This window comes from Achromobacter sp. UMC71 (genome assembly GCF_014170305.1).
GTDB lineage: Bacteria > Pseudomonadota > Gammaproteobacteria > Burkholderiales > Burkholderiaceae_B > Achromobacter.
The window spans coordinates 1-56,197 of record NZ_LZZT01000030.1; the positions used below are offsets into that span (position 1 = coordinate 1).

General features: G+C 68.1%; 51 protein-coding genes (1 of these 51 cut by a window edge). 21 read left to right on the forward strand and 30 right to left on the reverse strand.

The genetic code is table 11. The annotated features are described in order from the left end of the window. Positions 1–240: 240 nt before the first annotated feature. Positions 241–1,197: a GlxA family transcriptional regulator gene (locus A9974_RS13800; protein ID WP_183004743.1), complete on the forward strand. Its 957-nt coding sequence runs from the start codon at positions 241–243 to the stop codon at positions 1,195–1,197. A 38-nt stretch (positions 1,198–1,235) separates the two neighbouring features. Here the strand turns inward: A9974_RS13800 and cheD are convergent, their stop codons facing one another. From cheD to A9974_RS13815, 3 genes are all read right to left on the reverse strand, one after another. Then, the gene (gene cheD / locus A9974_RS13805) at positions 1,236–1,973 is read right to left on the reverse strand and encodes a chemoreceptor glutamine deamidase CheD (protein WP_183004744.1); all 738 of its coding nucleotides are present in this window, start codon (positions 1,971–1,973) and stop codon (positions 1,236–1,238) included. 363 nt (positions 1,974–2,336) lie between these two features. Beyond that, positions 2,337–3,245: an ABC transporter permease gene (locus A9974_RS13810; protein ID WP_183004745.1), complete on the reverse strand. Its 909-nt coding sequence runs from the start codon at positions 3,243–3,245 to the stop codon at positions 2,337–2,339. Then, the gene (locus A9974_RS13815) at positions 3,242–3,955 is read right to left on the reverse strand and encodes a cell division ATP-binding protein FtsE (RefSeq protein WP_183004746.1); all 714 of its coding nucleotides are present in this window, start codon (positions 3,953–3,955) and stop codon (positions 3,242–3,244) included. Before A9974_RS13815 ends, A9974_RS13810 begins: the two co-directional genes overlap by 4 nt. A 315-nt stretch (positions 3,956–4,270) precedes the next feature. On the opposite strand from A9974_RS13815, the gene A9974_RS13820 reads away from it, so the two are divergent. The 5 genes from A9974_RS13820 to A9974_RS13840 all read left to right on the forward strand — a co-directional run bounded on the left by A9974_RS13820 (position 4,271) and on the right by A9974_RS13840 (position 9,715). Next, positions 4,271–5,287 (forward strand): amino acid ABC transporter substrate-binding protein, encoded by a 1,017-nt coding sequence (locus tag A9974_RS13820; protein ID WP_183004747.1) that lies wholly within the window; start codon positions 4,271–4,273, stop codon positions 5,285–5,287. Positions 5,288–5,421: 134 nt separating this feature from the next. After that, the gene (locus A9974_RS13825) at positions 5,422–6,612 is read left to right on the forward strand and encodes an amino acid ABC transporter permease (RefSeq protein WP_183004748.1); all 1,191 of its coding nucleotides are present in this window, start codon (positions 5,422–5,424) and stop codon (positions 6,610–6,612) included. A 1-nt stretch (position 6,613) separates the two neighbouring features. Continuing rightward, on the forward strand, positions 6,614–7,717 hold the full coding sequence (locus tag A9974_RS13830; RefSeq protein ID WP_183004749.1) for an amino acid ABC transporter permease: 1,104 nt from the start codon (positions 6,614–6,616) through the stop codon (positions 7,715–7,717). A 74-nt stretch (positions 7,718–7,791) separates the two neighbouring features. Further along, complete coding sequence (locus tag A9974_RS13835) at positions 7,792–8,532, forward strand: amino acid ABC transporter ATP-binding protein (protein WP_006386910.1); 741 nt, start codon at positions 7,792–7,794, stop codon at positions 8,530–8,532. Positions 8,533–8,698: 166 nt separating this feature from the next. Next, positions 8,699–9,715 carry a tripartite tricarboxylate transporter substrate binding protein gene (locus A9974_RS13840; RefSeq protein ID WP_183004750.1) on the forward strand — a complete coding sequence of 339 codons (1,017 nt, stop codon included), beginning with the start codon at positions 8,699–8,701 and terminating at the stop codon, positions 9,713–9,715. Between the two features lie 112 nt (positions 9,716–9,827). On the opposite strand, the gene A9974_RS13845 is transcribed toward A9974_RS13840, so the two are convergent. Beyond that, positions 9,828–10,187, reverse strand: a complete 360-nt coding sequence (locus A9974_RS13845) for a hypothetical protein (RefSeq protein WP_183004751.1) — start codon at positions 10,185–10,187, stop codon at positions 9,828–9,830. Positions 10,188–10,283: 96 nt separating this feature from the next. Between A9974_RS13845 and A9974_RS13850 the strand changes: the two genes are divergently transcribed. Beyond that, positions 10,284–10,646, forward strand: coding sequence for a glyoxalase superfamily protein (locus tag A9974_RS13850; protein ID WP_183004752.1), 363 nt, complete (start codon positions 10,284–10,286; stop codon positions 10,644–10,646). 51 nt (positions 10,647–10,697) lie between these two features. On the opposite strand, the gene A9974_RS13855 is transcribed toward A9974_RS13850, so the two are convergent. From A9974_RS13855 to gtdA, 10 genes are all read right to left on the reverse strand, one after another. Then, positions 10,698–11,873 carry an ABC transporter substrate-binding protein gene (locus A9974_RS13855; RefSeq protein ID WP_183004753.1) on the reverse strand — a complete coding sequence of 392 codons (1,176 nt, stop codon included), beginning with the start codon at positions 11,871–11,873 and terminating at the stop codon, positions 10,698–10,700. 29 nt (positions 11,874–11,902) lie between these two features. Next, positions 11,903–13,114 (reverse strand): 3-hydroxybenzoate 6-monooxygenase, encoded by a 1,212-nt coding sequence (locus A9974_RS13860; protein ID WP_183004754.1) that lies wholly within the window; start codon positions 13,112–13,114, stop codon positions 11,903–11,905. Next, complete coding sequence (locus tag A9974_RS13865; protein ID WP_183004755.1) at positions 13,111–14,463, reverse strand: FAD-dependent oxidoreductase; 1,353 nt, start codon at positions 14,461–14,463, stop codon at positions 13,111–13,113. Before A9974_RS13865 ends, A9974_RS13860 begins: the two co-directional genes overlap by 4 nt. A gap of 29 nt (positions 14,464–14,492) precedes the next feature. After that, positions 14,493–15,497 (reverse strand): tripartite tricarboxylate transporter substrate binding protein, encoded by a 1,005-nt coding sequence (locus tag A9974_RS13870; protein WP_183004756.1) that lies wholly within the window; start codon positions 15,495–15,497, stop codon positions 14,493–14,495. Next, positions 15,490–15,888, reverse strand: coding sequence for a chorismate mutase (locus tag A9974_RS13875; protein ID WP_183004757.1), 399 nt, complete (start codon positions 15,886–15,888; stop codon positions 15,490–15,492). The genes A9974_RS13870 and A9974_RS13875 overlap by 8 nt, the downstream gene beginning before the upstream one ends. Next, positions 15,885–16,523: a maleylacetoacetate isomerase gene (gene maiA, locus A9974_RS13880; RefSeq protein WP_183004758.1), complete on the reverse strand. Its 639-nt coding sequence runs from the start codon at positions 16,521–16,523 to the stop codon at positions 15,885–15,887. The genes A9974_RS13875 and maiA overlap by 4 nt, the downstream gene beginning before the upstream one ends. Positions 16,524–16,573: 50 nt before the next feature. Continuing rightward, positions 16,574–17,539: a tripartite tricarboxylate transporter substrate binding protein gene (locus A9974_RS13885; RefSeq protein ID WP_183004759.1), complete on the reverse strand. Its 966-nt coding sequence runs from the start codon at positions 17,537–17,539 to the stop codon at positions 16,574–16,576. Positions 17,540–17,628: 89 nt separating this feature from the next. After that, entirely contained in the window at positions 17,629–18,888 is a 1,260-nt protein-coding gene (locus A9974_RS13890) for a flavin-dependent oxidoreductase (protein ID WP_183004760.1), read from the reverse strand. A 2-nt stretch (positions 18,889–18,890) separates the two neighbouring features. Then, positions 18,891–19,589: a fumarylacetoacetate hydrolase family protein gene (locus A9974_RS13895; protein ID WP_183004761.1), complete on the reverse strand. Its 699-nt coding sequence runs from the start codon at positions 19,587–19,589 to the stop codon at positions 18,891–18,893. Between the two features lie 76 nt (positions 19,590–19,665). Further along, complete coding sequence (gene gtdA, locus A9974_RS13900; RefSeq protein ID WP_183004762.1) at positions 19,666–20,718, reverse strand: gentisate 1,2-dioxygenase; 1,053 nt, start codon at positions 20,716–20,718, stop codon at positions 19,666–19,668. A 212-nt stretch (positions 20,719–20,930) separates the two neighbouring features. Here gtdA and A9974_RS13905 point away from each other — a divergent pair, with 212 nt between their 5' ends. Next, positions 20,931–21,866 (forward strand): LysR family transcriptional regulator, encoded by a 936-nt coding sequence (locus A9974_RS13905; protein WP_183004763.1) that lies wholly within the window; start codon positions 20,931–20,933, stop codon positions 21,864–21,866. Continuing rightward, positions 21,863–22,537, forward strand: coding sequence for a hypothetical protein (locus tag A9974_RS13910; protein ID WP_370539631.1), 675 nt, complete (start codon positions 21,863–21,865; stop codon positions 22,535–22,537). Before A9974_RS13905 ends, A9974_RS13910 begins: the two co-directional genes overlap by 4 nt. 85 nt (positions 22,538–22,622) lie before the next feature. Here the strand turns inward: A9974_RS13910 and glpK are convergent, their stop codons facing one another. Next, on the reverse strand, positions 22,623–24,146 hold the full coding sequence (glpK, locus tag A9974_RS13915; RefSeq protein WP_183004764.1) for a glycerol kinase GlpK: 1,524 nt from the start codon (positions 24,144–24,146) through the stop codon (positions 22,623–22,625). Continuing rightward, positions 24,133–25,587, reverse strand: coding sequence for a DHA2 family efflux MFS transporter permease subunit (locus tag A9974_RS13920; RefSeq protein ID WP_183004765.1), 1,455 nt, complete (start codon positions 25,585–25,587; stop codon positions 24,133–24,135). The genes glpK and A9974_RS13920 overlap by 14 nt, the downstream gene beginning before the upstream one ends. Positions 25,588–25,685: 98 nt before the next feature. On the opposite strand from A9974_RS13920, the gene A9974_RS13925 reads away from it, so the two are divergent. The 4 genes from A9974_RS13925 (at position 25,686) to A9974_RS29485 (ending at position 28,312) form a co-directional block, all read left to right on the forward strand. After that, positions 25,686–25,874, forward strand: a complete 189-nt coding sequence (locus A9974_RS13925) for a DUF3460 family protein (protein ID WP_183004766.1) — start codon at positions 25,686–25,688, stop codon at positions 25,872–25,874. Between the two features lie 17 nt (positions 25,875–25,891). Beyond that, positions 25,892–26,782: a ScpA family protein gene (locus tag A9974_RS13930; RefSeq protein WP_183004767.1), complete on the forward strand. Its 891-nt coding sequence runs from the start codon at positions 25,892–25,894 to the stop codon at positions 26,780–26,782. Between the two features lie 49 nt (positions 26,783–26,831). Further along, entirely contained in the window at positions 26,832–27,686 is an 855-nt protein-coding gene (panC, locus tag A9974_RS13935; RefSeq protein WP_183004768.1) for a pantoate--beta-alanine ligase, read from the forward strand. A 122-nt stretch (positions 27,687–27,808) separates the two neighbouring features. Then, entirely contained in the window at positions 27,809–28,312 is a 504-nt protein-coding gene (locus tag A9974_RS29485; RefSeq protein WP_304503316.1) for a response regulator transcription factor, read from the forward strand. 139 nt (positions 28,313–28,451) lie between these two features. On the opposite strand, the gene A9974_RS13945 is transcribed toward A9974_RS29485, so the two are convergent. Further along, positions 28,452–29,240 (reverse strand): copper resistance protein NlpE N-terminal domain-containing protein, encoded by a 789-nt coding sequence (locus A9974_RS13945; RefSeq protein ID WP_183004769.1) that lies wholly within the window; start codon positions 29,238–29,240, stop codon positions 28,452–28,454. Positions 29,241–29,433: 193 nt separating this feature from the next. Between A9974_RS13945 and A9974_RS13950 the strand changes: the two genes are divergently transcribed. The 8 genes from A9974_RS13950 (at position 29,434) to A9974_RS13985 (ending at position 42,235) form a co-directional block, all read left to right on the forward strand. After that, complete coding sequence (locus tag A9974_RS13950) at positions 29,434–30,291, forward strand: A24 family peptidase (RefSeq protein ID WP_183004770.1); 858 nt, start codon at positions 29,434–29,436, stop codon at positions 30,289–30,291. Between the two features lie 49 nt (positions 30,292–30,340). After that, on the forward strand, positions 30,341–30,988 hold the full coding sequence (coaE, locus tag A9974_RS13955; protein ID WP_183004771.1) for a dephospho-CoA kinase: 648 nt from the start codon (positions 30,341–30,343) through the stop codon (positions 30,986–30,988). Positions 30,989–31,030: 42 nt separating this feature from the next. Then, positions 31,031–31,783, forward strand: coding sequence for a cell division protein ZapD (gene zapD / locus A9974_RS13960; RefSeq protein WP_370539632.1), 753 nt, complete (start codon positions 31,031–31,033; stop codon positions 31,781–31,783). 170 nt (positions 31,784–31,953) lie between these two features. Continuing rightward, positions 31,954–33,225, forward strand: a complete 1,272-nt coding sequence (locus A9974_RS13965) for an MdtA/MuxA family multidrug efflux RND transporter periplasmic adaptor subunit (RefSeq protein ID WP_183004773.1) — start codon at positions 31,954–31,956, stop codon at positions 33,223–33,225. Positions 33,226–33,240: 15 nt separating this feature from the next. Continuing rightward, positions 33,241–36,339, forward strand: coding sequence for an MdtB/MuxB family multidrug efflux RND transporter permease subunit (locus A9974_RS13970; protein ID WP_183004774.1), 3,099 nt, complete (start codon positions 33,241–33,243; stop codon positions 36,337–36,339). Beyond that, the gene (locus tag A9974_RS13975) at positions 36,336–39,449 is read left to right on the forward strand and encodes a multidrug efflux RND transporter permease subunit (protein WP_183004775.1); all 3,114 of its coding nucleotides are present in this window, start codon (positions 36,336–36,338) and stop codon (positions 39,447–39,449) included. Before A9974_RS13970 ends, A9974_RS13975 begins: the two co-directional genes overlap by 4 nt. Then, positions 39,446–41,020, forward strand: a complete 1,575-nt coding sequence (locus A9974_RS13980) for an efflux transporter outer membrane subunit (protein ID WP_183004776.1) — start codon at positions 39,446–39,448, stop codon at positions 41,018–41,020. Before A9974_RS13975 ends, A9974_RS13980 begins: the two co-directional genes overlap by 4 nt. Before the next feature lie 204 nt (positions 41,021–41,224). Next, positions 41,225–42,235: a tripartite tricarboxylate transporter substrate binding protein gene (locus A9974_RS13985; protein ID WP_255468166.1), complete on the forward strand. Its 1,011-nt coding sequence runs from the start codon at positions 41,225–41,227 to the stop codon at positions 42,233–42,235. A 64-nt stretch (positions 42,236–42,299) separates the two neighbouring features. Here A9974_RS13985 and A9974_RS13990 read toward each other — a convergent pair whose 3' ends face one another. The 13 genes from A9974_RS13990 to A9974_RS14050 all read right to left on the reverse strand — a co-directional run. Then, positions 42,300–43,553 carry a D-amino acid dehydrogenase gene (locus A9974_RS13990; RefSeq protein ID WP_183004777.1) on the reverse strand — a complete coding sequence of 418 codons (1,254 nt, stop codon included), beginning with the start codon at positions 43,551–43,553 and terminating at the stop codon, positions 42,300–42,302. Between the two features lie 90 nt (positions 43,554–43,643). Next, positions 43,644–45,161: an amidohydrolase family protein gene (locus tag A9974_RS13995; protein WP_183004778.1), complete on the reverse strand. Its 1,518-nt coding sequence runs from the start codon at positions 45,159–45,161 to the stop codon at positions 43,644–43,646. Between the two features lie 7 nt (positions 45,162–45,168). Then, positions 45,169–45,834 (reverse strand): TetR/AcrR family transcriptional regulator, encoded by a 666-nt coding sequence (locus A9974_RS14000; protein WP_183004779.1) that lies wholly within the window; start codon positions 45,832–45,834, stop codon positions 45,169–45,171. Next, complete coding sequence (locus A9974_RS14005) at positions 45,821–46,750, reverse strand: hypothetical protein (RefSeq protein ID WP_183004780.1); 930 nt, start codon at positions 46,748–46,750, stop codon at positions 45,821–45,823. The genes A9974_RS14000 and A9974_RS14005 overlap by 14 nt, the downstream gene beginning before the upstream one ends. 27 nt (positions 46,751–46,777) lie before the next feature. Next, positions 46,778–47,677 (reverse strand): carbohydrate ABC transporter permease, encoded by a 900-nt coding sequence (locus A9974_RS14010; RefSeq protein WP_183004781.1) that lies wholly within the window; start codon positions 47,675–47,677, stop codon positions 46,778–46,780. Continuing rightward, a complete protein-coding gene (locus A9974_RS14015; RefSeq protein ID WP_255468167.1) occupies positions 47,670–48,611 on the reverse strand; it encodes a carbohydrate ABC transporter permease in 942 nt (313 codons plus the stop codon). The genes A9974_RS14010 and A9974_RS14015 overlap by 8 nt, the downstream gene beginning before the upstream one ends. Next, on the reverse strand, positions 48,608–49,729 hold the full coding sequence (locus A9974_RS14020; RefSeq protein ID WP_183004782.1) for an ABC transporter ATP-binding protein: 1,122 nt from the start codon (positions 49,727–49,729) through the stop codon (positions 48,608–48,610). Before A9974_RS14020 ends, A9974_RS14015 begins: the two co-directional genes overlap by 4 nt. Position 49,730: 1 nt before the next feature. Further along, complete coding sequence (locus A9974_RS14025) at positions 49,731–51,182, reverse strand: ABC transporter substrate-binding protein (protein ID WP_183004783.1); 1,452 nt, start codon at positions 51,180–51,182, stop codon at positions 49,731–49,733. Between the two features lie 259 nt (positions 51,183–51,441). After that, on the reverse strand, positions 51,442–52,404 hold the full coding sequence (locus A9974_RS14030) for a Nudix family hydrolase (RefSeq protein ID WP_183004784.1): 963 nt from the start codon (positions 52,402–52,404) through the stop codon (positions 51,442–51,444). Next, positions 52,397–53,263 (reverse strand): ATP-binding protein, encoded by an 867-nt coding sequence (locus A9974_RS14035; protein ID WP_183004785.1) that lies wholly within the window; start codon positions 53,261–53,263, stop codon positions 52,397–52,399. Before A9974_RS14035 ends, A9974_RS14030 begins: the two co-directional genes overlap by 8 nt. Before the next feature lie 261 nt (positions 53,264–53,524). Beyond that, complete coding sequence (gene argJ / locus A9974_RS14040) at positions 53,525–54,751, reverse strand: bifunctional glutamate N-acetyltransferase/amino-acid acetyltransferase ArgJ (RefSeq protein ID WP_183004786.1); 1,227 nt, start codon at positions 54,749–54,751, stop codon at positions 53,525–53,527. A gap of 121 nt (positions 54,752–54,872) precedes the next feature. Beyond that, on the reverse strand, positions 54,873–55,913 hold the full coding sequence (locus A9974_RS14045; protein ID WP_183004787.1) for a hypothetical protein: 1,041 nt from the start codon (positions 55,911–55,913) through the stop codon (positions 54,873–54,875). 113 nt (positions 55,914–56,026) lie between these two features. Further along, positions 56,027–56,197, reverse strand: the 3' end of a protein-coding gene (locus A9974_RS14050; protein ID WP_183004788.1) for a MarR family winged helix-turn-helix transcriptional regulator. 324 nt of this gene lie beyond the right edge of the window; the window shows 171 of its 495 coding nt (coding positions 325–495); its start codon lies beyond the right edge, outside the window — the gene reads right to left on this strand; the stop codon is at positions 56,027–56,029.

The window sequence follows — 56,197 nt, forward strand, 5'->3', positions numbered from 1 at the left end:
GCGCAGGGCCGATGAGGGATTCTGGGCGGCGGCGCCCGCGTGGGCGAGCGCCGCGCGGCACCGATTCGGGCCAGCTTGGCGCATCCTGCGGCCAAGGGCCTGCACGGCGGCGGATCAGGGCCGCCCTGGCACGGATTGCGGCCAGCATTGGCGCACCGGGTCGCGGTGCAATGCGCCCCTGGGCTAAGGTAGCGGCATGCCGCCCGCCGGCCTTCCCATCCGCCGTCTTTGCCCGCCGCCATGAAATCCGTCGCCATTGTCGTGTTCCCCGGGGTGCAGTCCCTGGACGTCAGCGGTCCGCTGGACGTGTTCGCCGAAGCCAACCGCTTCCTGCTGCCCGCCCAGCAGTACCGGCTCGAACTGATCGGCCTGACGCGCGGCGCTGTCTCCTGTTCCAACGGCATGCAGCTGGCGCCGCAGCGCCACTACACGCTGGTGGACGGCGTGCCGGACCTGCTCCTGGCCGCCGGCGGACCGGGCCTGCCGGATGCCCGCGAACCGGACGAGGCGCTGGCCTGGCTGCGCACGGCCTGCGCCCAGGCGCCGCGCTACGGCGCGATCTGCAATGGCGTGTTCCTGCTGGCTCGCGCGGGGCTGCCGCCAGGCGCCGTCGTCACGACCCACTGGAACGACGCGCAGGCGCTGGCGGTGCGCTATCCCGGGCTGCGTGTCGAGGTTGACCGCCTGTATGTGCAGGATGGCCGCTTGCACACCTCGGCCGGGGTCACCGCCGGCATCGACCTGGCCCTGCATCTGGTGGCTCAGGATCACGGCCCGGACGTGGCGTTGAACGTGGCCAAGCGGCTGGTGGTCTTCATGCAGCGCGCGGGCGGGCAATCGCAGTTCAGCCCGTTCCTGACGCCCTTCGTCGAGGAGACGTCCGCCGTCGCCCTGGTGCAGCAATACGTGTTGGGCCATCTGGCCGATGACCTGGGCCTGGACGCGCTGGCGGCGGTGGCCAATATGAGCCGCCGCAATTTCTCGCGCGTGTTCCTGCGGGACGCGGGCGTGACACCGGCCGATTTCGTCGAGAGCGCGCGGGTGGATGCGGCCCGCGCCCGGCTCGAGCGCGAGTCCGCGCCGCTCAAGACCGTGGCCTTTCACTGCGGCTTTCGCGATGCGCGGCATCTGCGCGAGGTATTCCAGCGGCGGCTGGGCGTGTCGCCCAGCCAGTACCGCGCCAGCTTCGGCCGCTGACGCGGCGGGCGCGCGGGCCCTTTACCGCGCCGCGCGCCTTAGCTGCCCGCGGTTTCGGGCTTGCGGCGGCGCAGGCCGGTATCGAAGCGCTCCACGCCCGGACGATCAAATCGTTCCACCCCCGCACGCGCGGCCGGCCGGTCGAAGCGTTCGACGCCGGGCGGCGTGAAGCGTTCGACCCGCGGCGGGCTCTGGGTCTTGGCCTGCACGCTCTGGGCGGCGGCCTGTTCGCGCTTGGCGATGATCTCTTCGGCGCGCTGATGATGCGGCGCCATCTTGCGGACCATCACCCGGCCGTCGCGCGGGAAATAGTTGATGCGGCGCGCATGCACGTCGCCCAGGTCCTGCGCCTTGACCGGAATGCCTTCCGTCTTCAGGTAGTTCAGCACGAACTGGCCATTGCGTTCGCCGATGTTCATCTGCTGCATCGCCGACAGCACCGCGCCGCCGCCGAACACTTTGGCTTCCAGGCGGTCGCGCACCGCGCCCGCCTTGAGCAGTTCGTTGATCAGCACTTCCATGGCGAACGCGCCGTAGCGCATGGTGGCCGACGCGGGCGACTGCATGTCGCCCTCGGGCAGCATGAAGTGGTTCATGCCGCCCACGCCGGTAACGGGGTCGTGGATACAGGCGGCCACGCACGACCCGAGCACGGTCGAGATCATCAGGTCTTCATCGGTGACGTAGTACTCGTTGGGAAGTACTTTCACCGCCGGAGACTGGAACGCGCTATCGAAGTAATGGCGCGTTGCACGGGCTTCAAGACGGGCGACCATGGAGCGGAATCAAGGGCAAGGACAGCGATTGGGACACGAAGGGCGATACTCGGTGGGACAATAAACGTTTCAAAATATGTATAAAAATGTCGCTTTATTCTTGCACATCTGGCCGACGATAGGGTGAAATCCTGTGTAACCGCAACTTTGTTATGTCCCTGATATATAAACATTTGTCAGTGCCCGGGCATTCTTGCCCATTTGCATGACACGCGGCGGCCCCGCCTGCCCCTGTAACAGCCTGGCAGCCCCCCGGCTCGCCGGGCCGCACGCGGCCGCTGCGAGGAGGGATGAACCATCCTACACAGGGCCGGGCGGGGTCTTTCCCCGGATCACGGGGACGAAGGGGGGCTATACGCCGCTTTAGAAGCGGGTGCTGCGGGTCACGGACCAGCGCGCCGACAGCGCGCCCAGGGCGGCCGAGGCAACGATGGCCACCAGCAGCACGGGAGCGCCGGGCAGGTGCAGCGCGAACTCGGCCCCGTAGCTGCGGGCCAGGCCGAGCAGGGCGTTGTTCAGGGGCGACAGCGCCGCCGCCGCTACGCCGATGGCGAGCAGCGAGGCCAGGGCGCCGGACAGCGCGCCCAGATACAGGAAGGGGCGGCGCACGAAGGATTCCGTGGCGCCCACCAGGCGCGCCACCGCGATTTCCTCGCGTTGCGACAGCGCCTGCATGCGCACGGTGTTGAACACCGTGGCCAGCACCACCACCGCCACGCAGGCCGCCAGGAAGGCCAGGCCGATGCGGGCAAAGCGCAAGATGGCTTCCAGGCGCTGGACCCAGGCGCTGTCCAGCTGCACCAGGTCCACCTGGTTCCATTGTTTCCAGTCTTGCGCCAGCTTGCCGGCGCGGCCGGCCAGGTCTTCGCCGTCGGCCAGCGTGACCACCACCGCGTCGGGCAGCGGGTTGCCCGGCAGCACGGCCAGCGCCTGTTGCCAGGCGGGGTTGGCGCGCAGGTCGGCCAGGGCGTCTTCGCGGCCCACCACGCGCACGGCGCGCACGTCGGCGGCGTAGTCGGCCTGGATGCGCTTGGCGATGTCCGCGGCGGCGCCGGCGGGCGCATCCACGCGCATGAAGACGGTGACTTCGGGGGTGACGGACATTTCGCGCGCCACCGGTTGCACCGACACCAGGATGGCGCTGCCCAGCAAGGGCAAGGCCAGGGCCAGGGCCATGACCAGCAGGTTGGCCAGCGACGAGAACGGTTGCTTCACCAACCGGCGCAACGTGACCATGAGCGCATAGCGGTGTTGCCGCAGCCAGGCGTTCATGCCGGTTCTCCTGCCGTGCCGCGGCCGGCCGCTGGGGCGGGTGCCGCGTCGCCTTGCGAGTCGGCGAACTTGCCTGGATCGATGCGCAGGGTGCGGGTGGCGTAGCGCGCCATGAGTTCCTGGTCGTGCGAGGCGATCAGCGTCGTGACGCCGACGCGGTTGAAGTCGCGGAACACGTTCATGATGCGCTGCGCGTTGTCGTGGTCGAGGTTGGCGGTGGGTTCGTCGGCGATCAGGATGGCGGGCCGGTTGACGATGGCGCGCGCGATCGCCAGGCGCTGCTGTTCGCCGCCCGACAGTTCGATGGGATTGAGGTCTTCCTTGCCCGACAGCCCCACCTTGTCCAGCGCGGCGCGCGCCCGGGCGGCGGCGCCATCCCAGGGATGGCCCGTGACCGCCAGCGGCAGCATCACGTTTTCAAAGGCGCTGCGGTCGAACAGCAGGTGGGTGTCTTGCAGGATCACGCCCACGGCGCGGCGCAGGTAGGGCCGGGCGCGGGCGGGCAGCTTGTCCAGCCGCTGCCCATTGACCTGGATCGAGCCGCGGCTGGCGGGCTCCAATCCTCCGATCAGTTTGAGCAGGGTGGACTTGCCGGCGCCGGACGGGCCCGACACGAAGACGAACTCTCCCGCGCTCACGCGGAAGTTGATGTCGGCCAGGATATTGCGGCCGCGACCATACGATTTGAATACGTGCTGGAATTCGATCATGGCGGCTGTCGGATGAAGCCGCAATAGTAACTCGGGGACAGTAAGCTGGCCTAAATCCGGCGGGGGCGATCGAGCGAAAGCGTGTCCCAATGTCACGGGACGGCGCCGGAGCATGTGACCGGTCGGACACGTTTTCGATGGCAAAACCATGTCCCCGTTTTTGCCGGCCAACTGCGTTTGATTTCATCCAGTGTCCCTATATTTCAAGGGAATTCCCGGATGCGGAGGCTGCTTTGCGGACGCTACCATCCGCCCCATGCGTAAAGCCCGACCCGGCCTTGCGTTCGGCTTCGCTACACCCCTACGGAGATCACGATGAAAGTACTGAAACTCGCTGCCATTGGCACCGCCCTGTTCGCTGCGTCCGCGGCTGCCAATGCAGGTGCGACCTTCGATAACGTCAAGAAAAAAGGGTTTGTCCAATGCGGCGTGTCTACGGGCATCCCGGGGTTCTCCATCGCCGACAGCAAGGGTGAATACAAGGGCCTGGACGTGGACCTGTGCCGCGCCGTCGCCGCCACCATGTTCGGCGATGCCACCAAGATCAAGGTCACCCCGCTGAACACCCAGCAACGCTTCACCGCGCTGCAATCGGGCGAAGTGGACGTGCTGACCCGCAACACCACCGTCACGCTGACCCGCGACACCACCCTGGGCCTGATCGGCGTGGGCGTGAACTACTACGACAGCCAAGGCGTCATGGTCTCCAAGGACCTGAACGTCAAGAGCGCCAAGGAACTGAACGGCGCCACCATCTGCGTGCAGCCCGGCACCACCACCGAGCTGAACCTGGCTGACTGGTTCCGTGGCCAGAAGATCGAATTCAAGCCCGTCGTGATCGACAAGTACGACGAAATCATCCGCGCCTTCTCGGCCGGCCGCTGCGATGCCTTCACGACCGACAAGTCGCAGCTGGCCTCGACCCGCACCACGCTCGAGAATCCGGACAAGTTCATCATCCTGCCGGAAGACTTCTCCAAGGAGCCGCTGGGCCCCATGGTCCGCCAGGGTGACGAGCAGTGGTTCAACATCGTCCGCTGGTCGCTGAACGCGATGCTGGAAGCCGAGGAATACGGCATTACCAAGGCCAACGTCGATGAAATGACCAAGAGCACCAACCCCAACATCCAGCGCATCCTGGGCGTGACCCCGGGCATGGGCAAGAACCTGGGCGTTGACGACAAGTGGGCCTACAACATCATCAAGCAGATCGGCAACTACGGCGAAAGCTTCGAAGCCACGCTCGGCAAGAGCAGCGCCATGAAGCTGGACCGCGGCTTGAATGCAAACTATAAGCAAGGTGGCTTGATGTACGGCTGGCCGGTGCGCTAACACACGGCTCTGCCCGGCATGGCGCAGCCCTCCTGCGCCATGCCTAGCCCGCCTCCGAGCGGGTGGCAGGAGTGGGCGGCGCGTGGCCCTTCGGGCCCCAGCCGCCCGGTGTCCGACTTCTGTAGATTCATTCGATGACAAACCCCAATAAAAACGCCCCGATTTCGGCACCCCCCCGGCGTCTGAACTGGAACGACCCTGGCGTGCGCGCCGTGGTCTATCAAGTGCTAGCACTGGCCGCCGTGGCTTTGGCGGTGTGGTTCCTGGTTTCAAACACGCTTCACAACCTGTCCGTGCGCAACATCGCCACGGGCTTCGGTTTCCTCAACCGCGAGGCCGGCTTCGCCATTGGCGAAACACCCGTTGCCTACACCCCTGCAGATACCTACGGCCGCGCCATCGTGGTGGGCCTGCTCAACACGCTGCGCGTCGCCGTGCTCGGCATCGTGCTGGCCACCATCCTGGGTACGCTGATCGGCATCGGCCGGCTGTCCAAGAACTGGCTGGTCGCCAAGATCACCTCGATCTACGTCGAAGTGATGCGCAACGTGCCGCTCTTGCTGCAACTGTTCTTCTGGTATGCGCTGATCACCGAGAACATGCCCGGCCCGCGCCAGGCGCACAATCCCTTGCCGGGCGTCTTCATCTCCAACCGCGGCCTGAAGGTGCCGGCGCTGGAAGGCCATTCGCTCGACTGGATGCTGGCCGGATTGGGATTGGCCATCGTCGCCATCCTGTTCCTGGGCCATTGGGGCAAGAAGCGCCAGGAAGCCACCGGTCATGTGTTTCCGCTGGGCCGCGCCGCCATCGGCCTGCTCATCGGCTTGCCGCTGGTGGGCTGGCTGGTCAGCGGCGCGTCGCTGACGCTGGACATGCCGGAGCTCAAGGGCTTTAACTTCTCGGGCGGCCTGACGCTGTCGCCGGAATTCGCCGCGCTGCTGGCCGGCCTGGTGATCTACACCTCGGCCTTCATTGCCGAAGTGGTGCGTTCGGGTATCCAGGCCGTCAACAAAGGCCAATGGGAAGCCGCCGAGGCCCTGGGCCTGCGCCGCAAGCAGATGCTGCGCCTGGTGGTGCTGCCGCAGGCGCTGCGCGTGATCATCCCGCCGATGACCAGCCAGTTCCTCAACCTCACCAAGAACAGCTCGCTGGCGGTGGCCATCGGCTATCCGGACATCGTGTCGGTGGTGAACACCACGCTGAACCAGACGGGCCAGGCCATCGAGGGCATCCTCATCATCATGGGCGCCTACCTGACGGTCAGCCTGTCGATCTCGATATTCATGAACTGGTACAACAAGCGCATCGCGCTGGTGGAGCGTTGATATGAGCAGCACTACGCATATCCCCACCGAAGGGCTGCCGCCGCCCAAGACCCACGTTGGCGCATGGGCCTGGCTGCGCGAGCGCCTGTTTTCTTCTCCGCTGAACATCCTGATCACGGTGCTGGTGGCCTGGTTCCTGTTGATGTCGGTGCCGGCGCTGGTGGAATGGGCTTTCATCAAGGCCAACTACACCGCCGCCAACGCCCAGGAATGCCGCGCGTCCGTCGGCGGCGCCTGCTGGGCCTTCATCATCGAGAAACATCGCCTGATCCTGTTCGGCACGTATCCGTACGACGAACAGTGGCGTCCGCTGATCGCCACCATCATCCTGATCGCGGTCATCGTCTGCAGCGGCATCCGCCGCTTCTGGAACGCCAAGCTTGCCCTCATCTGGATCGTCGGCCTGACCGCCGTGGCCCTGTTGATGTGGGGCGGCGTGTTCGGCCTGACCTACGTGGAAAACGCGCGCTGGGGCGGCCTGCCGCTCACGCTCATCCTGTCCACGTTCGGCATCGCCTTCGCCTTCCCGATCGGCGTGCTGCTGGCCCTGGGCCGGCGCTCGAAGATGCCGGCCATCAAGGCGTTGTGCGTCGTGTACATCGAGTTGATCCGCGGCGTGCCGCTGATCAGCCTGCTGTTCATGTCGTCGGTGATGCTGCCGCTGTTCCTGCCGGAAGGTTTTTCCATCGACAAGCTGCTGCGCGCGCAGATCGCGATCATCATGTTCGCGGCCGCGTACATCGCGGAAACGGTACGCGGCGGCCTGCAGGCGATTCCGAAGGGGCAGTACGAGGGCGCCGATTCGCTGGGCCTGAACTACTGGCAGCAGATGCGCAAGATCATCCTGCCGCAGGCCCTGAAGATCGTCATCCCGCCGCTGGTCAGCATCTTCATCGCGCTGTTCAAGGACACCTCGCTGGTGGTCATCATCGGCATCTTCGACCTGACGCTGGCGGCCAAGGCGGCATTGTCCGACGCGGCATGGCGTGGATTCGGCGTAGAGGCGTACCTGTTCATCTCGCTGATCTACTTCGTCTTCTGCTTCTCCATGTCCAAATACAGCCAGGCACTGGAAAAACGCCTGGCCACGGGTCACGAACGCTAGGGTCAACAGCCCCACACTTTTGCCGCGCGTCCGCCCAAAGCGGGCGCGCACCGCGATACTTAGGGAGTACAGGCATGTCTGATGCCATCATTCGACTGCAGGACGTGAACAAGTGGTACGGCCAGTTCCACGTGCTGCGCAATATCAACCTGGACGTGGCGCCGGGTGAGCGCATCGTGGTGTGCGGGCCGTCCGGCTCGGGCAAGTCCACCATGATCCGCTGCATCAACCGGCTCGAAGAGCACCAGAAAGGCCACATCATCGTGGACGGCACGGAGCTCACCAACGATCTGAAGCACATCGAGACCATCCGCAAGGACGTCGGCATGGTGTTCCAGCACTTCAACCTGTTCCCGCACCTGACGGTGCTGGAGAACCTGACGCTGGGCCCCATGTGGGTGCTGAAAAAGCCGCGCGCCGAGGCCGAAGCCACGGCCATGAAGTACCTGGAGCGCGTGCGCATCCCAGACCAGGCCAAGAAATTCCCCGGCCAGTTGTCCGGCGGCCAGCAGCAGCGCGTGGCGATTGCCCGTTCGCTGTGCATGAGCCCCAAGATCATGCTGTTCGATGAGCCCACCTCGGCCCTGGACCCGGAAATGGTCAAGGAAGTGCTGGACGTGATGGTCAACCTGGCCCAGGAAAGCGGCATGACGATGCTGTGCGTGACCCACGAAATGGGCTTTGCGCGCAAGGTCGCCAACCGCGTCATCTTCATGGACCGCGGCGAGATCATCGAGCAGAACAGCCCGGACGAGTTCTTCGACAACCCGCAGAACGAACGCACCAAGCTGTTCCTGAGCCAGATCTTGCATTGATATGAACCGCGGGCGGCGCTTGCCGCCCCGGGGACCGAAAACCGCCTTCCCGCGAAGGCGGTTTTTCTTTGGATGAGCGCTTTTCGGCGGTATCTCTTTGTTACGCCATTCTGCTCGCTGCGGTATGCTACCGACCGCCAATGATGCATCGAGAGGAGAACACGAGATGACACAACCCCCCCGTCGCGCTCTGCGCCGCGCCTTGCTGGGCGGCGCCGCGGCCCTGGCCGCCACGCTGGCCTTCGGCGCACCCGCGCTGGCCCAGGCTACCGATTTCCCCACCAAGCCGCTGCGCTTCGTGGTGCCTTACCCGCCCGGCGGCCCGCTGGACACCATGGCCCGCATGTTGGCGGAAAAGGTGCGCGGCTCGCTCGGCCAGCCCGTCATCGTCGAAAACCGTTCGGGCGCCGGCGGCAACATCGGCGCCGACCTGGTGGCCAAGGCCGCGCCTGACGGCTACACGCTGGTGATGGGCGCCGTGGCCACCCACGCCATCAACCCCTGGCTGTTCGCCAACCTGCCCTATGACCCGGTGAAGGACTTTGCGCCGATCACCATCGTGACGTCGGTGCCGAACGTGCTGGTCATGAACGTCGAGTTCGCTGCCAAGAACAAGATCGAGACGCTGGCCGACCTGATCGATTACGCCAAGAAGAACCCGGGCAAGCTGAACTACGGTTCGGGCGGCAACGGCAGCGCGGGCCACCTGTCGGGCGAACTGCTCAAGGCGCGCGCCGGCATCAATGTCGAGCACATCCCCTACCAGGGCGCGGCGCCGGCGCAGTTGGCGCTGCTGTCGGGCCAGTCGGACTTCATGTTCGACAACCTGGCGGCGTCCGCCCCGCTGATCAAGGACGGCAAGGTCAAGGCGCTGGCCGTGACCACGGCCAAGCGCTCGTCGCTGCTGGCCAATGTGCCCACGGTGGAAGAGTCCGGCATCAAGGGCTTTGACCTGGGCACCTGGTTTGGCGTGTTCGCCACGGGCGGCACGCCCGCCCCGGTGGTGGCCAAACTGCACAAGGCCTTCGCTGAAGCGATGGAACTGCCCGACGTGAAGCAACGCTCGCTGTTGATGGGTTCGGAAGTGGGACCGATGACGCCCGAAGCCTTCGCCGAGTTCGTGAAGAACGAAAAGGCCAAGTACCAGGAGATCGTGAAGATCTCCGGCGCCAGCCTGAACTAAGCGGTTGCGCGGGTCGGTCGCGTTACCGCTGGCGTCAAGCCGGCGGGCGCGACTGGCCCGTCAGGTCGATGCAACGCCGCACCCTTGGGTGCGGCGTTCTGCTTTGCGCGCCTTATTCCACCGGCGCGGCCAGCAGGCCGTCGATCAGCCGGAGCAGCAGCTTGCGATCGGTTTCCAGGTCGGTGCAGCCGTATTGGTCGGTCTCGCGGTTGACCCATGCGCCGCTGGCGCGCCATTGGCCGTCTTCCGGCCGCAAGGTCAGGGCGTAGATCCAGATACCGGTCCAGCTGCGGTGAAAGCGCAGCACGTCGCCTTCCAGGTAGATGAACCACTTGTCTTCCATTTCCTGCGGGATGCGGCCTTGCCGCAGGCGCGCATGCTGCTCGGCCGTGTAGACAGCGTCGAACGGCAGCGGGGCGCGCTTTTTGGGCGCGGGCAGGTGTTTCCAGGAAGCGGCTTGGGCGTCGGGCATGGGGATCGGTTTGCTTTATGCTTGAGCGGATGCGCGTGCTGTTTTCGCGGCGCACCGGTAGTCCTGTGCGCAACCCTCGCATACTAAGGCCAGACCATGCATTTGTCCCATGCCATCCCCATCCTGCGCATTTTTTCCGAGGAAAAGGCACGCGAGTTCTATCTGGATTTCCTGGGTTTTGAATGGGACTGGGAACACCGCTTTGAACCCGGCCTGCCGCTGTACGCGCAGGTGCACCGCGGCGACCTGGTGCTGCATCTGAGCGAACACTACGGCGACGCCACGCCGGGCTCGGCGATCTTTGTGCGCACGCAAGGCGTGGACGACTACCAGGCCGAGCTGATCGCCAGGCAATACGGCTATGCGCGCCCCGGGATCGAAGAGGCGCCCTGGGGCCGGCTGCTGCAGGTGACCGATCCGTTTGGCAACCGGCTGACGTTCTGCGAATCGCAGGATTAGGGGCCCGGCGCGCGGTTCCGGTGGCGATGAACCGGGCGCCGGCCCGCGGCGCTACATCTTGCAGTCGGCCGCGTGTACGTCGGTGTGGCCGCGCGCGATCACCTTGAGGTTCTTGTAGACCAGCTTGCCGTCCGGTCCCGCCTCGATGTGCAACAGGTACCAATCCTGCACGGGATGCTGGTTGGGGCCGAACTTGAATTTACCGCGCACGCTGGGGAAGTCGGCGCGGCGCAGGGCATCGCGGAACGCATCGGGCTTGCCGGCGATGTCGCCGTCCACGGCCTTCAGGCCGGTGCCGAGCAGGTTGGCCGTGTCATAGGCCTGCGCCGCATAGGCGGTGGGCGCGCGGTTATAGGCCTTGGTGAAGGCTTCCACGAAGTGCTTATTCTGCGCGTTGTCCAGATCAGCGCTCCACAGCGAACTCAAGTAAAAGCCCTTGCCTGCGTTGCCGGTGGCGGCCAGCATGCGCTCGTCCATCGAGTAGATGGGCGTGATCATCTTGATCTTGTCCGACAGGCCCGAATTGGCGAATTGCTTGGTCAGGTTGATGCCGGCGCCGCCGGGGTGGAATTGGAAGATGGCGTCCGGGTTGAGCGAGCGGATGCGCGCCAGCTCCACCGAGAAATCGGCCTGGTCCAGCTTGGTATAGATTTCTTCGGCGATCTCGCCCTTGTACGTGCGCTTGAAGCCGGCGACGGCATCGCGCCCGGCCTGGTAGTTGGGCGCCATGACGGCGACGCGCTTGGCGCCCAGCTCGTTGGCGGCGATGCCAGCCGTGTCGGCGTACGAATCGTTCTGGAACGACACCGAGAAGTAGTTGGGGTTGCAGGCCTTGCCTGCGTAGTTGGACGGCCCGGCGTTCAGGCTGACATAGAAGCCGCCGGCGTTGAGCACCGTCGGCGCCACCGCGGCCAGCACGTTCGAGAAGTTGACGCCCGTGAACAGGCGCACGCCGCCTTGCACCATCTTGTCGGCAATCTGCTTGGCATTGGCCGGCTTGAGCGCGTCGTCCTCGACCCGCACGTTCACCGGCACGCCGCCCAGCTTGCCGCCGCCTTCCTTGACGGCCAGCATGAAGGCGTCGCGCTCGTCCTCGCCGATGTAGCCGGCGGGCGTGGACAGCGTGCCGATGAAGCCGATGTCCACGGGTTTCTGCTGGGCATGGGCGGCCAAGGCGGCGAACGCCAGCAGCAGGGCGGCGCTGCCGCGGATGGGTGTCATTGTCATGGTTGTCTCCTCCTGTACTGGCCGTTTTGTTACGGCTCGATGGGTCCCGCGAGACAGTTCTCCACTTTCCAGCCATAGAGCCACTGCAGCGCGTCGTAGAACTGGGACTGGCTGCGGCCGGTCCACAGCATGTTGCGCACGGTGCGTTCGACGCCCCGCGCGTGATAGAGCCTGCCCATTTCGCGAGTGGACCAGACCACCCGGGCGCTGCGCGGGATGCGCACCGATTCGTACAGGCGGAAGGCCGCCTCAAGGTCGTGGCCGCAGCGCTTCACGGCTTGGCCCAGCGTCACCGCGTCTTCGAGCGCCATGCAGGCGCCCTGGGCCATGTATTGCGTCATGGGGTGGGCGGCGTCGCCCAGGATGGTGACGCGGCCCTGGCCCCAGTGCTCGACGGGCTCGCGGTCGGCGGTGGCCCAGCGCTTCCACGAGGTGGGGCGGTCCAGCATCTGGTGCGGGCGCGGATGGATGCCCTGGAAGTACGACAGCACTTCCTCCTTGCTGCCTTCGCGCACGCCCCATTGCTCCTGTTCGCGGCTGTGGAAGGTCACCACCAGGTTGTATTGCTGGCCGCCGCGCAAGGGGTAATGCACCAGGTGGCAGTGCGGGCCGGCCCACAGCACGGGCGCGTTGATGCGCAATTCCTCGGGCATGTTCTCGCGTTCCACCACGGCGCGGTAGACCACGTGGCCGGTGACGCGCGCCGGGTCGCCGATCAGGCGTTCGCGGATCACGGACTTGACGCCGTCGGCGCCCACCACGGCGTCGGCCTGGTAGCGGTTGCCCTCGGTGTCGACGACCTCGACCCGCCGGCCGTCCTGCGACACGCTGGCTATCTGGGTCGAGGTGCGAAAGCGGATCAGCGGATTCTGCTGCACGGCTTCCAGGATGGACAGATGGATGTCCGCGCGGTGTATCACGGCGTAGGGGCCGCCAAAGCGCTCGCGGAAGGCGGCGCCGGTGTCGATGCGCACGACTTCGCGGGCATCGACCGCGTCCATCATGATGATGTGGTCGGTAAAGACCGCGCGCTCGCGCGCCGTGACGCCCACGCCCAGCGCGTCCAGCGCGGCGAAGGCGTTGGGTCCCAGCTGGATGCCCGCGCCGATCTCGCCGATGTGCGCGGCCTGTTCCAGCAACTGCACGGCGATGCCCTGGCGCGTCAGCGCCAACGCGGCGGCCAGGCCGCCGATGCCGCCGCCCACGACGATCACGGATTGTCTGGAGGATGCCGTATTCATGCGTTGCCACCCAGGAAGACGCCTTGCCGCCGCAGCTGCGCCTGCAGCGCCGCCACCGGCACGGCGGCGGGCGCGCAGCCCGCGCGCAGCGCCATCGCCGACGCGGTGCCGGCGGCTTCGCCCATCACGAAGCAACTGCCGCTGACGCGTGCGGCGGATTGGCCTTCGTGCGTCATCGATGCGCAGCGCCCGGCCACCAGCACGTTGCCGGCCACGCCCGGCCCGCGGCGCGGGACCATCATGCGAAACGGCAGCTGGTTGTAGCCGCGCGATTCGGGAATGGGCGGCCACATCCATTGCACGTCGCCGGCCGTGTGCATTTCCAGCGGCCAGCCGTTCACGCCGATGCTGTCGTCGAAGTCGGCACAGCCGAGCACGTCTTCCTTGGTCAGCATGGCTTCGCCGATGATGCGGCGGGTTTCGCGGATGCCCAGCTGCGGCGCGATGTCCAGTACGTAGGCCTGTTCAAAACCCGGCACTTTGGCGCGCAGGAACGCCAGGTACTGCGTGATCTGGCGGCGGCCTTCCAGTTCGCCGGCCGAGAGCGAGGCGGCATCGGTGCCGTCGGCCGCGCTGCCGTCGGCGTTGGCCAGCTGCGTGACGTTGACGCGCCATTCATAGTCGTGCTTTTGCGGCCGCACGATGGCGCCGCGCCGCGGAAAGGTGAATTCACCGCTGGCGGCGGCTTGGTCCATCAGGACGGGGATGGTCTTCCAGGCTTCCTGAGCGCGCACGCCGTCGACATTGCCGACCTTGAACATCAGCGTGGGGTAGAGCATATGGCCCTGGGCGTCGCCTTTCTCGAACGGCAATCCGCCCCACTGGGCGATGTCGGCATCGCCCGAGCAGTCGATGAAGATCTTGCCGCGCACGGCGCAGCGGCCCGACTTGGTTTCCAGGAACAGGGCATCGACATTGCCGGCCGCGTCGCGCGTCAGGCCGCTGGCCAGCGCGTGGAACAGGATCTGCGCGCCGCTGTCCTGCACCAGGCCGTCGGCCGCGCACTTGAACGCCGAGATGTCGTAGGCCTGGGCATGGATCTTGCCCAGAATCAGGTGCGGGTCGTTCAGACCGTCCAGCGCGCGCATGCGGTCCAGCAGCTCGTCGGTGATGCCGTGCACGACCTGCTGGATATCGCCGTGGATGTTCGCATGCAGCCCGCAGAAGTTGGAGACGCCCGCCGCCGTGCCCATGCCGCCCAGGAAGCCGTAGCGCTCCACCAGCAGCACGCGGGCGCCGTTGCGGGCGGCGCTGGCGGCCGCCAGGATGCCGGCCGGGCCGCCGCCCAGCACGACGGCTTCATATTCGCCGTACAGCGGGATCTGGCGGGCGGGTTCGGTAATGGTCATGCTTGTCTCCTTGCGTATTGCGGATGGCGCTACTGGCCCTTGATGCCGAGCTTCTTGATCAGCGGTTCCCAGCGCTTGAGTTCGTCGTCCATGTAGGCGCGGAACTCGGCTGGGCTGCTGCCCACGGGGTCCATGAATTGCGCTTGCAGGCGCTTGATCACCTCAGGGTCGCGGATCGCCTGGATCAGCGCGTCGGACAGCTTTTTCTGAATATCGGCCGGCACCTTGGACGAAATCACGAAACCGATCCAGGCCGACCCCTCGATGCCCGGCACGCCGGCTTCGGCCAGCGTGGGGATCTCGGGCAGCAGCGTGGAGCGTTTGGACGACGTGACGGCCAGCGCCTTCAGGCGGCCGTCCTTCACCATGGACATGACCGCGATGGGCGGCAGCGCCGCGAACTGCGTGTCGCCCGACAGCAGCGAGGTCAGCGCGGCGGGCGACGACGGGTAGGGCACGTGCGTGGCGCGCGCGCCGATCTGCTGCAGCAGCAGTTCCACCGCCAGGTGCGACACGGTGCCGGCGCCGGGCGAGGGGAAGTTGTACTTGTCCGGATGCTTCTTCAGCGCTTCGAGCAGCTGGCCGACGTTATCGATGCCGGCGTTGGCGGGCACCACCAGCACGTTGGGCTGGTGCACGGCCAGGGTCAGCGGCGACAGGTCGGTGGCGGGCGCGTACGGCAGCTTGTCGAACAGCAGCGTGTTGTTCACCAGCGGGCCGGTGATGGACACGCCGAAGGTGTAGCCGTCGGGCTTGGCATTGGCGATGGCGAAGGTGCCGATATTGCCGCTGGCGCCGGGCTTGTTTTCCACCACCACGGTCTGGCCCAGGATGGCGCCGGCCTTTTCGCCGACGATGCGCGCCACCTGGTCGGGGCTGGAGCCCGGGCCGAACGGCACGATCGCCTTGAGCGGTTGCGCAGGCCACGCGTCGGCGGCCTGCGCGGCGCCGAGCGGCGCCAGTGCGATCAGCCCCAGGGCCAGCGTGCGCGCCGCGAATCCGCGCACGCGGGTCAGGGTCAAGGAATCAGCCATGCTTGTCTCCCGCGATCTTCATATTGTTGAAATAGGTCTGTTCATTGGCGATGAAGGCCGCGACCATCGCGCGATAGGCGGCGTCCACCACCTGGTCCAGGTTCTCGAAGCCCTGGTCGTGGCGCTCGGCCAGGCGCCGCACCTTGTCGAAGACCTCGGCCTGGCGGGCCGGGGCGCTGACCTGGAAGGCGTCGCGCTTGAAGCGCGCGGCGTCCTTCACGTACATGGCGCGCTCGGCGATCAGGCGCACGATGGCGTCGTCCAGGCGGTCGATGTTGGCCCGCACCTCGGACAGGGTGGCACACAGCGGCCGGTAGGCGGGGTCGGTGTATTCGCGCAGCGGCGCGCCCTGGGGGTCGGGCTCCTGGCCCGTAAGGGTGCCGCGGGTCATTTGACGTAGTCCGGCTGGTTGGCGGGCGCGGCCTGCTGGAACGCGGGCTGGGCGATGCAGTGCGCATGGACCTGCAACAGGCGCGGGTAGGCGGACAGGTCGCAGCCCATGCGCTGGGCGTTGGCGACCTGCGGCACCACGCAGCAGTCGGCCAGCGTCGGCGCATCGCCGAAGCAATACGCGCCATGGCCATGGCGTGCCAGCAGGGTCTCGACGGCGGTCAGTCCCTCGCGGATCCAGTGGTGATACCAGGCCGTCTTTTGCGCCTCGGTGGCGCCCAGTTCTTCCTGCAGATAGCGCAGGATGCGCATGTTGTTGACCGGGTGGATATCGCAGGCGATGGCGTCGGACAGCTCCAGCACGCGGGCGCGTTCGCGCGCCTCCTGAGGAATCAGGCGAGGCTCGGCATGGGTCGCGTCCAGGTAGTCGATGATGGCCAGCGACTGCGACAGCGAAAAGTCGCCATCGGTCAGCAGCGGCACGCCGGCCGACGGGTTGATGGCGACGTAGCCGGCGGCGCGCTGTTCCTGCTTGCGCAGGTTGATGGGCAGCACCTCGAACGCCACGCCTTTCAGGGCCAGCGCGATGCGCACGCGGTACGAGGTGGAGCTGTTGAAGAAGCTGTGCAGTTGCATAGGAAGTTGCGGTCGGGACCGGTTGCGTGGAACGGAGCGATCGGGCGGCGTCATTCGGCCGTGATGCCGGTGCGCGTGACGATGTCGTCCCAGCGCTTGGCATCCTTGGCGATCAACGCGCCGAATTCGGCGGGGGTGGAGGTGGCCGGCACCATGCCTTGCGCATCGAAGGCCGAGGCGGTGGCCGGCGTTTTCAGGATGGCGTTGATCTGCTGGTTCATGCGGTCGACGATGGCGGCCGGCGTGCCCTTGGGCGCCAGCACGCCGTACCACATGTCCACGTCCGCGCCTTGCAGTCCGGCCTCGGTCAGTGTGGGGGTGTCGGGCAGTTGCGGCAGGCGCTTGGGGCTGCCGGTGGCGATCACCTTCAGCTTGCCGGCCTTCACCTGCGGCAGCGCGACGTGCACGGGCAGGAACATATAGTCCAGGCGGCCGCCCAGCATGTCGGTGACGGCGCCGGAGGTGCCCTTGTACGGCACATGCAGCATGGACGTGCCGGTACGGTCCAGGAACAGGGCCATGGACAGGTGGTGCGGCGTGCCCACGCCCGGGGTGCCGTAGCTGAGTTTGCCGGGTGCGGCGCTGGCCGCGCGAACCACGTCCTGCACGCTGTTGGCGGGATTGGACGGATGCGTGACCAGGAGCAGCGAGCCCCAGGACGTCAGGCCGACCGGGGCGAAATCCTGTTGCGGGTCGAAGCGCAGCTTGCCCTTGTACAGACTGCTGTTCATGACGAAGGTGTTCACCGTCACCAGGAAGGTATAGCCGTCAGGCGCGGCGCGCGCGACCTTTTCGCTGCCGATATTGCCGCTGGCGCCTGCCAGGTTTTCGACGACCACGGGCTGGCCCAGCGTCTGCGGCAGCGAGGCCGCCAATTGCCGCGCGATCAGGTCGATGCCGGTGCCCGGCGTGAACGGCACCACCAGCGTGACGGGTCGATCCGGCCAGGCGGCGTGGCTGGCCGTGGCCGTGACCGCCAGGGCGCCCGCCGCCAGGAGGCGTAAGAACTTGAACATGGTTTGTCTCCAATCGGGTCGCCGGTCATGCGCCGGCTTGGTGGGAAGACGGCGCCGCCTTCAGGCCGCGTCCGTGCGCTGCTCTCGGTCTACACGAACGACGCCCGCTCCTTCAGCGCGGCCGGGTCGAAACCCGCCACCTGCTTGTAGCGCCGCGATATTCCTTCCAGCTCCTCGCGGCTGATCACGTCTTCGATGCGCGCAAACGGCTTGCCAGCCGAGCGTTCATGTACCTCGCGCAGGATGGCGTCGGGCGGGTTGCTGCGGTTGGTGAGCACCACGCGCGTCGTCGCTTCGACGCGGACGCGGTCGTACTGCTGCAGCGCCTCCGGAGTGAGCCCCAGGCGCTTGAGCTGGCCGGTCAGGTAGCGGGCGTCGATCACGGCCTGGCCCGCGCCGTTGGAGCCGCGCGGCACCATGGGGTGGGCGGCGTCGCCCAGGAGAGTCATGCGGCCCTGGGTCCACGTGGGCAAGGGGTCCTGGTCCACCATCGGATACTCCAGGATGGAATCCGCATCCTGGATCAGGCGAGCCACATCCAGCCAGTCGAAGTGCCAGTCTGCGAAGGCCGGAAAGAAATCCTCCAGCCGCCCGCTACGGTTCCAGTCGCGCACCGCGGGTTCGGCGGCGTCGATCTCGGCCACCCAGTTCACCAGCTGGTTGCCGTCGGCATCGATGCTGTCGCGGATGGGGTAGATGACCATCTTGCCGGTCGACAGCCAGCCGGCGCGCACCATGCTGGCCCCGGACAGAAACGGCTTGCAGCGGGTGGTGCCGCGCCACATGTTCACGCCCGAGTAGCGCGGCGCGCCTTCTTGGGGGTAGAGCTGCTTGCGTAGCGCGGAATGGATGCCGTCGCAGCCCACCGCAATGCGGCCGCGCACCGGCGCCAGCGCATGGCCGTCGCTGTCCTGGAAGTGGGCGGTGACGCTGCCGGCGTCCTGCGTCACGCCGGTGCAGCGGGCGTTGACCACCACGCTGTCATCGCCCAGGCGTTGCCGCACGGCCGCCAGCAGCGCCATCTGCAGGTCGCCCCGATGGATGGAGTATTGCGGCCAGTCGTAGCCGGCGTCGGTACCGGCCGGCTCGCCATAGATGAACTGGCCATGGCGCGTGTAGAACACCGATTCGCGGGTGCGCACGGCGATGGCGTCCAGCGCGGGCAGCAGTCCCAGTTCGTCGAGTTCGCGCGTGGCATGGGGCAGCAGGTTGATGCCCACGCCCAGCGGGCGGATCTCGCGCACGGCTTCGTAGACGCGGCAGGGTATCCCCGCCTGGTGCAGGCTCAGCGCCAGCACCAGGCCGCCCACGCCCGCGCCGATGATGATCACATCGGTGTCTTGGGCCATGGTCACACCATCCGCACGCTGAGCGTGCCCAATCCGTCCACGCCGCCGACCATCGTGTCGCCGCGCACCACCGGGCCCACGCCTTCGGGGGTGCCGGTATAGATCAGGTCGCCGGCTTCCAGGCGGAAGTACCTGGACAGGTAGGCGATGGTTTCAGCGACGGACCAAATCAGCTTGCCGATGTCGCTGCGTTGCTTGTCCTTGCCGTTGACCTGTAGCCAGATGGCTGCCTCGTGTATGCCGGCGACGTTGGCTGCGCGGTGCAGCGGACCGATCGGGGCGCTCAGGTCGAAGGCCTTGCCCAGTTCCCAGGGGCGACCGGCTTCGCGCATCTTCATCTGCAGGTCGCGCCGGGTCATGTCCAGGCCGACGGCATAGCCCCAGACGTGCTGCAGCGCCTCTTGGACGGCGATGTTCGCGCCGCCCTTGCCGATGGCCGCGACCAGCTCGATTTCATAGTGCAGGTTGGCGGTTTCAGGCGGGTAGGGCAGCGATATCGTGGTGTCCTGCGCGACCGGCACCACGGCGTCGGCCGGCTTGCAGAAGAAGAACGGCGGTTCGCGGTCGGGGTCGAAGCCCATCTCGCGCGCATGGGCGGCATAGTTGCGGCCCACGCAGTAGACGCGGCGCACGGGGAAGCTGTCGGCGCTGCCGGCGACGGGCACGGCAACGGGAGCGGCGGGGGCAAAGACAAAAGACATGGATCACCTTTTTTGGAATGCGGCGCCGGGGCCTGCACGGGTCCCGGCCGAAATGAAGGGCAAGCGCGCGCAGCGGTCAGGCGATGCGCTCTTCGCGCCACAGGCCCAGCGCGTCCTGCACCGGCCGGTCGGAATAGCTGAACAGCGTGGCGTCTTCCAGCGCCGCCAGTTGCATCGGCAGCCACGACGGCGCGACGAACACGTCGCGCGGGCCGAAGTGGAATTCGGCGTCGCCGATACGGGCCGTGCCGCGGCCTTCCACCACGCTGTAGACAGTGGAGTCGGTGCTGCGGAACGGCTTGCCCTGAAAGCCCGCGGGCAGCAGCTGCATGAAGGTGGCCATGGTGGGCATGGGATAGCCGCCCGTGGCCGGATTCAGGTAGCGCAGCTTCACGCCGTCCCAGGGATCGAGTTCGCCGTGGCGATAGAGCGCGTCCAGCGCCTCGCGGCTGCGCTCGTAGGGATAGTTGAAGATAGGCGAGGTGCCGCCGGCGGGGCGGTGCCGCACCGGCGCCATGTTGTGGCCAAAGCGCGCCATGCTGTCGCCTTCGGGCCGCGTGACGGGCTGGGTGGCCGACGGGTAGTTCTCGGCAAAGCCCGCGTCCAGGAAGCGCAGCAGGGGAATGTCCAGGCCGTCCAGCCAGACCACGGGCTCGCCGCCGTCCACGGTTTCCGCGTTGCCGTGGTCATGCCAGGTCCAGGACGGCGTGATGATGAAATCGCCCGGATGCATCGTGGTGCGCTCGCCGTTGACGGCGGTGTAGGCGCCGCGGCCTTCGACGATGAAGCGCAGCGCCGACTGGGTGTGGCGGTGGCTGGGCGCGATCTCGCCGGGCAGGATCAGCTGCAGGCCGGCGTACAGGCTTTGCGTGATGCTGGCCTGGCCGGGCAGGCCGGGATTTTCCAGGATCAGCACGCGGCGCACGGCCTCTTCGGCGGTGATGAGCGAGCCCGCGGCCATCACGTCGTCGCGCACGTCGTCGTATTTCCAGAGGGCGGGCACGCAGCGCGGCGCGGGCTGGCGCGGCACCAGGTTGTGCAGCGACTCCCACAAGGGCGCCATGTTCTTCTGGGCGATGCGCGCGTAATAGGCGGCGCGGTCCGCGCCGGTGGAATGGCTGTCGGGCATGCTTGTCTCCTGTGGAGCCGGCATCGGGGCCAACTCTCTTCTAGGCACGGCCCGCCGCTGCGAGAGGCGCGGCAGGTCCTGATGTGGAGACGATTATGCGGAACGAGCTATGTGTTTAATAATGAAATTATCTTATTATCCATATCAATAACCATATACGTACGGCGCCGCCCGGCCCACGTACGACACCTCATCAGAGACAAGAGGGCGCCATGGACTGGACCCACCGCCTGCGCCTGCGCAACCTGAAGATGTTGCTCAGCCTGGCCCAGACCCGCAACATCAGCCACTCGGCCGCCATGCTCAACACGACCCAGCCGGGCCTGTCGAAATGGCTGAAGGACCTGGAAGACGACATCGGCCTGCCGCTGTTCGAGCGCCATGCGCGCGGCCTGCGGCCCACGCCGCATGGCGACGTGCTGATCGCGCATGCGCAGCGGCTCGAGGCGCAGTTGGATCGCGCCAGCGCCGACATGACCGCGCTGCGCGAAGGCGGCGGCGGCCGCGTGGTGATCGGCGCCTCGGGCGCGTCGGCGTCCGACACCGTGCCGCTGGCGGTGATGAAGCTGCTGGAACGCATGCCACAGGCCCGCGTGAAGCTGGTGGAAGGCACTACCGACCGCCTGCTGGCGCAGCTGGCCCAGGGCGACCTGGACATTGTGGTGGGCCGTTCGGCGCCCGAGCACCACGACCCCGCCATCCGTTTCGAGGCGCTGTATCTCGAACCGATCCACCTGGTGGCACGGCCGCGGCACCCCCTGTTCGCGCTGGAACAACCGGGCTGGCCCGACCTGCTGTCGTACCGCTGGATACTCTGGCCCAAGGGCACGCCCATCCGTAACGCGGTCGACGCCGCGCTGGCCGCGGCCGGGCAGGCGCCGCCGGCCGACCACGTGGAATCGAATTCGGTCACCATCAACCTCACCCTGATCAACAACAGCGACATGATCGGCGTGGCCTCGCACCGCGCCGCGCTGCGCTTTGCCCAGATGAAGGCGATGCGCATCATTCCGGTGCGGCTGTCGGGTTTCGGTTCAGTGGCGATGTACTGGCGCGAGGACGCGTTCCGTCCGGCGGCGGTGCAGGAGGCCATGGCGGCCCTGCGCAAGACGGTGGCCGAACACGCGCCGGGCGTGACGAGGCTGTGATGGCATCCAGCCCGGGCCTGAACGCGCTGATCGCGCAGTGCCGCAAGCTGGAAGCGGCGCTGCGGGACGAGGCGGGGCGCCAGGCGGAGGCAGGGCACCGCCCGCATGAGGGTCCCGATGACGGCGTGAATGACGGCCCGCCCCACGGCCTGAATGACGGCCTCGACGACGGCTCGCATGACGGCCGGCATGAACCTGCGGCGACTTCCCGCGCGATGCACCGCTTCATCGCCGACATGGATGCGCGCCAGGCCCCGCCCGGCCTGTGGTCGCCGCTGGTGCTGGCGGTATTGACGATGGCGGGCGGCATCGGCGTGGGCATCGGCCTGCTGAGCCTGTTGCTGCGTCCCGCGGGGCCGGCGCTGGCGGCCTTCGCGCTGGTGCTGGCCTGTGCCGTCACCGCGCTGGCGCTGGCCATCGGCGTGGTGGCCTTCATGGGCGGCTATGCCTTCGGACTGGTGCTGCTCAAGCGCACCGCGCTGACGCTGGCCGCGGCAGGCGGCCTGGGGCTGATCGTCTGGTCGCAGGGAGATATGCGGGCCGTGGGCCCGGTGGTTGCCCTGCTCGGCGGCGCGGGCGCCTGGCTGCTGATGAACAGCAATGCGTTCTATGTATTCGCCGGCTACCAGATGGCGCGGCGCGTGATGCAGGCGCAGGCGCGGCGGCGCTGAGCCGCTGCCTGGCTGGATCTGTCCGGCGGCTCAGCGCCCGAATATGCAGTGGGGATACGGCAGCGGCGTTGCCCCGCTGTCGGCTCTAGTTGGCGCTGTTGGACCAGCCCTTGGATAGTTCCACCGCCTGGCGCCAGCGCTTCATGCGGGCGTCGCGCACCGATTGCGGCCAGGCCGGTTCGAAGGTGCGCTCGGCTTGCCACTTGGACGCGAATTCGTCCTGGCCCGCCCAGAAGCCGACCGCCAGCCCCGCCAGCCCGGCCGCGCCCAGCGCGGTGGATTCCGGTACCCGCGGACGCACCACCGGCACGCCCAGCAGGTCGGCCTGCATCTGCATCAGCAGGTCGTTGCGCGCGGCGCCGCCGTCCACCCGCAGCTCGGTCAGCGCGATGCCGCTGTCACCGTTCATGCAGGTGAGCAGTTCGGCGCTTTGCAGCGCGATGGATTCCAGCGTGGCGCGGGCGATGTGAGCGCGGGTGGTGCCGCGGGTCAGGCCCACCAGCGTGCCGCGGGCGTAAGGGTCCCAGTGCGGCGCGCCCAGGCCGGCAAAGGCCGGCACCATGAAGACGTCGTCGGTATCGGCCACGCTGGCGGCCAGGGATTCGATTTCCTCGGAGCGCTGGATGATGCCCAGGCCGTCGCGCAGCCATTGCACCGCGGCGCCGGCCACGAACACGCCGCCTTCCAGCATGTAGGCCGGCCGCCAGCCGGCTTGGCCCGGCACGGGCAGGCCCCAGCCGACCGTGGACAGCAGGTGGTTGCGGGACTGCACCGGCTGGTCGCCGACGTTCATCAGCATGAAGCAGCCGGTGCCATAGGTGTTCTTGGCCATGCCGGGTTTGAAGCAGGCCTGGCCGAAGGTGGCTGCCTGCTGGTCGCCCGCCACGCCGGCGATGGGGATGGAGCCGCCCAGCCATTCGGGCAGGGCCTCGCCGATCACCGCGCTGCTGGGCGCGATGGTTGGCAGCACGCTGCGCGGGATGTTCAAGAGCGCCAGGATCTCGTCGCTCCAGTCTTGCGTGTGCAGGTCGAACAGCATCGTGCGCGATGCGTTGCTGGGGTCGGTGCTGTGCACCGCGCCGCCGGTCAGCTGCCACACGAGCCATGTGTCCACCGTGCCGAAGGCCAGTTCGCCGCGTTCGGCCTTCTGGCGCGCGCCGGGCACGTGGTCCAGCAGCCAGGCGAGCTTGGTGCCCGAGAAATAGGCGTCCAGCACCAGCCCCGTGCGTGATTGCAGGAAGTCGGCATGGCCGTCCGCGCGCAGCTGGTCGCACATCGGGGCGGTGCGGCGGTCTTGCCAGACGATGGCGCGGGCCAGCGGGCGGCCGGTGGCGCGTTCCCAGATCAGGGTGGTTTCGCGCTGGTTGGTGATGCCGATGGCGGCCACGTCGGCGGCGCTGGCGGCGGCGTTGCGCAGGGCCTCGCGGGCCACGTCCAGCTGGCTGTGCCAGATTTCACCGGGATCGTGCTCGACCCACCCCGGCCGCGGGTAGTGCTGGCGGAATTCGCGTTGGCCGATGCCGCGCACCACGCCGTCGCGATCGAACACGATGGCGCGGGAGCTGGTGGTGCCCTGGTCCAGGGCTAGGACAAATTCATTCGTCGTCACTTTGTTTGGCGCCGTTCAGGTGTGCCCCGGCCAGCGGGTCGAGGCGTCTAAAGGAAAAGACCGAGGCCGCGCACAGCAGGCCGATGACGATGAAGCCGGCGATGACGTCGCGGACCGCCAGTGTTTCGGCGCCGCGCAGCGTCATGCTGATGTTCAGCGTGACGGCGGCCACACCCACGCCAAGGCTGATGCCCAGTTGCTGCGCCATGGCGGCGAAGCTGCTGGCGCGGCTCATCTTGGCGGGGGGGATATCGGCATAGGTTAGCGTATTTACCCCGGTGAACTGCAGCGACCGGAAGAAGCCGCCGATCAGCAGGATGGCGATCAGCAGCCACACCGGCGTGGCGGGCGTGAAGGTGGCGCAGACCATGATGAAGGCGCCGGTCAGCACCGCGTTCACGGTCAGCACGCGGCGAAAGCCGAAGTGCCGCACGATGGGTGTGGCCACGAACTTCATCAGCAGGGCGCCGGCTGCGCTGGCAAAGGTGATCAGGCCGGCCGAGAAGGGTGACAGGCCGAAACCTACCTGCAGCAGCATGGCCAGCAGGAAGGGCGTGGCGCCCACCGCGAAGCGGCACAGGTTGCCGCCCAGCGTCGAGATGGCGAAGGTGGGGATGCGCATCAGCGACAGGTCGATGATGGCGTAGTCGACGCGCCGCGCGTGCCAGCCATAGGCCAGGCCGCAGGCCGCGCCCAGCGCGATCAGGCCGAGCAGGGCGGGCAGCGGCATCACGTCGCGGCCGATGGCCTCGAAGCCGCTGACCAGCGCGGCCAGGCACACGGCGCTGAGCAGGAAGCCCAGCCAGTCCAGGCGCGGCGCGGTCTCTTCCTTGATCTCGGCCACGAAGCGCAGCACCAGGGCGATGCCCAGGATGCCGATGGGGATGTTGATCAGGAAGATCCAGTGCCACGACATGTAGGTGACCATGAAGCCGCCCAGCGGCGGCCCGATCACCGGCCCCAGCAGCGCCGGGATCGACAGGAACGACATGGCTTTGAGCAGATCCTGCTTGGGCACCGTGCGCAGCAGGATGATGCGCCCCACCGGCACCATCATGGCCCCGGCCATGCCCTGGATGACGCGGGCGATGACCAGCTGGGGCAGGTCCTGGGACAGGGCGCAGGCCACCGAACTGAGCGTGAACAGGCCGATGGCGGCCACGAATACCCGGCGCGCGCCGTAGCGGTCGGCCGCCCAGCCGCTGACCGGCACGAACACGGCCACCGACAGCAGGTAGGAGGTAATGGCGACGTTCAGCCGCACCGGGGTCGATCCCAGGGCCCGGGCCATGGCCGGCAAGGCGGTGGCCACCACCGTGGCGTCCAGCATCTGCATGAATAGCGCGCAGCCCACGATGAAGGGGATCATTCGCGCCGCGCGCACCGCGTCCGGGGTTGAGGGGGGAGCGGGATTGGCTGCGGCTGCGGATTCTGCGGACATGGCGGGAGGGGGCGTTGGGAGCCAAAAGATTGTAACGCCGGGGCCAGCCGCCGCGTGAAGTAAACTCCAGGGATCCGAAACCCATTGAAATTGGTGCCATGGCTGCCAACTACGAATCCGAGATCACCCTTTTCCTGAAAGACTTCAAGCAGTCGCACCCTGGCACCGAAGAGCGCCAGCGCGAAGGCCGCGCCCGTCTTTGGGACAAGCCGCAAGACGCGGAGCTGCTCGAAGGCTTCCGTGCGGCCCGCGTGCCGCAAAAGCCGTACGTGTATCAGGCCGACTGATACCCGTTGCGGCAGCCATGGCCCACACTCCCTCCGTCCCGGGCGATGCCCTGGCCGCGCTAGTGGAACCGCCCGTCGACAGCACCCCTGACACGATCGACAGCGTCGCGTTCGCGCGTCTGTACGGCGAGCCGCTGTTCCAGATGCCGACGGACCTGTACATTCCGCCGGACGCGCTGGAGATCTTCCTCGAGGCGTTCGAGGGGCCGCTGGACCTGCTGCTCTACCTGATCCGCAAACAGAACTTCAATGTGCTGGACATCCCCATGGCGGATGTCACGCGGCAGTATCTGTCCTACGTGGACCAGATCCGCATCCACAACCTTGAGCTGGCGGCGGAATACCTGCTCATGGCGGCGATGCTGATCGAGATCAAATCGCGCATGCTGCTGCCGGTCAAGAAGACCGACACCGGCGAAGAACCCGAAGACCCGCGTGCCGAACTGGTGCGCCGCCTGCTCGAATACGAGCAGATGAAACTGGCCGCCCAGAAGCTGGACGCCTTGCCCCAGCTGGGCCGCGACTTCGTCAGCAGCCATGCGGTGGCCGACCTGAGCGTCGAGCGCATGCTGCCCGAAGTCAGCGTGGACGACCTGCGCGAGGCCTGGGCTGACATCATGAAGCGGGCCAAGCTCAACCAGCACCACCACATCACGCGCGAGCAGTTGTCGGTGCGCGACCACATGACGCACATCCTGCGGCGCCTGAACGACGTGCGCTTCATGGAATTCGGCGACCTGTTCATGGAACGCGTGCGCGAAGGCGCGCCCGCCGCGGTCGTCGTGGTGCACTTCATCGCCATGCTGGAACTGGCCCGCGAATCCTTGCTGGAAATCACGCAGGCCGAACCCTATGCGCCCATCTACGTGCGCCTGGCCTACACCAGCGTCGCGGCGGTCGCGGCCTAGCAGGCCCTGAAACCTGGCCGGGCTGCCCCCACAACCCCGGAGAGTCTCCTTGAAAGTCGTACACACCATCCAGGAATTGCGCGATCACCTGCGCGGCCAGAACCGCGTGTCATTCGTGCCCACCATGGGCAACCTGCACGAAGGCCACCTGGCGCTGATGAAACTGGCGCGCCAGCACGGCGATCCCGTCGTGGCCAGTATCTTCGTGAACCGCCTGCAGTTCGGGCCGAACGAGGATTTTGACCAATACCCGCGCACCCTGGCCGCCGACATCGAAAAGCTGGAACGCGAGCGCGACGTCTACGTGCTGTTCGCCCCGAACGAGCGCGAGATGTACCCCGAACCGCAGAACTACCGCGTGCAGCCTCCGGACGACCTGGGCGACATCCTGGAAGGCGAGTTCCGCCCCGGCTTCTTCGCCGGCGTCAGCACCGTGGTGCTCAAGCTGTTCTCCTGCGTGCAGCCGCGTGTGGCCGTGTTCGGCAAGAAGGACTACCAGCAGCTGATGGTCGTGCGCAACATGTGCCGTCAGTTCCAGCTGCCCGTGGAAGTGCTGGCGCACGAGACCGTGCGGGCCGCCGATGGCCTGGCGCTGTCGTCGCGCAACCGCTACCTGAGCGACGCCGAGCGCGCCGAGGCCCCGGCCCTGTACGCGGAACTGCAACGTATCAATGCCCGCCTGGCGGCCGGCGAACGCGACGCGGCCGCGCTGGAGCGCGACGCCACCGAGACCCTGAATGGCCGCGGCTGGCGTGTGGACTACATCGCCCTGCGCCGCCAGCGCGATCTCAAGCGTCCGGAAGCCGCCGACCTCCAGGCCGGCGAGCCCGTGGTGGTGCTGGCCGCTGCCAAGCTGGGCGCGACGCGCCTGATCGACAATCTGGAACTGTCCTATACCGCATAGGGAGTAGGGCGTTGGGGGCGCCCTGCGGGCGTCCTCCAGCGGACCCCTGGCAGAATTGCCAGCTTACGCGCCCACAAGGGGCCGGGCAGACTCACTGCAATCCTTCATTGCAGAGCTGTCCCATGCAAACGCCTCGCCCTGATCTCAACGCCGTCCTGTCCGCCCTGACGCCGCGCGAGCGGCAGATCGTCGCCTATGTCGCGGCGGGCCGTCCCAACAAGGTCATCGCCATCGACCAGGGCATTTCGCTGCGTACCGTCGAAGCGCATCGCGCCCGCATCTTCGCCAAGCTGCGGGCGCGCAACGCCATGCAACTGGCCTGCCGGCTGTGCGCCCATGGCCGTTCGGGTGCTTCGCCGGTATCGGGCGTTACCCCGGACGATGCCGCGGGGCCGGCGCCGGCTTGGGCCCAGGGGCGGCCGGCGCAGCCGTCGCCTTGGCTGCACGAACCCCATGACGCTCGCGCCAGGTATTCGGCCAAGTCCGTTCCGCCGGACCCTAACGCATTGGATACGTCAGCCCCGGGACCCGCCCCCGACGATGAACGCGGTACGTCGCCCGCTGCCCAAAAAAAGGGGCATCAAGGCCAGGCCGGTCAGCCAAATGGCGCGGATGAGCCGGTATAGATTGCCAGCGATGGCGTAAGTGTGCACTTACATTGGCTTTTCCGATCGACCAAAACACAAGGCCTGTCGAACGCGAAGTCCGGCAGGCCTTGGGGGCGGGTATCGGGTCAGGCCGAGGGGGATACCCGGCCTGCCAGGCTCACGGGCACTGGGGCGCGGTGGCCTTGGCCAGCTCGTCGATCGGGTCCAGATCCGGCTGCCGGGTCAGGTTGTAGTTCAGGTTGGGCGTCTGGCCGGCGATGGAACGCACGCGCAGCACGTTGTTGGCGGCCACCAGGAATTCCACCCGCACATTGCCCTGGTTATCGAGCAGGATGACGCGCGGCGGGCGCTCGTCGGTGGCGTCCCAGCAGCCTTGCTCCACAACTGGGGCCGCCTTCTTGGCGGCGTCTTCCAGGTAGGCCGTGCGGCCACGCCAGCGGCCGTTGGGTGCCAGGGTCAGGGTCACGCGCTGCGCCGTGCATTGCATGGCGGGCGAGAAACACGGCAGGGTGCCCATATAGGTTTGCGGTTGCGGAACCAGGCTGTTGGCCGCAGCGCTTTGCGTGTTGCCGCCGGCGGGGGCCGCGACCGGTGCCGGGGCCGATCCGGCCGTGGCGCCCGAACCGCTTTCCGCGCCTTCGGGCACGGCCTGGCCGTCTTCGGTGATGGCTCCGCCCTGGGCGGCCTGGCCGGATTGGGCCTGGGTTTTCTTCTGGTCGGGCTTGAGCGCGATCTGCACTTGCGAGGGGGCCCGCAGCACGGTGCGGTAGCCGGCGCCCGAACCCTGGTACTGGGCGTCGGTGACGGTGCTTTCCGCCGGGGGATCGTAATAGCCTTCGGTGCGTTGCTGGGCGCAGCCCGCAGCGCCCAGTGCCGTGCCCGCTAGCAGCAGCCCCACGATGCTGAGTTTGCGGGGGCGGGTGAGGATTTCTACGCGCGCGGCCATGGCAGCTGATCCGTAAGTTGAGTCTGTCTCCGATTTTACGCACTTATGCGAAGATTCGATACGTTCCCCCATACCCTGAAAGACACTGTTCGCCTTTTATGCACAAATTACGACACGGTCCCAGGCAGCAAGCCTGCCGTTTTGCCGCAAATGCCGGATGTTCGGCAGGACGGGCCGTGTCGCGGGGGCTCGCATGACGACCCTGTGGCATGTCTTTCCGGTGCCCCTGGCGGTGTTCGTCGGCCTGGCCGCGGTGGCCGGGTTGTTCGTCGGCGGCTGGCTGACCCGGCTGACCTACCGCCTGCCGCGCATGATGGAACGCGAATGGCAGGCGCAATGCCTGGATTCGGTGGGCAAGGCGCGGCCGGCCTCCGACTACGGCTTGCTGGCGCCGCCCTCGCATTGCCCGCGTTGCGAGGCGCCGGTGGCCGGCTGGCGCCAGCTGCCCCTCGTGGGCTGGCTGGCGCTGCGGGGCCGTTGCGGGGTCTGCCACGGCGCGATCGGCTGGCGCTACCCCGCCATCGAACTCACCACCTGCGTCCTGTTCGCCGCCTGCGCCTGGCGTTTCGGCGCCACGCCCATCGCGTTGTGCGCCATGGGGCTGTCCGCCGCGCTGGTGGCGCTGGCCTGGATCGACCTGGAATCCACGCTGCTGCCCGACTCGATCACCCTGCCGCTGGCCTGGGCCGGCTTGCTGGTGAACCTGTTCGACGCCTTCACCACGTTGCCGCTGGCGGTGGTGGGCGCGGTGGCTGGCTATCTGTTCCTATGGGTTATCTTTCATGCATTCCGCCTGCTGACGGGCCGCGAGGGCATGGGTTTTGGCGACTTCAAGCTGCTGGCCGCGCTGGGCGCGTGGTTCGGCGTGGGAGCGCTGCCGATGCTGCTGTTGGGCGCCTCGGTGGTGGGCGTGGTGATCGGGGGCGCGCAGACGCTCAGCGGCCGCGCCCAGCGCGGCCAGGCGCTGCCGTTCGGGCCGTACCTGGCGCTGGCGGGCGTGGTGGTGCTGCTGTTGGGCGGCGAGCAGGGCCTGGGATGGCTGCTGCGCTGATGCCGGCCACCGAACCGGATCAAGACCTGAACCCATAGGAATGACGGACATGTTCAATATCGGCCTGACAGGCGGCATCGGTTCCGGCAAGTCGCGCGTGGCCGACATGCTGGGGCAGTGGGGCGCGTCGGTGGTGGACACCGACGAGATCGCGCGCACGCTGACCGCGGCTGGCGGCGCCGCCATGCCCGCGATCGAACGCGAGTTCGGGCCCGGCGCGCTGACGCCGGACGGCGCGCTCGACCGCGATTGGATGCGCGAGCGCGCCTTTGCCGATCCGCAGGTGCGCCTGCGCCTGGAGGCCTTGCTGCATCCCGCGATCGGCCAGGAAACCGAGCGCCAGGCCGCGGCCGCGCGCGGGCCGTATCTGGTGTTCGTGGTGCCCTTGCTGGTCGAGTCGATCACGCGTTGGCGCGACCGCGTCGACCGCATCTGCGTGGTCGATTGCGACCCGGAAACCCAAGTGGCGCGCGTGCGCTCGCGCAGCGGGCTGACGGACTCTGCCATCAGGCGTATCATGGCGGCACAGGCTGCGCGGGCAAGCCGGTTGGCAGTCGCCGACGACGTCATCAATAACGACGGCGCGACCTCGCCGGAACAATTGCGCGCGCAGGCGAAGACCCTGCATGATCGCTGGCTGGCGCTGGCGGCCACGACGGGCCGGCAAGCCCAGGGCTTGGCCGGCACCCCTGAATAATCTCGGCCGTCAGGCCGACCACTGATGGGCCTGTTTACAAGCGTGATTGTTTACGAATATCCCTTCAATGAGCGCATTCGCGCTTACCTGCGGCTCGAATACCTGTTCGACAGGTTGTTCTTCTTCGCCCGCGAGGGAGACTCACGCCAGCACCAGGTCGCCGTCACCTCGCTGTTCGACCTGCTCGATGCGTGCGAACGCACCGATGTGAAAGGCGCCGTCCTGCAAGACCTCGAACGCCAGCGCGTGGCCCTGATGGGCCTGCGCGACCACCCCGGTGTGGCGCAAGACGCGCTGGAAGGCATGCTGCGCGAGCTCGAAAAAGTGTCCACTGCCCTGGCCGCGCCCGGCAAGACGGGCCAATCGCTGCGCGAGAACGAATGGCTGACCAGCCTGCGGGGCCGCCTGTCGGTGCCCGGCAGCGCCACTCAGGTGGACATGCCCTCGTACTACGCCTGGCAGCACAAGTCCGAAGCCGCGCGCTGCGCCGACCTGCAAGGCTGGCTGGCGCCCTTCATCCCCCTGTACGAGGGCCTGACCCTGGCCCTGCGCTTGCTGCGCGAATCGGGGCGCAAGGCCGACATCGTGGCCGAGCAAGGCGCCTACCAGCAGATGCTGGCCGGCAAGCAGTTCCAGCTGCTGCGCGTGTGGGTGGATCCGGCCCAGGGGGCGTTTCCCGAGATCAGCGCGAACAAGTACATGATCTGGATCCGCTTTTCGACCCAGGACGGCGAATTCAAGCCGCAGCAGGTCGCCCGCGACATCCCTTTCCAGATCACGCTCTGCAATTCCTGATCTGGACGGGCGAAGGACCGCCGCGGCTCCCCGGCCCGGCGACCCTGGACTGGCGGCGCTCACTCCCCGATTCCTGTTGCGGCCTATTTCAGTCGTAACGGCCGACCGCTGAAATGGCGTTTGTCTAGTACACAATACGGCTTTCTCCGTCAGTGCCGGAACCGTTTCCCATGTCCGATAGCCGTCCCGTTTCTTCGCCTTCCCGCTGGACCCGCCGCAGAATCATCGGGTTAGCGGTGCTTTTGCTGGTCGTGGCCGGCATCGCCTGGTTGGCGCTGCGGCCGGCGGCCAAGCCGGGCGGCGCGGGCGGCGGGCGTCCCGGCGCCGGCGGGCGGCCCAACATGGCCGCGGCCATGGCCAACCTGGCCGTGCCGGTGCGGGTGGCCACCGCCGTGACGCAGGACATCGACATCTTCCTGAAGTCGCTGGGCACCGTCACCGCCTACAACACCGTGACCGTGCGCAGCCGCGTCAGCGGCGAGCTGGTGGATGTGCCGTTCCAGGAAGGCCAGATGGTCAAGGCCGGCGACCTGCTTGCCCAGGTAGACCCGCGCGCCTTCCAGGTGGCGCTGGACCAGGCCCGCGGCACCCAGATGCAGAACCAGGCGCTGCTTGAAAACGCGCGCCGCGACCTGCAACGCTACCAGGCCCTGTTCAAGCAGGACTCCATCGCCAAGCAGCAGGTCGACACCCAGGCCGCGCTGGTGCGCCAATACGAAGGCACCATCAAGAGCGATCAGGCCAATGTCGACAATGCCCGGCTGCAACTGGACTACGCCCGCATCACCGCGCCGATCAGTGGCCGGTTGGGCCTGCGCCAGGTCGACCGCGGCAACCTGGTGTCCAGCTCGGACACGAACGGCCTGGTCGTGATCACCCAGACCCAGCCGATCTCGGTGGTGTTCACGCTGCCCGAGACCCAGCTGCCCGAAGTGCGCGCCGAACTGGCCCAGGGCAAGACGCTGGCGGTCGATGCCTACGACCGCGCCGACACCCGGCGCATCGCGTCCGGCACGCTGGAAACGCTGGACAACCAGATCGACGTCACCACCGGCACACTCAAGCTCAAGGCCAAGTTCGACAACCAGGACGATGCGCTGTTTCCCAACCAGTTCGTCAACGTGCGCCTGCACGTGCTGACGCGCAAGGACGTGACCGCGATTCCGACGGCGGCGGTGCAGCAGGGTTCGGCCGGCGCCTTCGTGTTCCAGGTGCAGGCGGACAACACCGTGCAGGTCAAGCAGGTGAAGCTGGGCGCCATCAACAATGGCATGGTCGCTGTGAACGAAGGCCTGCAGCCGGGCGACCGCGTCGTGACCGAGGGCACCGACCGCCTGCGCGCCGGCGCCAAGGTCGAGGTCGTGGGCGGGGCAGAAGTGATCCCCAAGGATAAGTCGTTGGGCGGGGGCGCCCCGGCGGGCACCACGCCGGCGACCCGGTAAGCCAGGGATCCCGCCGTGAGCCCGTCGCGCCTGTTCATTCTGCGGCCCGTGGCCACCACGCTGTCGATGGTGGCCATCCTGATCGCCGGCTTCATCGCCTACCGCCTGCTGCCGGTATCGGCTTTGCCCGAAGTCGATTACCCCACCATCCAGGTCACCACGCTGTACCCCGGCGCCAGCCCGGACGTGATGACCTCGCTGGTCACCTCGCCGCTGGAGCGGCAGTTCGGGCAGATGCCGGGGTTGAACCAGATGTCGTCGACCAGTTCGGGCGGCGCGTCGGTCATCACCATGCAGTTCAACCTGACGCTGCCGCTGGATGTCGCCGAGCAGCAGGTGCAGGCGGCCATCAACGCCGCGTCGAACCTGCTGCCCAGCGACCTGCCGGTGCCGCCGACCTACAACAAGGTGAACCCGGCCGACGCCGCGGTGCTGACCTTGGCGATCACCTCGCCGACCATGCCGCTGCCGCAGGTGCGTGATCTGGTCGACACGCGGGTGGCGCAGAAGCTGTCGCAGATCCCCGGGGTAGGCCTGGTCAGCGTGGCGGGCGGGCAGCGCCCGGCCGTGAGGGTGCAGGTCAATCCGCAGGCGCTGGCGGCCAACGGCCTGGGGCTGACGGACCTGCGCACCGCGGTGGTGGGCGCCAACGTCAACCAGCCCAAGGGCAACCTGGACGGGCCGTTGCGCTCGACCACGATCAATGCGAACGATCAGCTCAAGTCGCCCACCGACTACAACAACCTGATCATCGCCTACAAGAACAACGCCCCGCTGCGCCTGTCCGATGTGGCGCGCGCGGTGGAAGGCGCCGAGGACACGCGCCAGGCGGCGTGGGCGGGCGACAAGCCGGCCATCCTGCTCAATATCCAGCGCCAGCCGGGCGCCAACGTGATCGACGTGGTCAACCGCATCCAGACGCTGCTGCCGCAGCTGCGCGCGGCGCTGCCGGCCACGCTGGACGTGACGGTAGTGTCCGACCGCACCCAGACCATCCGCGATTCGGTGGCCGACGTGCAGTTCGAGATGCTGCTGGCGGTGGCGCTGGTGGTGATGGTGACCTTCGTGTTTCTGCGCAGCATCACGGCCACGTTGATTCCCAGCGTGGTGGTGCCGCTGTCGCTGGTGGGCACCTTCGGCATCATGTATCTGGCCGGATTTTCCATCAACAACCTGACGTTGATGGCGCTGACGATCGCCACCGGCTTCGTGGTGGACGACGCCATCGTCATGATCGAGAACATCGCGCGCCACATCGAAGAGGGCGAGACGCCGCTGCAGGCCGCGCTCAAGGGCGCGTCGCAAATCGGCTTCACGCTGATCTCGCTGACGTTCTCGCTGATCGCGGTGCTGATCCCGCTGCTGTTCATGACCGAGGTCGTGGGGCGCCTGTTCCGCGAGTTCGCGATCACGCTGGCGGTGTCCATCCTCATTTCGCTGGTGGTGTCGCTGACCCTGACGCCGATGATGTGCGCCCGCTTGCTGCGCGCCGAGTCCGAGCAGAAGCACGGCCGCTTCCACCTGGCCACCGGCGCCCTCATCGACCGCGTCATCGCGGCCTATGACCGCATGCTGCAAAAGGTGCTGCGCCACCAGCCGCTGACCCTGCTGGTGGCGCTGGCCACCTTCGCGCTGACGGTGCTGCTGTACATCCTGATTCCCAAGGGTTTTTTCCCGCAGCAGGACACGGGCCTGATCCAGGCCATCACACAGGCGCCGCAGTCCATCTCGTTCACCGCCATGGCCGACCGCCAGCAGGCGGCGGCACGGCTGGCGCTGGAAGACCCGGACGTGCAGGCGGTGTCCTCGTTCATCGGGGTGGACGGCAGCAACGCCACCCTCAGCGCCGGGCGCATGCAGATCGCGCTCAAGCCACAGGCCGACCGTCAGGGCGACCTGCCCACCGTCATGGCCCGCCTGCAAGCGGCCTTTTCCAAGCAGGACGGTCTGACCGTCTATATGCAGCCGGTGCAGGACCTGACCATCGAAGACCGCGTCAGCCGCACGCAATACCAGATGACGCTGTCCAATCCGGACCTGGCGGTGCTGAGCGAATGGACGCCTAAGCTGATCGACCGCCTGCGCCAGGTGCCGGGCTTGAAGGACGTGACCGACGACCTGCAGGACGACGGGCTACAGACCTGGGTCGAGATCGACCGCGACGCGGCCTCGCGCCTGGGCATCACGGCGGCGGTGGTGGACGAGGCGCTGTACGACGCGTTCGGCCAGCGGCTGATTTCGACCATCTTCACCCAGTCCAACCAGTACCGCGTGGTGCTGGAGGTGCAGCCGCAGTTCCAGATGAATCCGGCGGCATTGGGCCAGATCCACGTGCCGACCTCGAGTGGGACGCAGGTGCCGCTGTCGTCCATCGCCCGCATCACTGAAGGCAAGACGGTGCTGGCCGTGAACCGGCTGGACCAGTTCCCGATGGTGACCGTGTCGTTCAACCTGGCGCACGGCGCCTCGCTGTCTGCCGCGGTCGAGGCCATCACCGCGGCCGAGGCCGAGATCGGCATGCCGGCCAGCGTGGAGACCCGCTTCCAGGGCGCGGCGCTGGCGTTCCAGAATTCGCTGTCCAGCACGCTGTGGCTGATTCTGGCCGCCATCGTCACGATGTATATCGTGCTGGGCGTGCTGTACGAAAGCTACATCCACCCCATCACCATCCTGTCGACGTTGCCGTCGGCCGGGGTGGGGGCGCTGCTGGCGCTGCTGATCAGCGGCACCGAGTTGGACATGATCGGCATCATCGGCATCATTCTGCTGATCGGTATCGTCAAGAAGAACGCGATCATGATGATCGACTTCGCGCTGGACGCCGAGCGCAAGCGCGGCCTGTCGCCCCGCGCGGCGATCCATGAGGCGGCGCTGCTGCGGTTCCGGCCGATCCTGATGACCACGCTGGCGGCGCTGTTCGGCGCGCTGCCGCTGATGCTGTCGTCGGGCACCGGCGCCGAGCTGCGCCAACCGCTGGGCCTGGTGATGGTGGGCGGCCTGCTGGTGAGTCAAGTGCTGACCTTGTTCACGACGCCCGTGATCTACCTGATGTTCGACCGCATGTCGCGGCGCTGGCGCGGCATGCGCGAGGCGCGCGCCGGGGACGCGTCATGATTCTGTCGGCCCCCTTCATTGTCCGGCCGGTGGCGACCACGCTGCTGTCGCTGGCGGTCGTGCTGGCGGGCATGCTGTCGTTTTTCCTGTTGCCGGTGGCGCCGCTGCCGCAGGTGGACATTCCGACGATCTCGGTGTCGGCCAGCCTGCCGGGCGCCAGCCCCGAAACCATGGCATCCAGCGTGGCCACGCCGCTGGAGCGGTCGCTGGGCAGCATCGCGGGCGTGACCGAAATGACGTCGAGCAGCACGCAGGGCTCGACCCGCGTGACGCTGCAGTTCGACCTGTCGCGCGACATCAACGGCGCCGCGCGCGACGTGCAGGCGGCCATCAACGCGGCCCGTTCGCTGCTGCCGACCAGCCTGCGCAGCAACCCCACGTATCACAAGTCCAATCCGTCGGATGCGCCCATCATGACGCTGGCGATGACGTCCGACACGCTCAGCCAGGGCCAGCTGTACGACCTGGCGTCGACCATCGTGGCGCAGAAGCTGTCGCAGGTGGACGGGGTGGGCGAGGTCACGGTGGGCGGCAGTTCGTTGCCGGCGGTTCGCGTGACGGTGCTGCCGGGCGCGCTGGCCAACCGCGGCGTGTCGCTGGACGACGTGCGCACGGCGCTGGCCAATGCCAACGCCAACCGCCCCAAGGGCGTGCTGGAAAACGACCGCTACCACTGGCAGGTGATGGTCAACGACCAGCTCAGCCGGGCCGAGCAATACCGGCCGCTGATCGTGGCCTGGCGCGACGGTGCGCCCGTGCGTGTGTCGGACGTGGCCAAGGTCGAGGACTCGGTCGAGGACCTGTACCAGACCGGCTTCTACAACGAACGCAAGGCGATCCTGATGATCGTGCGGCGCCAGGCCGACGCCAACATCATCGAGACCGTGGACGCGGTGCGGGCGCAGCTGCCGGTGCTGCTGGCGCTGATGCCGGCCGACGTGCACCTGACCGTGGCGCAGGACCGCACACCCAGCATCCGGGCGTCGCTGCACGAGGCCGAGCTGACGCTGATCATCGCGGTGGGCCTGGTGGTGCTGGTGGTGCTGCTGTTCCTGCGGCGCTGGCGGGCGGCCATCATTCCCAGCATCGCGGTGCCGGTGTCGCTGATCGGCACGTTCTGCATCATGTACCTTTGTGGCTTCACGCTGAACACGATTTCGCTGATGGCGCTGATCGTGGCCACCGGTTTCGTGGTGGACGACGCCATCGTGGTGCTCGAGAACATCATGCGCCATGTCGAGAACGGCATGTCGCCCATGCGGGCCGCGCTGCGCGGCTCGAGGGAAGTGGGCTTTACGGTGCTATCCATGAGCCTGTCGCTGGTGGCGGTGTTCATTCCCATCCTGCTGATGGGCGGGGTGGTGGGGCGGCTGTTCCGTGAGTTCGCGGTGACGCTGTCGGCCTCCATCATGGTGTCGCTGGTGGTATCGCTGACGCTGACGCCCATGATGTGCGCGCGCCTGCTCAAGCCCGAACCCAAGGAACCCGAGCCGCCGGGCCGCCTGGCGCGCTGGGCGGAAAGCGGCTTTGCCTGGATGCAGGACGGCTACCGCCGCAGCCTGGCCTGGGCGCTGGCGCACAGCCGCCTGATGATGCTGATATTGGCGGCGGCCGTGGGCCTGAACGTGTACCTGTATACGGTGGTGCCCAAGGGCTTTTTCCCGCAACAGGACACCGGCCAGCTGCTGGGCTTTTTCCGGGTCGACCAGGGCACTTCGTTCCAGGCCACCATCCCCAAGCTGGATGCGCTGCGCAAGGTGGTGCTGGCGGACCCTGCCGTGCAAAGCATGACCGGCTATGCCGGCGGGCGCGGCGGCAGCAACAGCAGCTTCATGCAGATCCAGCTCAAGCCGCTGGCCGAACGCCAGGTGTCGGCCGACCAGGTCATCAACCGGCTGCGCGCGCGGTTGCAGAACATGCCGGGGGCGCGCATGTTCCTGGTGTCGCAGCAGGACATCCGCATCGGCGGGCGCCAGAGCCAGGGCTCGTACGACTACACGCTGATGTCCGGTGACCTGCAACTGTTGCGCAGCTGGATGCCCAAGGTGCAGCTGGCGATGTCGAAGATTCCCGAGATCACCGACGTGGATACCGACGTCGAGGACAAGGGCCGCGAAATCAACTTGGTGATCGACCGCGAGGCCGCCACGCGGCTGGGCGTGAGCATGTCGACCATCTCGACCGTGCTGAACAATTCCTTCAGCCAGCGGCAGGTGTCGGTGATGTACGGGCCGCTGAACCAGTATCACGTGGTGATGGGCGTGGATGCCGCGTTCGCGCAGGACATCGAATCGCTCAAGCAGGTGGAAGTGATCACCTCGGCCGGCACGCGCGTGCCGATGGCGGCGTTCGCCCGCTTTGAAAATGCCAATGCGCCGCTCAGCGTGCAGCACCAGGGCCTGTTCGTGGCCGACACGGTGTCGTTCAGCCTGGCGCCCGGCGTGTCGCTGGGGCAAGCCACCGCGGCGATCGACGCCGAGGTGGCGCGCATCGGCCTGCCGTCGGATCAGATCCAGGCCGGGTTCCAGGGCACCGCGGCGGCGCTGCAACAGACGCTGGCGCAGCAGCCCTGGCTGATCCTGGCGGCGCTGGTGACCATGTACATCGTGCTGGGCATCCTGTACGAGAGCTTCGTGCATCCGCTGACGATCCTGTCGACCTTGCCGTCGGCGGGCCTGGGCGCGCTGCTGGCGCTGCTGCTGGTGCGCACCGATTTCACGCTGATCGCCCTGATCGGGGTGTTTCTCCTGATCGGTATCGTCAAGAAGAACGCCATCATGATGGTGGACTTTGCGCTGGATGCCGAGCGCAACCAGGGCATGGCGCCGCGCGAGGCGATTTTCCAGGCCTGCCTGACGCGATTCCGCCCGATCATGATGACCACCATGGCGGCGATCTTCGGCGCGCTGCCGCTGGTGGTGGCCACCGGCGCCGGCGTCGAGATGCGCCAGCCGCTGGGCATTACCATCGTGGGCGGTCTGGTACTGAGCCAGATCCTGACGCTGTACACCACGCCCGTGGTTTATCTTTACCTAGACCGTTTCCGTCTCTGGGCTGCGCGCGGGCGCACCCGGCGCGCGGGCGGCGACGCTTCCATAGAACAAATATGATCCGCAACGCCCAGCCTTTCCCCTACGCAATCCTGCCGCGCGCGGGCGCGGTGCTGGCGCTGTGCGCCGTGCTGAGCGCTTGCGCCGTCGGCCCTGATTACCAGCGTCCGGCGCTGGACGTGGGCGCGGACTACAAAGAAGGGCAGGTCGAAGTGCCGGGCTGGAAACAGGCCCAGCCGCGCGACGAGGCCGACCGCGGGCAGTGGTGGCGTGTGTATGACGACGCCACGCTCAACGAGCTGGTGGATCGCCTGAACACGTCGAACCAGACTATCGCCCAGGCCGAGGCCAACTACCGGCAGGCGTTGGGCCTGGTGCGCGGCGCGCGCGCCGGTTTCTTTCCCACGGTGGGCGCGGGGGCGGGCCTGACCCGCTCGGGCAGCGGCGGGGGCAGCGGTTCGTCGTCATCGACGTCGGGCGGCAGCGGCGGCAGCAACGTGTCGAACCAATATTCGCTGACCGGCAACGTCAGCTGGGAACTGGACGTATGGGGCCGGGTGCGTCGCAGCGTCGAGTCGTCCGAGGCCAGCGCCGCGGCCAGCCAGGCCGACCTGGCCGCGACCCGGCTCAGCGCGCAGGCCTCGCTGGTGCAGGCCTATCTGCAATTGCGCGTGCTGGACGAACAGAAGCGCCTGCTGGACGCCACCGTGGCGGCCTACGAGAAGTCGCTGCAGCTGACGCAGAACCGCTACAACGTGGGCGTGGTTGGGCAGTCGGACGTGGCCGTGGCGCGCACGCAGGTCGAAAGCACGCGCGCGCAGTCCATCGACCTGGATTGGCAGCGCGGGCAGTACGAGCACGCGATCGCGGTGCTGATGGGCCAGGCGCCGTCGCATTTCACCTTGCCGCCGGCAGCCTTCAACGTGCAACTGCCGCAGATTCCGGTGGGGCTGCCGTCCGAGCTGCTGGAACGCCGTCCCGACGTGGCCGCCGCCGAGCGCCGCGCGGCCGCGGCCAATGCGCAGATCGGCGTGGCGCAGGCGGCCTGGTTCCCCAGCCTGACCTTGTCGGCCGACGGCGGTTTCCGCAACGGCCAGTTCGCCGACCTGCTGACGGCGCCAGCGCGCTTCTGGTCGCTGGGGCCGGCCTTGGCGATGACTCTCTTCGACGGCGGCGCGCGCCAGGCGCAGGTGGAACAGGCGCGCGCGTCCTTCGACGCGCAGGCCGCGGCCTATCGCCAGGCGGCGTTGGTCGGGCTGCGCGAGGTCGAGGACTACCTGATCCAGCTGCGCGTGATGGAAAACGAACAGACCGTGCAACGCCGCGCGCTGGAAGCCGCGCGCGAGTCGCTGCGGCTGATCCAGAACCAGTACAAGGCCGGCCTGGTGGACTACCTGAGCGTGGCGGTCGTGGACGCGACCGCGCTCAACAACGAGCGCAGCGCGCTCAGCCTGTACGGCAACCGGCTCGTGGCCAGCGTGAACCTGATCGTCGCCCTGGGCGGTGGCTGGGACGGGTTGCCTGGCACGCAGGGCGCCGCTGCGCAGGCGGCGCCAGCCGCGGCCCCTGGCACGGCGCCCGCCACGGCGCCGGCTCCCACGGCGGCGCCCGCGCCCGCCGCGCAGCCCTAGGGATAACGCCTAACCTCTCCTCGGCCCGATTGACAAGCCAGGGCGCCGGGTTCTTAATGCGTCAAAAGTGACCATTCGGTCACTCTGGACGCACTGCCCGGGATGGCATCCGTGCCATGCCTGGCCGACTCGTCCGCATCGCGAAGTACCGTTGCGCCGGATTCCGTTTGATCAATCGAACACTTCTCATGAAGGGGAAAGAGGATGGGCAGGTTTTTTCGTGCAAGGAAGGGCGGCGCGGCCGCGCGCCTGGCATTGGCCGGCATGGCCGTGGCAACAGCCGCCATCGCCGCGCCAGGCGCCGCCGTCGCGGCATGGCCCGAGCGGCCCATCACGCTGATCGTGCCCTTCCCGCCGGGCGGCACCACCGACATCTTCGCGCGCACCATTGCCGAGCACATGCGGCCGACGCTGGGCCAGTCCATCGTGGTGGAGAACAAGCCGGGCGCGGCCGGCAATCTGGGCGTGGCCGCGGCAACGCGCGCGCAGCCGGACGGCTACACCATCGTGCTGGGCTCGGTGGGCACCCAGAGCGTCAATCAATTCCTGTACAGCAACATTGGCTTCAACCCCGCCACCGACCTGGTGCCGCTGGGCATGATCGCGTCCACGCCCAATGTCATGGCGGTCGCGGCCGGCTCGCCCTGGCGCACGCTCGATGACGTGATGAAGGCGGTGAAGAAAGACCCCGGCAAGTATTCCTATGCATCGCCGGGCATCGGCTCGTCGGTGCACCTGACCGGCGCCTATTTCGAGTCGATGGCCGGTCTGCAGATGCTGCATGTGCCGTTCAAGGGCTCGTCGGCCGCGATTCCGGCGGTAATCGGCGGCCAGGTCGACATCCTGATGGACAACCTGCCCAGTTCGATGGCGGCGCTGAAGGCGGGCGACCGTCTGCGCGGCATCGCGGTCACGTCGGCCGAGCGCAGCCCCGCCGCGCCTGACCTGCCCACCATGGCCGAAGCCGGGCTGCCGGGCTTCGAGGTCACGGCCTGGTCGGGCCTGTACGCGCCGCGCGGCACGCCGGCTGCGGTGGTGGACAAGCTGATCGTGGCGATGAAGCAGGCGCTGCAATCGCCCGCGCTGAAGCAGTCGCTGGCGCAGGGCGGGGCCACGCCCGGCAACCTGTTCGGCGCGGACCTGGCGGCCTTCGAGGTGAAGGAACGCGACAAGTGGGGCAAGCTGATCCAGAGCCGCGGTATCAAGGCGGACTGACAAGGCGGGGCCGCGGCCGGCCCCGCGCTACATCGCGTCATCCCGCGCCTCGATGCCGAGCGCGTCAAACGCTCAAGGCGAAGGCGCCAGGATCCACCGCGGGGCGCTGACCCCGCATCAGATCCGCCAGCATGCGCGCGCTGCCCGCGGCCAGGGTGAAGCCCAGGCCGCCATGGCCGGCATTCAGCCACAGGTTGCGCCAGGGCGTGGCGCCGATCAGCGGCTTGCCGTCGGCACGTGCCGGACGCAGGCCGGCCCAGGCTTGCGGCGCGCCGGCGGGATTCAGGCGCGGAAAGAACCGCGCGACGTCGGCTTGCAGGCTCTGCACGCGGCGCGGGTCGATCGCGGCGTCCTTCGCGCCGATATCGACCATGCCGGCTACGCGCAGGCGCTGGCCCAGCCGCGCATACACGACCTTGCGGCCGATATCGCTGATGCTGGCGACGGGCGCGAGGCTGTCCGGCGTCAGGTCGTACGTCAGGCTGTAGCCCTTGAGCGGATAGATGCCCAGGTCCAACCCGATGCGTCGCGCCAGCGCCTGCGCGCCGATGCCGCCGGCCAGCACGTAGTGGTCGGCCTGCAGGTCGCCGCCGGGCGTGGCCAAGGCCGCGATGCGGCCGTTCTCGGTGCGCAGGGCCGATACCGGCGTGTTGAAGTGGAACCGCACGGTGCCGGGCGCGGCCCGTAGGATGCGTTCCAGTTCGTCGCACAGGCGCAGGCAGTCGCCGGCGTCCTCGGTCGGGGTGTAGATGGCGCCGGCGATGCTGGCGCCGATGTCGGCCAGCGAGGGTTCCAGGTCCAGGCAGGCCCGGCGGTCCAGCGCGCGTTGTTCGCAGCCCAGCGAGGCCTGGTAGTCCATCTGCGCCAGCGCCCGGCTGTAACTGGCCGCGTCCTGGTAGACCAGCAGCTTGCCGCTGGAACTGAAATCGAAGGCCGGCTGTTCGCGGCCGACCAACTCGTGTACGCAGAGACGGCTGTACAGCCCCAGCGCCAGCAGCTCGCGGGTGGTGGCGCGGCTTTGCGCGCGGGTGCAGGCGCGCAGGAAGTCCAGGCACCAGCGCCACTGGGCCGGGTCCAGCCGCGGTCGCCAGCGCAGGGGCGTGTCGCGGCCCAGCAGCCAGGCGGGCAGCTTGGGCAGCACCGCGGGGTCGGCCAGCGGCGCCACGAAGCTGTAGCTGAGCTGGGCGCCATTGGCGCGGCTAGTGACCAGGCCCGGACCGGGGCCGGCGTCCACTACGGTGACCTGGTGGCCTTCGCGGTGCAGGATATAGGCGGTGGCCATGCCGACCACGCCCGCGCCGATGACGATTGTGCGCATGATGCTCCGGGAGAGGGCGCCGCCCGCGGGTCGGCGCCGGATGACAGGGACGGCGCAGCCGCGCGTAGCGGTCCGCGCAGTGGCGAGGGATCAGGCGGTTGGCGTGGCCGCGCCTGCCCAGGATGGCGTGTCGAAGCCCGGCGCGGCGCGGTCGTCGCCGCGCAGCAGACGGCCGGGCCGCGCGCCGGTGGGCACGCCGTTCTCTTCCACCTGTTGACCGTTGACCAGCACGGCCTGGATGCCGGCGGACGGCTGCAGCGGATCGGCAAAGGTGGCCATGTCGACGACGGCGGCGGGGTCGAACACCACCACGTCGGCATAGCAGCCCGCGCGCAGCACGCCGCGGTCGCGCAAGCCGAACTGGGCAGCGGTCAGGCTGGTCATGCGGCGGATCGCCTCTTCCATGCCCAGCACCCGCATTTCGCGCACATAGCGGCCCAGTACGCGCGAAAACGCGCCCCACAGGCGCGGATGCGGCCGCTGGTCATGCGGCAGGCCGTCGGAGCCGATCATCACGTGGCGGTGGCCGATGACGCGCTTGACGTCGTCTTCATCCATCGAGAAATAGATCGCGCCGCCCGGCGACAGCTCTTCGGCCAGCCGCTGGGGGTCCTTGCCCTCGCGCGCGGCCAGCTCGCGCAGATCCACACCCTGGATCTCGGGCCGGGTCTGCGACCAGGTCACGATGATCTTCTCGCCGGCCGGCACCCGGCGCGGTTCCAGGATGGTGGACGAGGCGGCGTAGGGGTAGACGTCCATACCCAGCGGCTGGTCGGCGCGCGCGCGGTCGAACAGCGCCAGCGTCTCGGCGGTGCGGCCGTGGTTGTGCTTGCCGGTGACCTTGTGGTGCGACAGGATGGCGGGCACGTCGGCGGCGCGGCCGATCAGGAAAGCTTCTTCCATGGAATCGCAGACGTGGTCGGCCTCGTCGCGCAGATGCGTGGTGTACAAGCCCTGCCAAGCGGCCAGCGGCGCGGCCACGCCGATGACCTCTTCGGTGCTGGCGTGCATGGCGGTGGGGTAGTACAGGCCGGTGGACAGGCCCGCGGCGCCAGCGGCCATGGCCTGGTCCAGCGCATGGCGCATCGCCGCGATCTCGTGCTTGTCGGCGGGGCGGTCCAGCCGGTCCATGGCCGACACCCGCAGGCTGGAATGGCCCACCAGCGCCAGGCTGTTGACGGCCGCCGGGCTGGCGTCCAGCGCGGCGGCGTAGTCCTGCATGCGGGCGTACAGCTCGCCCGTATGCTGGGCCAGCAGGTTCAGCGGCGGCGGCACCGTGTCGCCGGGCGCGCGCACCGGCGCCAGGCTGATGCCGCAATTGCCCGTCACCACGGTGGTGACGCCCTGGCTGACCTTGGGCCGCATCAGCGGCGAGGCCAGCAGGGCGCGGTCGTCGTGGGTATGGCAGTCGATGAAACCCGGCGCCACGACCTTGCCGGCGGCATCCAGGCGGCGCTTGGCCGTCCAGCCGGCGCCGTCGCCGACGGCGGCGATGCGCTGGCCCGAAATAGCCACGTCGGCGCGGCGGGCCGGGCCGCCCAGGCCGTCGGCGACCAGGCCGCCGCTGATGATGAGGTCGTATTCGTGTGGATCGGGATGCGCGTGCATGAAGGGTCTATGTCTCGGTATCGACAGGCGGCCGGGGTTTCTTGCGGCGCGCCTCCAGGGTGGCCAGGGATTCGGTGTTGAGTGGGTCCGGGAAGCCGTGCTTGACCAGGTGCTCGAGCGCGCCGTTGATACGGTCCCAGCCTTCGGGGGTGCGCAGCGGCACGCCCAGGAAGTGGCTTTCGGTCTTGGCGCGCAGCATCAGGTACAGCACCCCCGCCAGCATCACGCTGACGACGGCGGGCGTATCCATGTCGGGGGTCAGGCCGTCGACGCGGTCGATGAAACCGCGCGCGGCGCGTTCGCGGCGTTCGGCCAGCGGCGCGGACACCTCGTTGCGTTCGATGAGTTCCCAGCGGCGCACCTCGCGCAGAGACTCGTTGCCCGCCAGCGCGTCGATCTGGGCGCGCAGCATGGACAGCACCAGGTCGCCGGGGCTGCGCTGGCTGGATTCGTCGGCGGCCAGCAGGCCCGGGTTGCGGGTCCAGAAGTCCTGTTCCTGCATCCAGGCCAGCATCAGGCCGGGCATGCCGTCGAAATAGCGGTAGATGAGTTCCTTGCTGACCCCGGCGCGCTTGGCGATGGCATTGATGCCCACGCCCTGCATGCCGGTTTCCTTGATCTGGTCTTCCAGGGCTTGCAGGATCTGGCGCTCGGTGTTTTCACGTCGGGACATGGGCCGATTCCTTCATGAGGATGAGGGAGCGGGCGGGGTCCGGCAGACCGAACACCCGGCCGTCGGCCATGTCCACAACGAGTTCGCTGACGGTATGGCCGATATGCCTGCCATCTTGCCAGACTTCGCTGCCCAGGTAGACGGCATTGGCGCGCCGCCGGGCGGTCGGAAACGACGGATCGGCCTGTTCGATGCCGATGACGCGCTGCCGGGCGTCGACCAGGATCCGGTCGCGTCCGGCCGCCTGGATCACCACAGGCGCGCGCAGGCTCAAGGCACGATAGGCACCGGCCTGGCCCGTCAGGTCTTGCCAGGCCAGGTCGGCCATGGCCTGGGCCAGCGGCGGGCAGGGAAAGATCGCGTTGTGCAGCACCGCCAGCCGGCAGGCGCCGTTGTCGCGCGCGGCCTGGCCCCGGTCGGGGCGGCGGTCGACCCGCGCCGTGTTGCCCCAGGCCAATTGACCGTCCGCCGACAGGGCGATCAGGCCCGCGTCGATTTCCGGATGGGCTTGCAGGACGCCGGCCACCGCGTTTGCCGGGGCCTGCCCGGCCGCCAGTTGCCGCAGCACCGCCTGATTCAAGGGCAGGCCATCGGCGCCAGGGCGGTTGGGCAGGCGGTGTCCGGTCACCAGCCCGACCCCGTCGGCGCCCGGCAGGAATTGCACCAGGGGCTCGGGGCGGTCGGGGCCGCTTTCGATCAGGGCTGCGTGGCTTGCCCGCAGCCAGGCCGGCGGCAGGTCCAGCGCGGTCACGCCGCCGCGTTGGACCGTTGCGTGGTGCACGCGGGCGTCTTCGTCCAGCACGGCGAACACCGCGAACCCACCGATGGCGCCGTGGCCCAGCAGCTCGGCGGCCAGGGCGGCCGAGCGCACGGCCGCGCCCGCGTTGGGACCGTAGGCGGCGACGCCGATGGTCATGCCGGGTGCCTTTGCAGGGTCATGGCGTCAGTCCGTATTGCTCGTCACGGGGTCGACGATGTTCAGGTTGGTGATGAAGCGCTGGAACAGCATGGCCAGCGCCAGCGGCGGCAGGGCGGCCAGCATGCTGGCCGCGGCGAACAGCCCCAGGTCGGCGCGAAAGCCCGGCATCAGCGGCGACAGGCCCAGCAGCGCCGCCGACAGCGTCTGCGCCGAGGTGCCGCCGGTCAGCACGATGGCGAACAGCAGGTCGTTCCAGCCCACCAGGAAGGCGATGATGAAGGCCGCCGCGATGCCCGGCAGCGCCATCGGCAGGGTTACGTGGCGCAGCATCTGCCAGCGGGTGCAGCCGTCCATCCGCGCGGCGCGTTCGATCTCGACCGGCAACGAGGCGAAGTAGCCCATCAGCACCCACGACAGCAGCGGGATCACGGCGGTCAGGTAGACGATCCACAGCCCGAACAGGCTGCCGGCCAGGCCGATGGCCGCGAAGAACACGTAGTACGGAATCAGCAGCGCGATGGGCGGCAGCGTGCGCGAGGCCAGCAGCACGTACAGCAGGGGGCCCTTGACGGGGAATTCGAAGCGCCCCAGCACATAGCCCGCCAGCGTGGCGATGGCCGTGCCGGCCGCCGCGGCGGGCAGCGCCACCAGCGCGCTGTTGATGAAGCCGGCCATGATGGCGCGGGTCTGGCCGCCGAAGATCGAGTCTGAACTGGACAGGCCCAGCACGCGCAGGTAGTTCTCGATGGTGTAGCCGCCGGCGTTGTGCGCCACGCCCATGATGATGGCGGACTCGTCCATGAACGAGGCCTTCAGCGTCCAGTACAGGGGGAACAGGCACCAGAACGCCACGCCGGCCACGCCGGCGCCCACCAGCCAGGGGCGCCAGCCTTCGCCGGCCGCTCTTGCGGTTTCACTACGCATGGCTGGCTCCTTGCGGGCGCTTCTTGCGGATCAGCATGAAATAGGCCGTGGCCAGGAGCAGCGACAGCACCGTCAACAGGAAGGCGGCGGCCGAGGCCAGGCCGTACTTCGAGAACTCGAAGTTGTAGCGGAAGATCAGCAGCGGCAGGATCTGCGTGGACGTGCCGGGCCCGCCGCGGGTCAGCGAGAACAGCAGGTCGAACTGCCGCACGGCCTCGACCGTCATCACCACCAGCACGATCAGCGTGGTGTGTTTCAGGTGGGGCAGCGTGATGTGGCGAAAGCGCGCCAGCGGACCCGCGCCATCCACCCGCGCCGCGCGGTACAGGTCGCGCGGAATGGTCTGCAGCGCGGCCAGGTAGAAGAAGCTGCCCAGCGGCGCGATATGCCACACGAAGGCCAGCGCCACCCAGAACAGCGCCCAGTCGCTGCCCAGCCAGACCGTGCCCGGGCCGGCCAGCCCCAGCGGCGACAGCAGGCCGGTCAAGGCGCCGAAGCTGGGATTCAGGAGGAACGAGAACACGGTCGCCGTGACCACCTGCGACATCGCCCAGGGCAGCAACGCCAGGCCCCGCACCAGGCCGCGCAGCGGCATCTCTTCGTTCAGCACCAGCGCGATGCCCAGGGCCGCCACGAAAGAGCCCACCACGCACATCGCCACGAATCCCAGGCTGCGCCAGATGGCGTCGGTGACGGCGGGGTCGGACAGCACCTCGCCGTACAGATCGGCGCCGACGAATTCCTGCGTTCGCAGGATCGCGTTGGTGTCGTGCAGGCTCAGCCAGAACGAATAGCCCAGCGGCACGCCGATGATCAGCGTGTTCAGCGCGTACACCGCGATGATGACCGTCAGCGCGAAACTCAGGTCCGACATTTCCTTGCCGCCGCGCGGGGCGCGCGGCGCGGACGCGCGAGGCAGGCTGGCGGCGCTCATGCGCGCGGCTCCTGGCCGCCGTGCACGCGCAGGCCGGCGGCGTCGAACAGATACAGGTGGGCCGCGGGCAGGGCCAGTGCGATGGGGGCGCCGACCTCGTAGCGGCGCTCGGGCGGTAGCCGGGCGCGCAGACGCGGGCCGTCTTCACCGGCGGTGACGACGTCGATGAACTGATCCGGACCCACGGGTTCCACTGCCCAGATCTGGCCTTGCAACAGCAGGCCGTCGCCGGTCAGCGGCGCGGGCGCCATGGCCTCGGGCCGGATGCCGATGGCGGCCTGGCTGCCGGCCGGCAGTGCGCGGGCCGCGGCCGCCAGCGCGGGCGGCAGCACGTAGACGCCGCCGGCGGTGTGCAGCGCCGGGGCGCCGTCCTGCGCCTGCAGCGTGCCGCGCAGGAAGTTCATGCCGGGGTTGCCGATGAAGTCCGCCACTTCCATGCTGGCCGGGCGGCGGTAGATGGTGTCGGGGTCGGCGAACTGCAGCAGGTTGCCGCCCGACATTACCGCGATGCGGTCGGCCAGCGTCATGGCCTCGACCTGATCGTGCGTCACATAGATGAAGGTCGCGTTCAGGCTGCGGTGCAGGCGTTTGAGCTCGACCCGCATGTCGGTGCGCAGCTTGGCATCCAGGCTGGACAGCGGCTCGTCGAACAGGAACAGATCGGGGTCGCGCACCACCGCGCGGCCGATCGCCACCCGCTGGCGCTGGCCGCCGGACAGCTGGTAGGGCTTGCGGTCCAGCATCGACTCGACCCGCAGCAGCGCGGCCGCCCGGTCGACCCGGGTGCGCACTTCGGCCGCGGGCATCTTCTGCATGCGCAGCGGAAAGCCGATGTTCTCGCGTACGGTCATGTGCGGATACAGCGCGATGCTCTGGAACACCATGGCCACGTTGCGCCGGTGCGGCGGCACCTGGTCGACCCGCCGGTCGTCGATGCGGATCTGGCCGCCGGTGGGCGTGTCCAGCCCGGCGATCATGTTCAGCGTGGTGGTCTTGCCGCAGCCCGAGGGCCCCAGCAGCACCACGAATTCGCCGTCGCGGATATCCAGGTCCAGCGAGCGCACCGCCGTGAAGCGGGTATAGGACTTTTCGATGCCTTGCAGGGAAACGCTGGCCATGTCAGCTCCGCTTCAAGATCTTGGCGTACTTCTTGTACAGGCCGTCCCAGCGCGCACGCAGCTCGGTGGCTACCTGCACCGGTGTGCGGGTGCCCTTGATCAGCATGTCCTGGGCGATCATCTCGTGCATGCCGGTGTCCCATTCCTGGTACCAGGGCGCCTTCAGGATGTTGGCGGCCACGGCCTTTTCGCGGCCCTCGAACAGCCATTGGTAGACCTGTTCCTTGTAGGCCGGGTACATCCATTTCATGATGGCGGCGCGGCTGTCGGGGTCGCGGTACAGCTCGGGGAAGGGTACTTCCAGATTGGCCTTGGCGATCCAGTTCTTGTGCGTGGTCAACTGGCCGGCGCGGTCGCGGTAGCCAAAATACTTGACCAGCTCCCACAGCGCGGCCTGCTCGGCATCGCTGCGCTTGCGGGTCGACATGCACAGCAGCGCGTGGCCCACCAGCACCGTGTCGTGGGTGGCGCCGGGCACGACCGGGTTATAGCTGGAGTACGCGGCGATCTGGCTCTTGGCCGGATCGTTGTAGTTGAAGCTGTAGTAGTCGATGTTCAGGTGAAAGGCGTGCTGGCCCTTCATCCACGAACTGGACGTCTCGGTGCCCGACCAGGTCAGCACGGCGCGCTGCACCAGCTCGTCGTCCCACCAGCGTTTCCAGTCCGACAGCACCTTCACCAGCGGCGTATCGGGTCCGAAGGTGGCGCGCAGCTCGCCGTCCACGAAGCGCTCGCCTTCAGCGAAGCACTGCGCGATCAGCGCCCACGGCAGCCCGGTCCAGGCGTTGTACCAGGGCATCAGCATGGGGTGCTCGGCCAGCCCCTTTTTCTTGATCTCGCGCGCCTGTTTCTCGACCGTGGCCCAGTCCTGCGGGTAGTCGGCGGCGTTGGCGGTGCCGCCGAAGCCGGCCTCGCCCAGCATCTTTTCATTGCGAAACAGCGCGTAGGGGCCACCGTTGTAATAGGTCAGGCCCAGGTAGCGGCCGTCGGTGGCGCGGGCGTCTTCGACGATGCCGGGAAACATCTGCTTCTGGATGTCGGCCAAGCCGGGCATGTCGTCGATCGGCCGGATCCAGCCCGCCGCGTACCAGCGCGATGCCTGGCCGCGCTGGGCGTAGAACAGGTCCAGCGGCGCCTTGGCTGCCAGCTGGGTTTCCAGCACCGCGGCATAGTCGCCGGGGATGGGCGACAGGTTCACCGGCACGCCGCTTTCCTGGGTGAAGCGCGCCGCGCCTTGCTGCACGATTTCGCTGCCCCAGGGCCAGAAGGCGAAGGTCAGCGGCGCGGCTTGCTGCGCCAGCGCCCGCAGGGGCCAGCCGCCGGCCGCCAGTCCGGCCGCGCCGGCCAGGCCCGCGGCGCTGCGCAGGAGGAAGTCGCGGCGGTCCAGGCCGGCGCGGTCAGGCGACGCCAGGCCCGGGCAGGGGCGGCCATCGGGAAAGGGAGGCAGGGGCATGCTGGACTTCCTTGTTGTGGGAACGACGACAAAGAAACGGTGCAGCAAAAGCGGCGTGGCGACAGCGATGTGACTGCATGGTCACATCAGGGATGAAGATATTGCTTTCGCGTCCGGGGCAGCAAGGGGGGAGTTTCCCTAACGGGATGCGCCGCCGCCTTGGCCTGTACGCGGGCGGCGGTATGCCAGGGGGGGTTTCGGGCTGGCGCGCGGCCCGGCAGGAATGGGGCCGGCGCGCCGCGGCGCCGACCCGGGGCCCTCAGATCAGCCCGCGGATCCCGGCGATGCCGTGCGCGCCGTGGCGCAAGGCCTGCGACACGGTCTGGGTGGATTGCCCGCCCAGCGCAAACACCGGAATGCCGGCGTCGCGGTTGCCTTCGACGAAGCCTTCCCACCCCAGCGTCGGCGCGCCGGGATGGCTGGGCGTATCCAGCACGGGGCCGAGCACCGCGAAGTCGGCGCCCAACTCGCGCGCATGGACCACCTGCGCGTTGTCGTGGGCGGACACGCCGACCAGCGCGCCGGCCGGCAGCTCGGGGCGGGCGCTCAGGCGCGCGGCATCGGCGCTGCGCAGATGCACGCCGTCGGCCTCGCGCCACCAGGCGGCCGGGTGGGCGCTGTTGACCAGTACCCGCGCGCCCGCGGCGCGGCAGCGCTTGAGGACCTGCTGCAGCGCCTCGTGCAGCGAGGCCGAGGCCGCGCCGTCCGGCCACTGGGGTTCGCGCAGCTGCACCAGTTTGACGCCGCGCGCCAGCGCCGCGTCCAACCGGCCCAGGAACGCCGACAAGCCAGCCCGCGATCCGATCGAACTGATGCCGTAGGCCGTGGGCAGTTGCAGCCAGCGTAGCGGCGGCAGCGTGGCCGGCAGCAAATCGCCCACCGCCGCGGCGTTGGCCGGGTCGACCCATTCCAGGCGCTGGTTCTCCAGGCTGCGCGGCTCGCCTTCCCAGGCGGTGACATGGCAGAACGCCAGGCGCACCGTGGTATGGGGGTAGACGTGCACGTAGGTCACCCACGGCCGAGACTGCGTCACGCGGATGCCGATTTCTTCCTGCAACTCGCGCGCCAGGGCCTGCAGGACGGTTTCGCCGGGTTCCAGCTTGCCACCGGGCAGCTCCCACCAGCCCGACCAGGGCTTGCCTTCGGGGCGCTGGCCCAGGAGCAGCATGCCGTCCGGGCGCAGGATCAGGCCGGCGGCGACATCGATGATCTTGTCAGACATGGCGGGCGGCCCAGTCACGGGCGAATTGGTAGGCGACGCGGCCGGAACGCGAACCGCGTTCGATCGTCCATTGCAGCGCCTCGGTGCGCGACGGCTCGATCTGCGCCTCGGGGCAGCCAAGCTCGCGCAGCCAGTGGTAAACGATGTCCAGGTAGTCGTCCTGCTTGAACGGATAGAACGACAGCCACAGGCCGAAGCGCTCGGACAGCGAGATCTTTTCTTCCACGGTTTCGCCGGGGTGGATCTCGCCGTCGGGCTGGTGTTTGGCCTGCAGGTTCTCGCTCATGTATTCCGGCATCAGGTGGCGCCGGTTGGACGTCGCGTAGATCAGCACGTTGTCGCCCGAGGCAGACACCGAGCCGTCCAGCACCGACTTCAGGGCCTTGTAGCCCGCCTCGCCTTCCTCGAACGACAGGTCGTCGCAGAACACGATGAAGCGTTCGGGGCGCGCGGCTACCATTTCGACGATGTCGGCCAGGTCGCCCAGGTCGGACTTGTCGACTTCGATCAGGCGCAGGCCGCGGTCGCCGTAGGCGGCCAGCATGGCCTTGACCAGCGAGCTTTTGCCGGTGCCGCGGGCGCCGGTCATCAGCACGTTGTTGGCCGGTTTCTTGTCGATGAACTGCAGGGTATTGCGGTCGATCGTGGCCTTCTGGCGTTCGATGTGCTGCAGGTCCTGCAGGTCGATGGTGGCGATGTGGCGCACGGCGTCCAGCCAGCCGCGAGAGCCGCGCTTGCGCCAGCGGAACGCATGCGCGCTCCAGTCGATTTCGGGCGGGGCGGGCGGCAACCAGGCTTCGAGCTGGGCCAGCACGCGTTCGGCGCGTTGGATGAGAGTGGTGAATTCAGTTGCGGTCACGGTGTAGTCCTAGGAGAGCGAACGGGCGGGCCGGAACGCCGGGCCGCAACGCATTCGCGGGCATCGTCGGATGAGGGGTGCGCGCTGCGCCGCAAGGCGTCCTGGGACGCGCGCCGCTCAACGGTTGTCACCTGCCGGGGCCGCGGTGATGCCGCGGGCCGTCGGGGGTCAGTGACAGGCGATGGGTCGGCGCAGCCACTGGATTTCACTGCTGCCGCCTGCCGCGCCGGGGTCAGCCGGGCGGCAGGCGGGGTCATGCGATCAGGAACGGTAGTCGGCGTTGATGGTCACGTACTCGTGCGAGAAGTCGCAGGTGTAGACGGTGTCGTTGACCTGGCCGCGGCCCAGCGCGATGCGGACCGTGATTTCGGCCTGCTTCATCACGCGTTGGCCATCGGCTTCCTGGTAGTCGGGGTTGCGGCCGCCATCGCGTGCGACCAGCACGTCGTCCAGCCACAGGCGGATGCGCGACACGTCCATGTCGTCGATGCCGGCGTAGCCCACCGCGGCCAGGATGCGGCCCAGATTGGGGTCCGAGGCGAAGAAGGCGGTCTTGACCAGCGGTGAGTGCGCCACGGCGTAGGCCACTTTCAGGGCTTCCTCGGTGCTGCCGGCTTCTTCGACGCGGATGGTCATGAACTTGGTGGCGCCTTCGGCGTCGCGCACGATCTTCTGCGCCAGTTCCAGCGCGGCGGCCGTCAGGGCCTCGCGCACGGCGACATAGGTGGCGTCGGATTCGGCGTTGACATTGACGCCCGACTTGCCGGTGGCGACGATGATGAACGAGTCATTGGTGGAGGTGTCGCCGTCCACGGTGATGCGGTTGAACGAGGCGTCGGCGATCTCGACGGCCAGCTTGCGCAGCAGCGGCTGGGCGATGCCGGCGTCGGTGGCCAGGAAGCTGAGCATGGTCGCCATGTTGGGGCGGATCATGCCGGCGCCCTTGCTGATGCCGGTGAAGGTGACGGTCTTGCCGTCGATCTGGACGCGGCGCGACGAGATCTTGGGCAGGGTGTCGGTGGTCATGATGCCGTGCGCGGCGCTGGACCAGTGGTCGGCGGCCAGGTCGGCGATGGCGCCGGGCAGGCCAGCGAACAGGCGGTCCAGGGGCAGCGGCTCGAGGATCACGCCGGTCGAGAACGGCAGCACCTGCGCGGCGGGCACGCCCAGCAGGCGGCCGAGTTCGACGCAGGTGTCCTGGGCTTTCTTCAGGCCTTCGGCGCCGGTGCCGGCATTGGCGTTGCCGGTGTTGATGACCAGCGCGCTGATCGGGCCGCCGGCGGCCAGGTGGGCCTGGCAGACCTGCACGGGCGCGGCGCAGAAGCGGTTGCGCGTGAACACGCCCGCGACACTGGCGCCTTCGGCCAGGCGGAAGACCGTCAGGTCGCGTCGGTTGGCTTTGCGGATGCCGGCCTCGGTAACGCCGATTTCAACGCCGGCAACAGGGAAAATTTCGGACTCGGAGGGGATCTGCAGGTTAACGGCCATGACTTCGTCTCATGAATGAGCAGGACGGAATCGCCGCCAGGGCTAGGCGGCGCGCGGGGGAAAGCTTCGTATTATCCCACTGCTTTGCGACAGGGGGCGGGCGGCGCCTGAAAGGCCCCTGTCAGGGAGCGGTACGCATCGCCGCCACGTCCAGCACGCCGGCGTCGCGGTTGGACAGGATGCCGCGCACGGTGCCGTCGGGCGCCTGCAGCACCGACATGCCGGCGGCGATCTCGCGGCCGTCGGCCTGGCGGGCCGAGCGGCCGCGCGACGGCGAGAACAGCAGGTCGCCGGCCTGCACGCCGGGCACGCGCGGACCCGCCGTCAGCATGCGGGTGCCGGGGGGGTAGGTGACGGCCCCCAGCGTGCTTTCGCGCGCCAGCAGGCCCTCGAACGTCAGCAGGCGGCGCTGGGCGTCCAGCGTCATGTCCACCTTCAGCAGCGGCATGCCGGCCAGGGTCAGCGGGTCGCTGCCTTCGGCGCTGAGGCGCCAGCGGGGGGCCGGGCTGGCCGGGTCCGGGGCGCTGGCGCGGGCGGCCTCGTCTACCTTGATCCAGGTGCCCGCCGGCACCGGTTGCTGGTTCAGGGTGTTGCCGATGGCCAGGTGGCAGCTGGCGAAATGGGGCTGGCCGCCCAGCATTACGAATTCGACGCGATGGCCGTGGCCGCACAACCATCCTTCCTGGGCCTGGTCGCGGGCGATCTCGACAGACAGTGTTTCGGGCTGACGGGCGGTGGCGGGGTAATGGAACAGGCGGGTGGCGCTGAGGCCCTGCACGGAGGCCAGATGGCCCTCGGGAAAGGTAGCGCGGTCGAACGTGGCCAGGTCGTCGGGGGCTGTCACGCGCAGTACCGTGCCGGCCGGCATGTCCACGCCGGCCAGCCGGGTGGGCTGGGGCAGCACCCGGTTCAGGCTGGCGTCCTGGCGCGCCTCGCGCTGGGCGGCGAACCACTGGCTGAGCTGCTGGTAGGGGAAGATGCCGCCGATGATGGCCAGGAATGCCATCAGGATCGCGCCGCCGCGCCTGTGTTCGCCCAGCCACAGCCGGGCGCCGCGGCTGGTGGCCAGTATGGCCAGCCAGGTCAGCAGCGTGGACAGGCAGGCCAGCGAGACCACCATCAACACGTAGAAATTACCGCCAGGAAGAGATACCGGAATCATGGCGGCAATTATGCGCCAAACCGATGCCGTTTTCCGGGGCGCCAACCCGGGTTCCACGGGGCGCCCGCGCGCCCCGCGGCGCCAGGCTGCCGGGTGCGGGCTGCGGCCAGCGCCTAGTCCTTGGCCCCCGCCGAGCGCTTGGCCACGACCTGCAGCTTCAGTTCGCCCAGCGCCTGGAACAGCGCGTTGCGGCTGGCCTCGGGCAGCTCGCCGAACATGGACTTGACCCAGGACTCGTGCGCCCGCGCCATCTTGGCGAAGCTTTTCTTGCCCTGCGGCGTCAG

Excerpts from the sequence above, each read along its gene's own strand:
- A9974_RS14015 (WP_255468167.1), bottom strand. The coding sequence starts at position 48,611 with ATGAGCGCCGCCAGCCTGCCTCGCGCGTCCGCGCCGCGCGCCCCGCGC.
- maiA (WP_183004758.1), bottom strand. The coding sequence starts at position 16,523 with ATGCAACTGCACAGCTTCTTCAACAGCTCCACCTCGTACCGCGTGCGC.
- A9974_RS13845 (WP_183004751.1), bottom strand. The coding sequence starts at position 10,187 with ATGCCCGACGCCCAAGCCGCTTCCTGGAAACACCTGCCCGCGCCCAAA.
- A9974_RS14025 (WP_183004783.1), bottom strand. The coding sequence starts at position 51,182 with ATGCCCCTGCCTCCCTTTCCCGATGGCCGCCCCTGCCCGGGCCTGGCG.
- A9974_RS13925 (WP_183004766.1), top strand. The coding sequence starts at position 25,686 with ATGGCTGCCAACTACGAATCCGAGATCACCCTTTTCCTGAAAGACTTC.
- A9974_RS13860 (WP_183004754.1), bottom strand. The coding sequence starts at position 13,114 with ATGAATACGGCATCCTCCAGACAATCCGTGATCGTCGTGGGCGGCGGC.
- A9974_RS14000 (WP_183004779.1), bottom strand. The coding sequence starts at position 45,834 with ATGTCCCGACGTGAAAACACCGAGCGCCAGATCCTGCAAGCCCTGGAA.
- A9974_RS13890 (WP_183004760.1), bottom strand. The coding sequence starts at position 18,888 with ATGGCCCAAGACACCGATGTGATCATCATCGGCGCGGGCGTGGGCGGC.
- A9974_RS13965 (WP_183004773.1), top strand. The coding sequence starts at position 31,954 with ATGTCCGATAGCCGTCCCGTTTCTTCGCCTTCCCGCTGGACCCGCCGC.
- cheD (WP_183004744.1), bottom strand. The coding sequence starts at position 1,973 with ATGGTCGCCCGTCTTGAAGCCCGTGCAACGCGCCATTACTTCGATAGC.
- A9974_RS13800 (WP_183004743.1), top strand. The coding sequence starts at position 241 with ATGAAATCCGTCGCCATTGTCGTGTTCCCCGGGGTGCAGTCCCTGGAC.
- A9974_RS14045 (WP_183004787.1), bottom strand. The coding sequence starts at position 55,913 with ATGATTCCGGTATCTCTTCCTGGCGGTAATTTCTACGTGTTGATGGTG.
- A9974_RS13825 (WP_183004748.1), top strand. The coding sequence starts at position 5,422 with ATGACAAACCCCAATAAAAACGCCCCGATTTCGGCACCCCCCCGGCGT.
- A9974_RS13885 (WP_183004759.1), bottom strand. The coding sequence starts at position 17,539 with ATGTTCAAGTTCTTACGCCTCCTGGCGGCGGGCGCCCTGGCGGTCACG.
- A9974_RS13820 (WP_183004747.1), top strand. The coding sequence starts at position 4,271 with ATGAAAGTACTGAAACTCGCTGCCATTGGCACCGCCCTGTTCGCTGCG.
- A9974_RS13830 (WP_183004749.1), top strand. The coding sequence starts at position 6,614 with ATGAGCAGCACTACGCATATCCCCACCGAAGGGCTGCCGCCGCCCAAG.
- A9974_RS13865 (WP_183004755.1), bottom strand. The coding sequence starts at position 14,463 with ATGACCATTACCGAACCCGCCCGCCAGATCCCGCTGTACGGCGAATAT.
- coaE (WP_183004771.1), top strand. The coding sequence starts at position 30,341 with ATGTTCAATATCGGCCTGACAGGCGGCATCGGTTCCGGCAAGTCGCGC.
- A9974_RS14030 (WP_183004784.1), bottom strand. The coding sequence starts at position 52,404 with ATGTCTGACAAGATCATCGATGTCGCCGCCGGCCTGATCCTGCGCCCG.
- A9974_RS13905 (WP_183004763.1), top strand. The coding sequence starts at position 20,931 with ATGGACTGGACCCACCGCCTGCGCCTGCGCAACCTGAAGATGTTGCTC.
- A9974_RS13945 (WP_183004769.1), bottom strand. The coding sequence starts at position 29,240 with ATGGCCGCGCGCGTAGAAATCCTCACCCGCCCCCGCAAACTCAGCATC.
- A9974_RS13930 (WP_183004767.1), top strand. The coding sequence starts at position 25,892 with ATGGCCCACACTCCCTCCGTCCCGGGCGATGCCCTGGCCGCGCTAGTG.
- A9974_RS13975 (WP_183004775.1), top strand. The coding sequence starts at position 36,336 with ATGATTCTGTCGGCCCCCTTCATTGTCCGGCCGGTGGCGACCACGCTG.
- A9974_RS13835 (WP_006386910.1), top strand. The coding sequence starts at position 7,792 with ATGTCTGATGCCATCATTCGACTGCAGGACGTGAACAAGTGGTACGGC.
- A9974_RS14005 (WP_183004780.1), bottom strand. The coding sequence starts at position 46,750 with ATGACCATCGGCGTCGCCGCCTACGGTCCCAACGCGGGCGCGGCCGTG.
- A9974_RS13995 (WP_183004778.1), bottom strand. The coding sequence starts at position 45,161 with ATGCACGCGCATCCCGATCCACACGAATACGACCTCATCATCAGCGGC.
- A9974_RS13840 (WP_183004750.1), top strand. The coding sequence starts at position 8,699 with ATGACACAACCCCCCCGTCGCGCTCTGCGCCGCGCCTTGCTGGGCGGC.
- A9974_RS13850 (WP_183004752.1), top strand. The coding sequence starts at position 10,284 with ATGCATTTGTCCCATGCCATCCCCATCCTGCGCATTTTTTCCGAGGAA.
- argJ (WP_183004786.1), bottom strand. The coding sequence starts at position 54,751 with ATGGCCGTTAACCTGCAGATCCCCTCCGAGTCCGAAATTTTCCCTGTT.
- A9974_RS13870 (WP_183004756.1), bottom strand. The coding sequence starts at position 15,497 with ATGGCTGATTCCTTGACCCTGACCCGCGTGCGCGGATTCGCGGCGCGC.
- A9974_RS14010 (WP_183004781.1), bottom strand. The coding sequence starts at position 47,677 with ATGCGTAGTGAAACCGCAAGAGCGGCCGGCGAAGGCTGGCGCCCCTGG.
- A9974_RS13810 (WP_183004745.1), bottom strand. The coding sequence starts at position 3,245 with ATGAACGCCTGGCTGCGGCAACACCGCTATGCGCTCATGGTCACGTTG.
- A9974_RS13950 (WP_183004770.1), top strand. The coding sequence starts at position 29,434 with ATGACGACCCTGTGGCATGTCTTTCCGGTGCCCCTGGCGGTGTTCGTC.
- gtdA (WP_183004762.1), bottom strand. The coding sequence starts at position 20,718 with ATGCCCGACAGCCATTCCACCGGCGCGGACCGCGCCGCCTATTACGCG.
- A9974_RS13920 (WP_183004765.1), bottom strand. The coding sequence starts at position 25,587 with ATGTCCGCAGAATCCGCAGCCGCAGCCAATCCCGCTCCCCCCTCAACC.
- A9974_RS13875 (WP_183004757.1), bottom strand. The coding sequence starts at position 15,888 with ATGACCCGCGGCACCCTTACGGGCCAGGAGCCCGACCCCCAGGGCGCG.
- A9974_RS29485 (WP_304503316.1), top strand. The coding sequence starts at position 27,809 with ATGCAAACGCCTCGCCCTGATCTCAACGCCGTCCTGTCCGCCCTGACG.
- A9974_RS13980 (WP_183004776.1), top strand. The coding sequence starts at position 39,446 with ATGATCCGCAACGCCCAGCCTTTCCCCTACGCAATCCTGCCGCGCGCG.
- A9974_RS13990 (WP_183004777.1), bottom strand. The coding sequence starts at position 43,553 with ATGCGCACAATCGTCATCGGCGCGGGCGTGGTCGGCATGGCCACCGCC.
- A9974_RS13815 (WP_183004746.1), bottom strand. The coding sequence starts at position 3,955 with ATGATCGAATTCCAGCACGTATTCAAATCGTATGGTCGCGGCCGCAAT.
- A9974_RS13895 (WP_183004761.1), bottom strand. The coding sequence starts at position 19,589 with ATGTCTTTTGTCTTTGCCCCCGCCGCTCCCGTTGCCGTGCCCGTCGCC.
- A9974_RS13985 (WP_255468166.1), top strand. The coding sequence starts at position 41,225 with ATGGGCAGGTTTTTTCGTGCAAGGAAGGGCGGCGCGGCCGCGCGCCTG.
- A9974_RS13855 (WP_183004753.1), bottom strand. The coding sequence starts at position 11,873 with ATGACAATGACACCCATCCGCGGCAGCGCCGCCCTGCTGCTGGCGTTC.
- A9974_RS14020 (WP_183004782.1), bottom strand. The coding sequence starts at position 49,729 with ATGGCCAGCGTTTCCCTGCAAGGCATCGAAAAGTCCTATACCCGCTTC.